The sequence below is a fragment of the Clostridium sp. C8-1-8 genome, assembly GCF_009928445.1.
Lineage (GTDB): Bacteria > Bacillota > Clostridia > Clostridiales > Clostridiaceae > Clostridium_AR.
The window spans coordinates 288358-346028 of record NZ_JAABNO010000002.1 but is presented as its reverse complement, the minus strand read 5'-3'; the positions used below and the strand labels follow the sequence as shown (position 1 = coordinate 346028).

The 57671-nt window shown below is 32.2% G+C and carries 54 protein-coding genes; 17 read left to right on the top strand and 37 right to left on the bottom strand.

Features of this window, described 5'->3' with window-relative positions:
• Positions 1-131 precede the first annotated feature (131 nt).
• From aspS to GXK57_RS03235, 19 genes are all read right to left on the bottom strand, one after another.
• Positions 132-1916, bottom strand: a complete 1785-nt coding sequence (aspS, locus tag GXK57_RS03325; RefSeq protein WP_160671385.1) for an aspartate--tRNA ligase — start codon at positions 1914-1916, stop codon at positions 132-134.
• 11 nt (positions 1917-1927) lie between these two features.
• Positions 1928-3184 (bottom strand): histidine--tRNA ligase, encoded by a 1257-nt coding sequence (gene hisS / locus GXK57_RS03320; RefSeq protein WP_160671382.1) that lies wholly within the window; start codon positions 3182-3184, stop codon positions 1928-1930.
• An 18-nt stretch (positions 3185-3202) separates the two neighbouring features.
• Positions 3203-4627, bottom strand: coding sequence for a coproporphyrinogen III oxidase (locus GXK57_RS03315; RefSeq protein WP_160671380.1), 1425 nt, complete (start codon positions 4625-4627; stop codon positions 3203-3205).
• Between the two features lie 33 nt (positions 4628-4660).
• Complete coding sequence (locus tag GXK57_RS03310) at positions 4661-5260, bottom strand: MBL fold metallo-hydrolase (protein WP_160671377.1); 600 nt, start codon at positions 5258-5260, stop codon at positions 4661-4663.
• Positions 5261-5272: 12 nt separating this feature from the next.
• Positions 5273-5722, bottom strand: a complete 450-nt coding sequence (gene dtd, locus GXK57_RS03305; RefSeq protein ID WP_160671374.1) for a D-aminoacyl-tRNA deacylase — start codon at positions 5720-5722, stop codon at positions 5273-5275.
• 119 nt (positions 5723-5841) lie between these two features.
• On the bottom strand, positions 5842-8025 hold the full coding sequence (locus GXK57_RS03300) for a bifunctional (p)ppGpp synthetase/guanosine-3',5'-bis(diphosphate) 3'-pyrophosphohydrolase (RefSeq protein WP_160671371.1): 2184 nt from the start codon (positions 8023-8025) through the stop codon (positions 5842-5844).
• 118 nt (positions 8026-8143) lie between these two features.
• Positions 8144-8662 (bottom strand): adenine phosphoribosyltransferase, encoded by a 519-nt coding sequence (locus GXK57_RS03295; protein WP_160671368.1) that lies wholly within the window; start codon positions 8660-8662, stop codon positions 8144-8146.
• A 39-nt stretch (positions 8663-8701) separates the two neighbouring features.
• Positions 8702-9553 (bottom strand): DHH family phosphoesterase, encoded by an 852-nt coding sequence (locus GXK57_RS03290; protein WP_160671365.1) that lies wholly within the window; start codon positions 9551-9553, stop codon positions 8702-8704.
• Positions 9554-9701: 148 nt separating this feature from the next.
• Positions 9702-10568 (bottom strand): protein translocase subunit SecF, encoded by an 867-nt coding sequence (gene secF, locus GXK57_RS03285; RefSeq protein ID WP_160671362.1) that lies wholly within the window; start codon positions 10566-10568, stop codon positions 9702-9704.
• 5 nt (positions 10569-10573) lie between these two features.
• Entirely contained in the window at positions 10574-11839 is a 1266-nt protein-coding gene (secD, locus tag GXK57_RS03280; protein ID WP_160671359.1) for a protein translocase subunit SecD, read from the bottom strand.
• A gap of 76 nt (positions 11840-11915) precedes the next feature.
• The gene (gene scfB, locus GXK57_RS03275; protein ID WP_160671356.1) at positions 11916-13277 is read right to left on the bottom strand and encodes a thioether cross-link-forming SCIFF peptide maturase; all 1362 of its coding nucleotides are present in this window, start codon (positions 13275-13277) and stop codon (positions 11916-11918) included.
• A gap of 96 nt (positions 13278-13373) precedes the next feature.
• The gene (gene scfA / locus GXK57_RS03270; RefSeq protein WP_128212712.1) at positions 13374-13511 is read right to left on the bottom strand and encodes a six-cysteine ranthipeptide SCIFF; all 138 of its coding nucleotides are present in this window, start codon (positions 13509-13511) and stop codon (positions 13374-13376) included.
• A gap of 68 nt (positions 13512-13579) precedes the next feature.
• On the bottom strand, positions 13580-13948 hold the full coding sequence (locus GXK57_RS03265) for a TIGR04086 family membrane protein (RefSeq protein ID WP_160671353.1): 369 nt from the start codon (positions 13946-13948) through the stop codon (positions 13580-13582).
• Between the two features lie 53 nt (positions 13949-14001).
• Positions 14002-14280 carry a preprotein translocase subunit YajC gene (gene yajC, locus GXK57_RS03260; protein WP_128212710.1) on the bottom strand — a complete coding sequence of 93 codons (279 nt, stop codon included), beginning with the start codon at positions 14278-14280 and terminating at the stop codon, positions 14002-14004.
• A gap of 36 nt (positions 14281-14316) precedes the next feature.
• The gene (gene tgt / locus GXK57_RS03255) at positions 14317-15456 is read right to left on the bottom strand and encodes a tRNA guanosine(34) transglycosylase Tgt (RefSeq protein WP_160671350.1); all 1140 of its coding nucleotides are present in this window, start codon (positions 15454-15456) and stop codon (positions 14317-14319) included.
• A 23-nt stretch (positions 15457-15479) separates the two neighbouring features.
• On the bottom strand, positions 15480-16505 hold the full coding sequence (queA, locus tag GXK57_RS03250; protein ID WP_160671347.1) for a tRNA preQ1(34) S-adenosylmethionine ribosyltransferase-isomerase QueA: 1026 nt from the start codon (positions 16503-16505) through the stop codon (positions 15480-15482).
• Positions 16506-16514: 9 nt separating this feature from the next.
• Entirely contained in the window at positions 16515-17552 is a 1038-nt protein-coding gene (ruvB, locus tag GXK57_RS03245; protein WP_160671344.1) for a Holliday junction branch migration DNA helicase RuvB, read from the bottom strand.
• Between the two features lie 13 nt (positions 17553-17565).
• Positions 17566-18168, bottom strand: coding sequence for a Holliday junction branch migration protein RuvA (gene ruvA, locus GXK57_RS03240; RefSeq protein WP_160671341.1), 603 nt, complete (start codon positions 18166-18168; stop codon positions 17566-17568).
• A 495-nt stretch (positions 18169-18663) separates the two neighbouring features.
• Entirely contained in the window at positions 18664-19254 is a 591-nt protein-coding gene (locus GXK57_RS03235) for a hypothetical protein (RefSeq protein ID WP_160671338.1), read from the bottom strand.
• A 208-nt stretch (positions 19255-19462) separates the two neighbouring features.
• Between GXK57_RS03235 and sufC the strand changes: the two genes are divergently transcribed.
• From sufC to sufU, 5 genes are read left to right on the top strand one after another with little or no spacing between them, the layout of a single operon-like run.
• A complete protein-coding gene (sufC, locus tag GXK57_RS03230) occupies positions 19463-20215 on the top strand; it encodes a Fe-S cluster assembly ATPase SufC (protein WP_160671335.1) in 753 nt (250 codons plus the stop codon).
• 8 nt (positions 20216-20223) lie between these two features.
• Positions 20224-21624 (top strand): Fe-S cluster assembly protein SufB, encoded by a 1401-nt coding sequence (sufB, locus tag GXK57_RS03225; RefSeq protein WP_160671332.1) that lies wholly within the window; start codon positions 20224-20226, stop codon positions 21622-21624.
• Positions 21625-21637: 13 nt separating this feature from the next.
• Positions 21638-22747: a Fe-S cluster assembly protein SufD gene (sufD, locus tag GXK57_RS03220; RefSeq protein ID WP_160671329.1), complete on the top strand. Its 1110-nt coding sequence runs from the start codon at positions 21638-21640 to the stop codon at positions 22745-22747.
• Entirely contained in the window at positions 22740-23966 is a 1227-nt protein-coding gene (locus GXK57_RS03215) for a cysteine desulfurase (protein ID WP_160671326.1), read from the top strand. The genes sufD and GXK57_RS03215 overlap by 8 nt, the downstream gene beginning before the upstream one ends.
• The gene (gene sufU / locus GXK57_RS03210) at positions 23953-24384 is read left to right on the top strand and encodes a Fe-S cluster assembly sulfur transfer protein SufU (RefSeq protein ID WP_160671323.1); all 432 of its coding nucleotides are present in this window, start codon (positions 23953-23955) and stop codon (positions 24382-24384) included. The genes GXK57_RS03215 and sufU overlap by 14 nt, the downstream gene beginning before the upstream one ends.
• A gap of 233 nt (positions 24385-24617) precedes the next feature.
• On the opposite strand, the gene mmsB is transcribed toward sufU, so the two are convergent.
• The 3 genes from mmsB to chvE all read right to left on the bottom strand — a co-directional run bounded on the left by mmsB (position 24618) and on the right by chvE (position 28664).
• Positions 24618-25784 carry a multiple monosaccharide ABC transporter permease gene (gene mmsB / locus GXK57_RS03205; protein ID WP_160671320.1) on the bottom strand — a complete coding sequence of 389 codons (1167 nt, stop codon included), beginning with the start codon at positions 25782-25784 and terminating at the stop codon, positions 24618-24620.
• Complete coding sequence (gene mmsA / locus GXK57_RS03200) at positions 25777-27339, bottom strand: multiple monosaccharide ABC transporter ATP-binding protein (protein ID WP_160671317.1); 1563 nt, start codon at positions 27337-27339, stop codon at positions 25777-25779. Before mmsA ends, mmsB begins: the two co-directional genes overlap by 8 nt.
• Positions 27340-27575: 236 nt before the next feature.
• Positions 27576-28664 (bottom strand): multiple monosaccharide ABC transporter substrate-binding protein, encoded by a 1089-nt coding sequence (chvE, locus tag GXK57_RS03195; protein ID WP_160671314.1) that lies wholly within the window; start codon positions 28662-28664, stop codon positions 27576-27578.
• Between the two features lie 421 nt (positions 28665-29085).
• Here chvE and GXK57_RS03190 point away from each other — a divergent pair, with 421 nt between their 5' ends.
• From GXK57_RS03190 to GXK57_RS03170, 5 genes are all read left to right on the top strand, one after another.
• Positions 29086-29880, top strand: a complete 795-nt coding sequence (locus GXK57_RS03190) for a DeoR/GlpR family DNA-binding transcription regulator (protein WP_160671311.1) — start codon at positions 29086-29088, stop codon at positions 29878-29880.
• Positions 29881-31386, top strand: coding sequence for a sugar ABC transporter ATP-binding protein (locus GXK57_RS03185; RefSeq protein WP_160671308.1), 1506 nt, complete (start codon positions 29881-29883; stop codon positions 31384-31386).
• A 31-nt stretch (positions 31387-31417) separates the two neighbouring features.
• Positions 31418-32434: an ABC transporter permease gene (locus GXK57_RS03180; protein WP_160671305.1), complete on the top strand. Its 1017-nt coding sequence runs from the start codon at positions 31418-31420 to the stop codon at positions 32432-32434.
• A gap of 16 nt (positions 32435-32450) precedes the next feature.
• A complete protein-coding gene (locus GXK57_RS03175) occupies positions 32451-33425 on the top strand; it encodes a substrate-binding domain-containing protein (RefSeq protein ID WP_160671303.1) in 975 nt (324 codons plus the stop codon).
• Between the two features lie 313 nt (positions 33426-33738).
• Complete coding sequence (locus tag GXK57_RS03170; protein WP_160671300.1) at positions 33739-35964, top strand: diguanylate cyclase; 2226 nt, start codon at positions 33739-33741, stop codon at positions 35962-35964.
• A 323-nt stretch (positions 35965-36287) separates the two neighbouring features.
• On the opposite strand, the gene GXK57_RS03165 is transcribed toward GXK57_RS03170, so the two are convergent.
• The 10 genes from GXK57_RS03165 to hflX all read right to left on the bottom strand — a co-directional run bounded on the left by GXK57_RS03165 (position 36288) and on the right by hflX (position 45753).
• On the bottom strand, positions 36288-36446 hold the full coding sequence (locus GXK57_RS03165; RefSeq protein WP_160671297.1) for a hypothetical protein: 159 nt from the start codon (positions 36444-36446) through the stop codon (positions 36288-36290).
• Positions 36447-36540: 94 nt separating this feature from the next.
• Positions 36541-36870, bottom strand: coding sequence for a hypothetical protein (locus GXK57_RS03160; protein ID WP_160671294.1), 330 nt, complete (start codon positions 36868-36870; stop codon positions 36541-36543).
• A 627-nt stretch (positions 36871-37497) separates the two neighbouring features.
• The gene (locus GXK57_RS03155) at positions 37498-38193 is read right to left on the bottom strand and encodes an NAD(P)H-dependent oxidoreductase (protein WP_160671291.1); all 696 of its coding nucleotides are present in this window, start codon (positions 38191-38193) and stop codon (positions 37498-37500) included.
• A gap of 538 nt (positions 38194-38731) precedes the next feature.
• A complete protein-coding gene (locus tag GXK57_RS03150; RefSeq protein ID WP_160671289.1) occupies positions 38732-39472 on the bottom strand; it encodes a YebC/PmpR family DNA-binding transcriptional regulator in 741 nt (246 codons plus the stop codon).
• 158 nt (positions 39473-39630) lie between these two features.
• Complete coding sequence (locus GXK57_RS03145; protein ID WP_160671286.1) at positions 39631-40278, bottom strand: YigZ family protein; 648 nt, start codon at positions 40276-40278, stop codon at positions 39631-39633.
• 265 nt (positions 40279-40543) lie between these two features.
• Positions 40544-41947 carry a PLP-dependent aminotransferase family protein gene (locus tag GXK57_RS03140; RefSeq protein ID WP_160671283.1) on the bottom strand — a complete coding sequence of 468 codons (1404 nt, stop codon included), beginning with the start codon at positions 41945-41947 and terminating at the stop codon, positions 40544-40546.
• Between the two features lie 42 nt (positions 41948-41989).
• Positions 41990-42883 carry a nucleotidyltransferase domain-containing protein gene (locus GXK57_RS03135; RefSeq protein WP_160671280.1) on the bottom strand — a complete coding sequence of 298 codons (894 nt, stop codon included), beginning with the start codon at positions 42881-42883 and terminating at the stop codon, positions 41990-41992.
• Positions 42884-42985: 102 nt separating this feature from the next.
• Positions 42986-43207 (bottom strand): hypothetical protein, encoded by a 222-nt coding sequence (locus GXK57_RS03130; protein WP_160671277.1) that lies wholly within the window; start codon positions 43205-43207, stop codon positions 42986-42988.
• A gap of 52 nt (positions 43208-43259) precedes the next feature.
• Positions 43260-43808: a hypothetical protein gene (locus GXK57_RS03125; RefSeq protein WP_160671274.1), complete on the bottom strand. Its 549-nt coding sequence runs from the start codon at positions 43806-43808 to the stop codon at positions 43260-43262.
• 154 nt (positions 43809-43962) lie between these two features.
• Positions 43963-45753: a GTPase HflX gene (hflX, locus tag GXK57_RS03120; RefSeq protein WP_160671271.1), complete on the bottom strand. Its 1791-nt coding sequence runs from the start codon at positions 45751-45753 to the stop codon at positions 43963-43965.
• A 260-nt stretch (positions 45754-46013) separates the two neighbouring features.
• Here hflX and hpt point away from each other — a divergent pair, with 260 nt between their 5' ends.
• The gene (hpt, locus tag GXK57_RS03115; protein WP_160671268.1) at positions 46014-46538 is read left to right on the top strand and encodes a hypoxanthine phosphoribosyltransferase; all 525 of its coding nucleotides are present in this window, start codon (positions 46014-46016) and stop codon (positions 46536-46538) included.
• An 87-nt stretch (positions 46539-46625) separates the two neighbouring features.
• On the opposite strand, the gene yunB is transcribed toward hpt, so the two are convergent.
• Positions 46626-47276 (bottom strand): sporulation protein YunB, encoded by a 651-nt coding sequence (yunB, locus tag GXK57_RS03110; RefSeq protein WP_160671265.1) that lies wholly within the window; start codon positions 47274-47276, stop codon positions 46626-46628.
• A gap of 102 nt (positions 47277-47378) precedes the next feature.
• Between yunB and GXK57_RS03105 the strand changes: the two genes are divergently transcribed.
• Positions 47379-49952 (top strand): PBP1A family penicillin-binding protein, encoded by a 2574-nt coding sequence (locus tag GXK57_RS03105; protein ID WP_160671262.1) that lies wholly within the window; start codon positions 47379-47381, stop codon positions 49950-49952.
• A 154-nt stretch (positions 49953-50106) separates the two neighbouring features.
• Here the strand turns inward: GXK57_RS03105 and GXK57_RS03100 are convergent, their stop codons facing one another.
• Genes GXK57_RS03100 through GXK57_RS03090 form a run of 3 tightly spaced genes read right to left on the bottom strand, consistent with a single transcriptional unit; the run spans position 50107 to position 52062 of the window.
• Positions 50107-50505: a hypothetical protein gene (locus GXK57_RS03100; RefSeq protein ID WP_160671259.1), complete on the bottom strand. Its 399-nt coding sequence runs from the start codon at positions 50503-50505 to the stop codon at positions 50107-50109.
• Positions 50506-50549: 44 nt separating this feature from the next.
• Positions 50550-50954, bottom strand: a complete 405-nt coding sequence (locus tag GXK57_RS03095) for a DUF2721 domain-containing protein (protein ID WP_243156357.1) — start codon at positions 50952-50954, stop codon at positions 50550-50552.
• A 16-nt stretch (positions 50955-50970) separates the two neighbouring features.
• Entirely contained in the window at positions 50971-52062 is a 1092-nt protein-coding gene (locus tag GXK57_RS03090; RefSeq protein ID WP_160671256.1) for a GNAT family N-acetyltransferase, read from the bottom strand.
• Positions 52063-52434: 372 nt separating this feature from the next.
• Here GXK57_RS03090 and GXK57_RS03085 point away from each other — a divergent pair, with 372 nt between their 5' ends.
• From GXK57_RS03085 to GXK57_RS03065, 5 genes are read left to right on the top strand one after another with little or no spacing between them, the layout of a single operon-like run.
• Positions 52435-52974 (top strand): XRE family transcriptional regulator, encoded by a 540-nt coding sequence (locus GXK57_RS03085; protein WP_160671253.1) that lies wholly within the window; start codon positions 52435-52437, stop codon positions 52972-52974.
• Positions 52975-52993: 19 nt separating this feature from the next.
• The gene (potA, locus tag GXK57_RS03080) at positions 52994-54040 is read left to right on the top strand and encodes a spermidine/putrescine ABC transporter ATP-binding protein (RefSeq protein ID WP_160671250.1); all 1047 of its coding nucleotides are present in this window, start codon (positions 52994-52996) and stop codon (positions 54038-54040) included.
• Positions 54040-54876 (top strand): ABC transporter permease, encoded by an 837-nt coding sequence (locus tag GXK57_RS03075; protein ID WP_160671247.1) that lies wholly within the window; start codon positions 54040-54042, stop codon positions 54874-54876. Before potA ends, GXK57_RS03075 begins: the two co-directional genes overlap by 1 nt.
• On the top strand, positions 54870-55655 hold the full coding sequence (locus GXK57_RS03070) for an ABC transporter permease (protein WP_160671244.1): 786 nt from the start codon (positions 54870-54872) through the stop codon (positions 55653-55655). Before GXK57_RS03075 ends, GXK57_RS03070 begins: the two co-directional genes overlap by 7 nt.
• Positions 55651-56706, top strand: coding sequence for a spermidine/putrescine ABC transporter substrate-binding protein (locus tag GXK57_RS03065; protein WP_202127669.1), 1056 nt, complete (start codon positions 55651-55653; stop codon positions 56704-56706). The genes GXK57_RS03070 and GXK57_RS03065 overlap by 5 nt, the downstream gene beginning before the upstream one ends.
• A gap of 198 nt (positions 56707-56904) precedes the next feature.
• Here GXK57_RS03065 and ndk read toward each other — a convergent pair whose 3' ends face one another.
• Positions 56905-57327 carry a nucleoside-diphosphate kinase gene (gene ndk / locus GXK57_RS03060; RefSeq protein WP_160671238.1) on the bottom strand — a complete coding sequence of 141 codons (423 nt, stop codon included), beginning with the start codon at positions 57325-57327 and terminating at the stop codon, positions 56905-56907.
• Positions 57328-57671: the final 344 nt, after the last annotated feature.

The window sequence follows — 57671 nt, the reverse complement described above, 5'->3', positions numbered from 1 at the left end:
AATATAATTACCTAATGAGTAAAAAAAGTCGCTGAATATCTTCAGCGACTTTTTGCTTATATGTCTTTCTGAATATATGAAAAAATTCAAAAGACAAATAAGTTTTATTTTTATAGCCATATTAATTTTTCTTATTTTTCACTCTTAACTGTAGCAATACCTAGTTCAGTTAATTGCTTTTCATCTACCACATTAGGAGCTTCTGTTAAGTAACAGAATGCATTTTGGTTTTTAGGGAATGTTATAACATCTTTTATGTTATCTGTTCCTGCTAAGAACATTATCATTCTGTCAAGACCAAAAGCTAATCCGCCGTGAGGTGGTGGTCCAAACTTAAAGGCTTCAAGTAAGAACCCGAACTTCTCCCAAGCTGATTCTGTAGTAAAGCCTAAAGCTTCAAACATCTTCTCTTGTAACTTAGTGTCGTGTATTCTTATTGATCCTCCACCAAGCTCTTCTCCGTTTAGAACTAAATCGTAAGCCTTAGCTCTTACTTTTCCTGGGTCTGAAGTTAAGAACTCTATATCCTCATCCATTGGCATTGTGAATGGATGGTGAGCTGCAAAGTATCTTCCTTCTTCTTCGTCGTACTCGAAAAGCGGGAACTCAGTGATCCAAGTGAAATTGAACTCAGTCTTATCTTTTATTAAATCAAACTTCTTAGCTAATTCTAATCTTAATTGACCTAAACTTTGGAATACTACGGAATTCTTATCTGCAACTATAAGTATTAAGTCACCATCTTCAGCATTCATAGTATTTATTATATTCTTAAGTTCATCTTCCTTTAAGAATTTAGCTATAGGTGATTTCACTTCATTTTCCTTAAGTTGAATCCAAGCTAATCCCTTTGCCTTAAAGGTCTTAACGAATTCGCCTAGTCTATCTATATCTTTTCTTCCCATAGAAGCTCCACCCTTTAAGTTAAGAGCCCTTACAGATCCGTTATTAGCTATAGCATCAGCAAACACTTTAAATTCTGCAAACTTTACAACTTCAGTAAGATCAGTTATTTCCATACCAAATCTTAGATCTGGCTTATCTGAACCGTACTTTTCCATTCCTTCTTTGAAGGTCATTCTCTTAATTGGAAGCTTTACTTCCACACCTAATACTTCCTTAAATACATGAGCTATTAATCCTTCATTTAAAGCCATTACATCATCAGCTTCAACAAAGCTCATTTCAAGGTCAATTTGAGTAAATTCAGGCTGTCTATTAGCTCTTAAATCTTCATCTCTGAAGCATTTAGCTATTTGGAAGTACTTATCAAAGCCTGACACCATTAGAAGCTGTTTAAATAGCTGTGGAGATTGAGGCAATGCATAAAACATTCCTGGATAGTTTCTTGAAGGCACTAAGTAATCTCTAGCTCCTTCTGGAGTTGATTTTGTAAGTATTGGAGTCTCAACTTCTAAGAACCCATTATTATCTAAATAATCTCTTACTGCCTTAGTAGCTCTATGTCTTATCTTGAATATATTTTGCATATCTGGTCTTCTTAAATCAAGATATCTATATTTTAATCTTATATTTTCTGCAGCATCTAAGTTTTCTTTAATATATATTGGTGGAGTTTCAGACTCTGATAATATCTTTATGTATTTAGCCTTAAGCTCAACCATTCCTGTAGGAATATTGTTATTTGGCGCTTCTCTTTTTACAACTTCACCTGTAACAGCTATACAGTATTCTGGTCTTACAGCACCTGCTTTATTAAAAGCTTCGCTGTTTATCTCATCTCCAAAAACAACTTGAAGGATTCCAGTTCTGTCTCTTAAGTCTACGAACTCTAATCCGCCTAAATTTCTTTTTCTTTGAACCCATCCCATTACTGTTATGCTTTCACCAATGTTGCTTTCTCTTACTTCACCACACATTATGGTTCTCTTTAATCCTTGTAATGCTTCACCCATGGTGTATCCTCCTATTGCTCTTTTATTAATTTTGCAAGGCAAGTCAAATCATCTAGATTTATAACCTGTTCCTCACCACTTTGCATATTTTTAATCTTTGCAGATCTATTAGCAATTTCGTCTTCACCTAATACTAAAGTGAATCTTGCTCCAATCTTATTGGCATACTTCATTTGAGCCTTAACGCTCTTTTTCATATGGTCACATTCACAGTATATTCCATATTTCCTCAAATCGCAAATCAATTTTAATGCTTCAAAATTGGATTTTTCACCTATTGAACCTACGAATAAATCTATATATACTGGCTTAGGAATATCTACTCCTTGATTTTCGATGATCATAAGCAGTCTTTCTAGTCCTAATCCAAATCCAAAGGCAGGCATAGAAGGTCCTCCAATCTCTTCGATTAGCTTATCGTATCTTCCGCCTCCACAAACAGTAAGTCCATCGTGTATTATCTCGAAAACAGTCTTTGTATAGTAATCCAAACCTCTTACAATCTTAGAATCTACAGTATATTTTATTCCTAAAGCATCTAGATAACCCTTAAGGTTCTCAAAATGAGTACTGCATTCTTCGCAAATAAAATCCAGTATTATTGGAGCTTTTTCTGTTATCTCCTTACACTTCTTTTCCTTACAATCAAGTATTCTCATAGGATTTCTGTCGAATCTAGTCTTACAAGTAGGACATAGGTTATCGTGGTTTTCCTTAAGATATTCTTTTAGGGCATTGTTGAACTTTTCTCTGCAGTGTGGACATCCTAAGCTGTTTATATTTAAACTAAGATCATTAAGTCCAAACTCTTCTAGTGCTCTCATTGCTAAAGACATTATTTCTGCATCTACAGAAGCCTCTTTAGAGCCGAAAACCTCTATGCCATATTGGTGAAATTGTCTAAGTCTTCCCTTTTGAACATTCTCATATCTAAAAGCTGGTGTAAAGTAATAAAGCTTTGTAGGCTGAGCATCAGCGTAGAGACTGCTCTCAATGAAAGCTCTAACTGCAGGTGCTGTACCTTCAGGCTTAAGAGTTACGCTTCTTCCACCTTTATCTTCAAAAGTATACATTTCTTTTTGAACTATATCAGTAGTTTCCCCTACTCCTCTTAAAAATAGTTCTGTGTGTTCAAATATAGGAGTTCTAATTTCTTTTATTCCATACTCTCTTGATAGTTTTCTAAACTTCTCCTCTACGTAATGCCACTTATATGCATCTCCTGGCAGCATATCCTTTGTACCCTTAGGTGCCTGTATTGATGACATGTAAATTACCTCCAAAACTTAATATAGTGTGTTAAGCAAAGCTATTTTGCCTTCTATCATCTCATCTATTCTATTAATGTACTCTTTAACATCCTTTACATTTCCAAAACGCTCTATTCTATTTTCTTCTAAAAACACTACCTTCGAAACCGCATCTGCTCCTAAAGCAATTATAGTTTGATTGTCCTCAATCATTTGAATGTTATATATACATTCTTTATCTTCTTTAGAATAACCTACATTCTCCATATTTCCTACCATATTCTTCTGTCTATACATATAATATGGATACATGCCTAATTCTTTTGCTAAAGTTTTAGTCTTATCGTACATTTTATTTAGCTCATCCTGCTTAGGTATATGTATACTTTGCTTTAAAACTAAATTTTCATGGAGCCTTGAGCTTCTTTTAATAGACATTCCATGAACTGTAAGGCTGTCTGGATTTAACTTTAGTATACTTTCATAGGTATTGTCGATCTCTTTTAATCCCTCATTTGGAAGACCTACGATTATATCCATATTTATATTATCAAAGCCTATGCTTCTAGCCAAGTTGAACTTTTCAACTACATCCTGTACACTATGATTTCTACCTATTTCTTTTAAGCTTGAATCATTCATACTTTGAGGATTGATACTTATTCTATCTACAGAATATCTCTTCATAGTTTCTAGCTTTTCAACAGTTATACTATCAGGTCTTCCACACTCTACTGTAAATTCCTTGATGTTTCTGTTATAGACAAAACTATCATAAACCTTCTTCATTAGATCTTCAAATTGTTCATTATCCACAGAAGTTGGTGTGCCACCACCAAAATATACAGTTTCAATAACTAAAGCTTTGCTGTCTACATAATCTTTAATAGCAACTATTTCTTTTGATAATGCTTCTAAATAAGGATCAACTTGCTTCTTGCAACCAGCTATTGGATTAGATGCAAAGGAACAGTAAAGGCATCTAGTAGGGCAAAACGGCATACCGACATAAATACTTATTGTGTTACTATCCTTATTTACAAACTTTTCTTCATACTTAGCTACTTCTATACAAAGCTCAGCTTTTTCTCTTTGTACTAAGAATTCATCATTATAGTGTTTTATTATCTCTTCTTCAGATAATCCTTCGTTTATAAACTTTAAGGCCCTTTTGCTTGGTCTAATACCTATCATAGTGCCCCAAGGATATTTCTCTCCTGTTAGATTAGACAAGGCTATAAAAATGTTTCTTTTTATTTCTTCTTTTTTACCTTCTTCAATATTTCCTTTATAAAGAACTTCTTGAGATTTTGTCATCTCCATATTGTCAGCATTTATTGACACGCAGAAATCTTCACCTTCCTTGACAAAAGAAATGTCTTGAAAGGTGAAGAAAATATTGAACATCTGATACACATCATATCTATATTTTTCATCATTTAGTTTTATCTTAATTTCCATAAGTGCTCCTTACATAAAGGGAATTGTTATAAACTATTCTAAAAACGGATTGTTATTTCTCTCAAAACCAATAGTTGTAGTATCTCCATGACCAGGTAATACTCTTACAGAGTCATCCAGAATCATTAATTTTTCAGTAATACTATTTATTAGAGTTGCAAAGTCTCCTCCAGTAAAATCAGTTCTTCCTATTGACTGTTGGAATAATGTGTCACCAGCTATTAGTATATCCCCCATTAAAAAGCACATTCCACCAGGAGTGTGTCCAGGAGTGTGTATACACTTAAGCTTTATACCTGCAAATTCTAATTCATCACCATCATTTAGGTGATGGTCAGCCTTTGGAATATTACCAAAAACATAAGTGTTTTTTAAGATAAGCTCTTCTTCAATTTGATTTATATAAAACTCTATTCCGTACTTATCCTTTATGTCTACTACTGCTCCTACATGGTCAAAGTGTCCATGGGTTATAAGAATAACTACTGGTTTTATATTTTTAGTTTCTAAGTAGTCTATTATCTTTTCGCTATCTGCACCTGGATCAATAACAATTCCTTCGTTGGTAGTGTCATTGATAACAATGTAGCAATTTTCAAAGTTTGATCCTACTGGAATTCTAGCTATATTCATATTAAGACCTCCTTAAAAATTCTTTTTACTATCCAATATCAAGGTTACAGGACCATCATTTAGAATGTCTACCTTCATATCAGCTCCAAAGATTCCTGTTTCTACCTTTATGTTTTCTTGTCTACACATATCTACAAATAAATCATAAAGCTTCTTAGCTTCATCTCCTCCAAGAGCCTCCATAAAGTTAGGTCTTCTTCCTTTTCTGCAGTCTCCATACAAAGTGAATTGAGAGATTAATAAAAGCTCTCCTTCCACTTCAATTAGGGACTTGTTCATTTTTGCATTTTCATCCTCAAATACTCTAAGGTTTATTATCTTGTCTTTTATATACTTTAAATCTTCTATAGTATCATCTTTACTTATTCCTATAAGTACATTAAAGCCTTTTTCTATTTTTCCTACAACTTCATTATCCACAGTCACAGAAGAGCTTTTTACTCTTTGAACCACTGCTCTCATGACATCACATCCTATTACAATTATATTAGATTTTTTACAAAACATATTTATAAAATGCTATGTTCAACACAGTACTTTAACAGAGCCTTATAAAGAAACAACTATAGTTATATATTAATCTAGCTATTCATTCTATATACATCCAGAACGCCTTTAAGCTTTCTTATCTTTCTCATAAGCTCCTTAAGCTGTTCTACATTATCTATCTTTACCTTTATATTTACTAAAGCTGTATTAGTCTTCGTTGAGTTTGCATTAAGTCCATTTAGAGGAAGCTTTGACTCTGTTATCACCGTCATTATATCTGCAAGAAGCCCATCTCTATCTTCAGATCTAACTTGTATCTCTGCAGTATACGCACCTTTTGCAACTCCCCAGTTTACTTCCACTATCTTTTCTGGTTCTTCAATCATTATGGTCTTAAAGTTACTACAGTCTTTTCTATGTACTGAAATACCTCTACCTCTAGTTATAAATCCAACAACCTCATCTCCAGGCACTGGATTACAACACTTTGCAAATCTAACCATAAGGTTACTTTCACCTTTAACGGTTATTCCATAATTGATATCTTTTTTATGTACCTTTTCACCTTTAGATATATGTTCTTCAATATTTTTTGTTATCTGTTCATTAGACTGAATAACTTTTTCAGTGGCACTGTATTCTTTAAGCCTAGAAATTATAGTGGAAGCTGATACCATACCTATTCCAACTGCTGCATATATATCATCTACAGTTCTTAGGTTGTTGTATCTCTTAAGAAGCTTTTCAAAGCCTTCACCTTTAACTAAATCAGAAAAATTAGCAAGTTGCTTCTTTGCTTCCTTTTCGATTATATCTTTACCTTTATCTATATTTTCTTCTCTCTTAGCTCTTTTAAACCATTGTTTTATCTTACTCTTAGCTTGATTGCTAGTAGCTATATTAAGCCAATCTATATTAGGCCCTTTTGCCACTGATGAGGTAAGTATTTCTACAATCTCACCGGTCTTCAGCTTATAGTCTAAAGGAACCATTTTTCCGTTCACCTTAGACCCTACGCATTTATTACCTACATCTGTATGTATCTTATATGCAAAGTCTATAGGTGTAGAATCGTTAGGCAGACTTATAACTATGCCCTTAGGAGTAAAGACAAAAATCTCGTCTGAGAATAAGTCCATCTTGAAGCCTTCCATAAACTCCTCTGCATCTGCAGTATCCTTCTGCCATTCCAGCATATCTCTTAACCAAGAAAGCTTAGTTTCAAAGGTATCTTCTTTGTTTTCAGAACCGCCTTCTTTATACTTCCAGTGTGCAGCTATACCGTATTCTGCAGTTTTATGCATCTCGAAGGTTCTAATCTGGATCTCAAAAGTCTTTCCTTGATGACCTATTACTGTAGTATGTAAGGATTGATACATGTTAGGCTTAGGCATGGCTATATAATCTTTAAATCTACCAGGCAGTGGTTTATATATGGTATGAACAATTCCTAAAGCTGCATAGCAATCTTTTACTGAATTAACTAAGATTCTTATAGCAGTAAGATCAAATATTTGTTCTATATTCTTATTCTTGTTTACCATCTTTCTGTATATGCTGTAAAAATGCTTTGGTCTTCCATCTATATCAGAATCTATTCCAGCAGACTCAAGATTTTCAGTAAGTTCATCAATTATATTAGCTATGTAATTTTCTCTTTCTATTCTCTTTTCAGCAATCTGCTTAACTAAGTCGTAGTATTCCTCTGAGTGTAAATACCTAAAAGCTAAATCTTCAAGCTCCCACTTTATCTTAGACATACCTAATCTATGTGCAAGTGGTGCAAATATATCAAGTGTTTCCTTAGCTTTTTCTTTTTGTTTCGCCTCAGGCATAAATTTTAAAGTTCTCATGTTATGAAGCCTGTCTGCAAGCTTTATTATTATGACTCTTATGTCTTTAGCCATTGCAAGAAGCATTTTTCTAACATTATCTGCCTGCTGTTCTTCTTTAGTCTTATATCTTATCATGTCTAGCTTAGTAACACCGTCAACTAAGTCAGCAACCTCTTGGTTAAACATATCTTTTATATCATTATAAGTGTAATTCGTATCCTCAATTACATCATGCAAAAGCCCAGCCGCTATAGTACTAGTATCCATACCGAGCTCTGCTAAAATGGAAGCAACACTCTCAGGATGTATTATGTACGGTTCACCAGACTCTCTCTTCTGAGATTTATGTGCATCTGCCGCTAAATTATATGCTTTTTCAATAAGTGCAAGGTCTACGTTATTACAGTTATGTTTAATTTTATCAATTAAGATCTCAAGCATACGAATTACACTCCTCATTCATAATTGTTAAATTGCTCATTTAAAGTCAAAGGCTGGTTTTATAACCAGCCAAATATATCTTTTATTATATTATATCTATAGAAATAAGTCTATAGTATTACAAATCATATTGAACTAAAGATGTTATATCATAACCCTCAAGTTTTTCTCTACCATGTAATTCTGTAAGTTCTATAGCAAAAGCAAGTGATACCACTTCGCCACCAACTTGTTCTATAAGCTTTGCGACTGCTCCTATAGTTCCTCCAGTTGCTAATAAATCATCAACTATTGCAACTCTAGCACCTGGCTTTATTGCATCCTTATGGATCTCTAAACAGTCCTTTCCATACTCTAATTCATATTCAACTGCAACTGTATCATATGGAAGTTTGCCTTTCTTTCTAACAGGTACAAATCCTACACCTAAAGCATATGCCACAGGTACTCCAAAGATAAATCCTCTTGCTTCTGGTCCTACTACTACATCTATTTGTTTTTCTTTAAGGTAGTTAGCTATTTCGTCGATAGAAGCTCTTAAGCCTTCTCCATCGCCTATTAGTGTAGTAATATCTTTAAAGCTTATACCTTCCTTAGGGAAGTTATCAATAACTCTTATTTTATCTTTATAATCCATCTTTTCTCCTCCAAATAATTATTAATTGATTATGTATCATTATCTTATCTTTTCATTGTATAAGTACTTTGTAATTTGTCTTGCTCTTGATATGTCATTTGTTGTTAGGAGTTCCACCACAATTCTAGCATTATCTTTCTTGTCCACAGCTCCAATCGCAGGAGTTATAACATTTATTATTTTTCTTATACTATCACAATTAAATTCATCAATATTATAAAATTCCATTATAGCTCTTAGACCATAACTATTCGTATTATTAAGAAAGTTTATGCCTTCCTTGATAAAAATAGAATTTTCTCCTTTGTTTTCAGCATCAGATGATATAGTACCTAATAAAATCAAATCTAGGTATCTATTAATACTCTTCATATTATAGTATATAGCAATAGCCTGCATCAACTTAAAAATTACTCCTGATGCGGATAGATTTTTATATCTATAAGAACATCCTTCTTGGCTCGGATTGATGTAAATCGATTTTAAATCAGATCTAACTTTTTTATTTTCTGTGATAATCAAGTCTATACCTAAACTACCACAGAGAATTTCTTGCTCTTTTGATTCTAGTCCACATCCGCTAGTTATCAAAAGTTCAGCACCAAGAAAGTGAATATGATTTCTTAGCGTTTCTGTTTCTAAACTGTGCGAATTATTCTTTTCATCACCTATATAATATTCAACATCTGCATTCAAGTATTTTAAAACAAGCAAAAGGGAGGCTAAGCCGCACAAACCATCAACATCGCACCCTGAATATATAACGATCTTTTCTCTTTGGTTTATTGCTTTAACCAATCTTTCTATGGCCTTATTCATATTTTTTATTATAAATGGATTGTATCCAGTTATATAACTAGGGCGATATATGCTCTCCCAAATCTTTTCCATGACTAACTCCTCCAAAAATAGAAAACAACTATATTATAATTTAAAATTACAGTTTTGACAAACACTTTTGGAGAAAATATGACAGACCTCCACAAAAAATGTGGAGGTCTGTCAAACTTTATCGTCAAATTATGCATTTCAAAGATTATTAAGCTGCTTCTTTTATCTTTTCTTTTCTATTCTTTAGCATTACCCAAATTGGACTTGCTATGAATATTGAAGAATAAGCTCCAGATACTATACCAACTATGAGTGGGAAAGCAAAATCTCTTACTGAAGGTACGAAGAAATATACAGCACTAGTAGTTATTAATGTGGTTAAAGCTGTATTTATAGATCTTGCAAAAGTTTGAGTTATACTTCTATTAGCAAGCTCTACATAATGCATTCTTCTATACTTCTTAGTGTTTTCTCTTATTCTATCAAATATTACTATGGTATCACTCATAGAGTAACCTATTATAGTAAGTATGGCAGCTATAAATGGTGTATTTACAGGTAGATTGAACACTGAATACACTGTTAAAGTTATAAGTACGTCATGAAGTAATGCAACAATAGCAGCTATACCAAAATTAAATTCAAATCTTACAGCTATATAAGCTAGTATTATTACTAAAGATATTGCTAATGCAATAAAAGAGTTTTTGGTAAGCTCAGAACCAACAGACTGACCAATTTGTTGCTCTGAAAAATCCTTATCTTCAATTTTGTACTTATCTTTAATATCTTTTTTTATGTCACCAACCTTAGTAGTATCCATATATTTTGTTTTAATTTCAAGTTGAGTATTATTAATAGTGTTTGTAGTAGCATCATCAAGATACTTTTTAACAATTGCATCAACATCTGATTTATTGAAATTCTTTTTAAAATCTATCGTAATTTGAGAACCACCTCTAAAGTCTATACCAAAATTAAGTCCACCTCTATATATCATAAAGCCAATACCAATTGCTATTATTAACAAAGAGGAAATAAACCATATTTTTGTTCTTTCTATAATCTTAAACATCTGTTTTACCCCCTTTTGACCCTAAATGCAACTGGTTTATTAAGCAATCCCATATTAACTGCTAGATTCATAAGTGCTCTAACTACTACTATAGCTGTGAACATACTTAGTACAACACCTATAAGTAATGTAAGAGCAAAGCCTTTTACAGGACCTGAACCAAAGAAATATAATACAAGCGATGATATTATAGTAGTTAAGTTGGAGTCAATTATTGAAGACATTGCATTGTGGAATCCAGCTTTAACAGCTGTTTTTACTGACTTACCAGTTCTCAATTCTTCCCTTATTCTTTCAAACATCAGGACATTAGCATCTACTGCCATACCTATAGTAAGTAACAATGCTGCAATACCAGGTAAGGTAAGTGTAACACCAACACCTATGAAAGTGAATAAAACTAATGATATAAATAATGTCAATCCTAAACAGGCAATTAAACCTGGGCCTCTATAATATAAAATCATAAATAAGAATATAATTGCTATACCTACAGCTCCAGCTTTTAAGGCATTAGGTAATGCATTAGCTCCAAGCTGAGCTCCTACTGTTTGAGTAGATACTGCTTTTACTGGCATAGGAAGTGCACCTGCATTTATTATGGAAGCTATTTTTGTAGCTTCTTCCACTGATCTATTACCAGTTATCTGAGCTTTTCCATCTATAATTGCATTTTGTACCGTTGGACTAGTAAGCTCATCTTGGTCCATATAAATAGAAATTTTTTGTCCTATTAATTTACTAGTGGCATCTGCGAATTTTTTCTTTCCAGATTCATTAAATTCTAATTCAATTATTACTTGACCAGTTGTTGGGTCATTACCAACATTTGCCTTATAAACATCCTTACCATTTAATAAAACATTACCACTAGGATCTTTAAAGCTTAGTTCTCCAGTTTTACTTAAACTATCAACTATACTTTTTGAATCGTACTGACCTGGAATATCAACTCTGATTCTTTTGTCACCTTCTGTTGTAACAACAGTTTCAGCAACTCCAGCTTTGTTAACTCTTAGAGAAATCATTTCCTTAGTCTTATCTAAATCAGCCTTAGCAACTGTCTTATTAGATTGGATTTCCATAGTAACTGTTACTCCACCTTGTAAGTCCAATCCCTTTGTAATTGATTTCTCGAAAGACTTAAATTCCCATTGATTTGCTCCTGAGCCTATAACTAACCCATGGAACCCCGCAAATGCTAGAAAAGCTATTCCAGCAACGCAGAGAATAAAAAGTATGATACTTTTGCCTTTGCCTTTTGTTTTCATTTTTATCCCCCTCTGTTAATTCTCATACTGTAGATTATAATACCTACCTCATATTATGTCAATAAATGGGAAGTTACTATTGCATTGTAACAGCTTTTAATGCGATAGCGCACTCAATTCTCTTTTTTTGCATCTCACAACCAATCTCATATGGTACATGAATGTCACCATTGAAATTGAAGTTATTAGCTTGACATCCACCGCTACAATAGAATCTAGCCCAGCATTCCTTGCATTTTGGCTTATTATATATATGTGCTGTTTTAAATTCTTGCTCTAAATCTTTATCAATGTCTAAGCTATCTAAGTTACCTATAAGGAAATCTTTATTTCCTACGAACTGATGGCATGGGTATATCTCCCCATCAGGAGTTATAGCAACATATTCATGTCCAGCACCACATCCTGAGATTCTCTTATATACACATGGTCCACCGTTTAGGTCAATGTTAAAATGATAGAAAGTAAATTGATCCTTACCTTCACTATGTCTTCTTACCATTTCTTCATATAACTTATCATACTGTTCAAATATAACTGGGAGGTCTTCTCTTCTTAAAGAAAGTTCATGCTCATCTGGAAGTACAACTGGTTCTATTGATATTTCTTTAAAGCCTTCATTTGCTAAAGCCATCACATCTTCAAAGAAATCAGTATTATTTCTTGTAAAAGTACCTCTAGCATAGTATTGCTTAGACTTATCTCTCTTATCTACCATCTTTTTAATATTAGGTAGAATTCTATCATAGCTACCGCTTCCATCAACTCTTACTCTTACTGCATCATTTACATTTTTTCTTCCATCTATAGACAATATTATATTTCCCATGTTTTTATCCATATATTCCATTATTTCATCATTTAATAATGTAGCATTGGTAGTCATGGTAAATCTAATATTCTTTTTGTGTATTTTCTCTTGTTCTCTAGCATAATCAACTATTTCTTTTATAGTATCAAATACCATAAGCGGTTCTCCACCAAAAAGATCCACTTCTATATTTCTTCTAGGACCAGATTTTTTTATAACCCAGTCAATTGCTTTTTTACCAATTTCAGCACTCATTGGCTTTCTGCATCCCTTATATTCACCTTCATCAGCAAAACAATATTTGCATCTTAGGTTACAATCATGGACTACATTCAAGCATAGAGCTTTTATGTAGCTATCATCTCTATCACTCATCGCTATATCTTCATATAAATCTTTAGAGTAAAGCATACCTTCCTCTATCAATTCATTTATATCATAAAGCGCTTCTTCTATTTCTTCTTTTGTGTAAATTCCTGAAAAATTATTTATTAATTGTTCTTTATCTCTTAACTTTTCATCATCTATAAGATCATAAATAAGCTTGTCAACTATATGAACGCTACCAGAATTTACATCAATCACATAAAAATCATTACCTTTAGTAAACTTGTGGATTAATGCCAATTTAAATTCCTCCTAACTAGATTGATGGCAGTAACTTAAAAGTTACTGCCATTACTAACTTCATTATGTTATAATTAATTTTTTTAAAGATTATAATTAATTTTCACACGCTAAGTTCGCTACTGTACATGAAGTCTTACAAGCTGATTGGCATGAATTAGCACATTCCTTACATCCTGGCTTACAAAGACTGTTCTTAAGGCTTGATCTGTTTATAGTTTTAATATGCTTCATTTCATACTCCTCCATTCTATTGATTACTAAGCCATTATATCACATACATTAGCCATAATAAAGACTTTTTATATATTTATTCCTAACATTCCAGATAATACTCCTACTGCCAAAGCCAGCAGTCCCCTCCATAAATCATTTACGGAAAAACTCATATTACCTCTAAAAACTGCGGAGACTATTAAAATAAGTATAAAATAGCAAAGACCAACTCCAAAGCCTACAATCCAGCCTTTTTCGCCATTCTTCCTAGAAGCATACACTGCTCCCAGCAAGATGCTTAAACATGTAACAACAACCCAAGTAACACTTAGGGTTTTTACACTTAAAAGACTAAAGCTCATCACTATGCTTATGGCAACAACAAAGATCATAGTCGCTATTAGCGATCTTAATACTCCCTTTGCCACATTCGAAAAACACTTGCTCCACTCCAAAACAAACACCCCCTATCCACTAAATCTTATGTGGACAAGGGGTGTAATATAACCTATTTATTATCTTCTTTTTGATTTACAAGACTACCTATGCCTTGTCTTGAGAGCTTTATTCTTGCTCTATCTGGACCGCTTTCTAATATTATGTAATCGTCTTGAAGATTTACTATCTTTCCGATGATTCCACCCTTAGTCATTATTTCATCATTGACTTTTAGATTTTTTAACATCTCACCGTATTGTTTTCTTCTCTTTCTGTCTGGAATTATAAGTATAGCGTAAAAAACCACTAACACTAACACCATAGGTAATAATTGAATAAGATATGGCATATGAATCCTCCTCTACAAGTTTATACAATATATATATTAAGCTCTTCCGCCCCATTCTTCAAGCTTTTGTTTTTTGAAGTCTGCGAAATAATCTCCATCGATAGCATCTCTTATATCCTGCATCAACTTATTATAGAAGTATAGATTATGAAGCACACATAATCTCATAGCAAGCATTTCCTTAGCCTTAAATAGATGTCTTATATAAGCTCTTGTATAGCTCTTGCAAGTTGGACATTGGCAACCTTCATCTATAGGTCTAGCATCAGTTTCAAACTGTGCATTCATTATGTTTATCTTTCCATTCTTTGTGAACACATGGCCATGTCTTCCATTTCTCGCAGGAAGAACACAATCAAAGAAATCCACTCCTCTTTCTACTGCTTCTAAAATATTGCTTGGAAGACCTACGCCCATAAGATATATAGGTTTGTCTTCTGGAAGATGAGGAACTACAGAGTCTATTATTCTATACATCTCCTCATGAGTTTCTCCTACAGCTAAACCTCCTATGGCATAGCCATCAAGATCCATTTTTGATATAGTTTTAGCATGCTCAATCCTTATATCATCATAAACGCCGCCCTGATTGATTCCAAAGAGCATTTGTTCTTTATTTATTGTATCCTCTAAAGAATTCAGTCTCTTCATCTCTTTAAGACATCTTTCAAGCCATCTAGTAGTTCTTGCTACTGAAGCTTCAACATATTCTCTAGGAGAAGGATTAGGTATACATTCATCAAAAGCCATTGCTATAGTAGATGCCAGATTACTCTGTATCTGCATGCTTTCTTCTGGTCCCATAAAGATTTTCTTACCATCTAAATGAGAATTAAAGTATACGCCCTCCTCCTTTATCTTTCTCATGCCTGATAAAGAAAACACCTGAAATCCACCGGAATCAGTAAGTATAGGTCTATCCCAATTCATAAATTTATGAAGTCCACCCATAGTCTTAACAACCTTATCACTTGGTCTTAGGTGCAAATGATATGTATTAGAAAGTTCCACTTGGCAGTTTATCTCTTTTAAATCCATAGAAGATACTGCACCTTTAATTGCAGCTAAAGTTCCTACATTCATGAATACCGGAGTTTGAATGGTACCATGAGGAGTAACAAACTGTCCTCTTCTCGCTTTTCCATCTTTTTTTAGTAAAGTATATCTCTTAGTCAAAGTTCCACTTCCTTATCTTACTTTTAGTGTATAAACATAGCATCTCCAAAGGAGAAAAATCTATAGCCTTCCTTTACTGCTGTATTGTAGGCATTTAATATATTTTCTTTTCCAGCAAGGGCACTTACTAGCATTATAAGCGTTGATTCTGGAAGATGAAAATTAGTTATAAGTGCATCTACTACTTTAAACTGGTAACCTGGATATATAAAAATATCAGTCCACCCGCTTGACTCACTTAAATTACCTTCACTATCTGCTATAGTCTCTAAGGTTCTAGTAGAGGTTGTTCCAACAGCAATAACCCTCTTGCCAGCCTTTTTAGTATTATTTATGATATCAGCAGTTTCTTTAGAAAGCTGGTAAAACTCCGAATGCATATTGTGATTTTCTACATCCTCAACCTTTACTGGTCTAAAAGTACCAAGTCCTACATGAAGTGTAAGATAAGCCACATTCACACCTTTTGCCTTTATCTTCTCTAATAAGTCATTGGTAAAATGCAAGCCAGCTGTAGGTGCAGCAGCAGAGCCTTTTTCTTTTGAATATACAGTCTGATATCTTTCTTTATCATCTAACTTTTCATGAATATATGGTGGAAGAGGCATTTGCCCTAACTCATCCAAAACTTGTTCAAAGATACCTTCATAAGTAAAGTCTATTATTCTGTTGCCTTCTTCACCTATTTCTTTAACTTCAGCCTTAAGCTTACCATCTCCGAAACTGAACTTTGTTCCTACTTTAGCTCTTTTCCCAGGCTTTGCAAGACATTCCCATCTATCATTATCTAATCTTTTTAGAAGTAGGAATTCTATTTTTCCTTTAGAACCTTCCTTCTCACCTATAAGTCTTGCAGGAAGTACTCTAGTATTGTTTAGTATCAAAGTATCCCCTTCGTTAAAATAATCTAAAACATCATGAAAGATCTTATGTTCTATTTCTCCACTATGCTTATCAAGAACCATCAATCTTGAAGAATCTCTTTCTTCTAAAGGAACTTGAGCTATAAGCTCCTCTGGTAAATCAAAATAAAAATCACTTGCTTTCATTTTATCCTCCTATTTGTCAAATAAGCTAGACTGTCCTTCATATCTATTATTAGTTTTTCTGCTTCTTCCCAGATGTTTATAAGCTTTATCTGTAGCAACTCTGCCTCTTGGAGTCCTAACTATGAAACCTCTTTGTAAAAGATATGGTTCATAAACGTCCTCTATAGTATCAAATTCTTCCCCTATAAAGTAAGCCAAAGTCTCAATACCAACTGGACCGCCTTTAAAGTTGTCTATAATAGCTTCTAGTATACTGTTATCAATTCTATCAAAGCCTTGACTATCCACTTCTAAAAGTTCAAGAGCTGCTCTTGCTGCATCTACATCAACAACATTATTCCCCTTTACTTCTGAGTAATCTCTAACTCTTTTCAATAACCTATTAGCTATTCTAGGAGTCCCCCTAGACCTTCTCGCTATTTCAAAAGCGCCTTCTTCTATTATGTCGCAGTCAAGTATGCTTGCAGATCTTACTATTATTTCCTTCAGCTGTTCATCCGTATAATATTCCATAGAGCAAAGCACACCAAATCTATCTCTCAGCGGCGCTGTAAGCATACCAATCCTAGTTGTGGCACCTATTAAAGTAAACCTTGGCAGATCTATTCTTATAGATTTTGCAGATGCCCCTTTTCCTATAACTATATCAAGAGCGTAATCTTCCATAGCAGGATACAGTATTTCCTCTACACTTCTGTTGAGTCTATGGATTTCATCTATAAAAAGCACATCGTTATCACTTAGTGTTGTTAAAATAGCCGCTAAGTCTCCTGCTCTTTCTATAGCTGGACCTGAGGTTATTTTCAGATTACCACCCATCTCCTTAGCTATTATATTCGCCAGCGTAGTCTTACCAAGACCTGGTGGCCCGTATAATAAAGCATGATCTAACGCTTCATTTCTATTTTTAGCTGCTTGAATAAATATACTCAATCTTTCTTTTACTTTATCTTGACCTATGTACTCGCTTAACTTTTGAGGTCTTAAGCTATATTCAGAGTTAATTTCTTCTTCCTTCTTGTCAGATGACGTTATTCTCTCTTCCAAACATTTTCACCTCTTAATTCATAAGTACTTTTAAACAATTCTTTACTATACTTTCCAAACTATCATTTTGATTAACACTTCCAAGAGCTTTTTGCGCTTCCTTTTCTGTATAACCTAATGCAAGCAAAGCAGATAAAGCTTCTGAAATGTTTGAAGAGTAACTATTATCATCTACGAAGCTATTTTCAAAATCCGTTGGTATCAAATCTTCATTAGGCTTTAATTTATCTCTAAGTTCTAGTATTATTCTTTGGGCAGTCTTCTTCCCTACACCAGGAGCTCTTGTTATATGCTTTTCGTCACCAGTCATTATAGCATACTTTAGATTAAGTGGTGAGCTTATGGAAAGAAGAGATAAGGCAGCCTTAGCCCCTACACCATTTATAGTTAAAAGCAATTTAAATAGTTCTAGCTCTTCCTTAGTCAAAAAACCATATAATCCAATAAAATCTTCTCTAACAATCTGCTCTAAAAATAACTTTACTTCCTCATCAACCTTAGGCATCTTTGCAAGGGTACTTCCAGATGTAAAAATCTTATATCCAATTCCTAGATTTTCAACGACAGCATAATCTTTATTTATGCCTTTATACTTTCCTATTATATACTCATACATTTTAACCCCTCCAAATGCACTTCAGTAGTTTCAAACCTACATATTACTTTAACATTTTAACTTACTTTTATCAACAGAGGAAATTTTAAGATAACTCACTTTTAATCTTGCACTAACTCGATAGCAGATTCCTCCTTAGCATCCACCTCAATCATTGATAAATCCTATAAATTCTTAACAATTTAACAAGTAAAAAAGCAGCTAAAGTGCCCTACTTCAGCATTTTTTTGCAAATCTTACTTTTCTAAATGTATTCGAAGAAATTCTGGCAGGAGACATAATTTCTCTTTTTTTATTTTTTATCTAATAAATTCATTTAAGTTATCTAAACAATAAGTATCCAAAGCTTTATCTAAAATGTAATTTTCTCGTATTAGAAAATAAAAGATATAAAAATTATAATTATAATTTTTATATCCACAAATAGCGAAAATCTCACTGAAGTAATCTATTCAGTGAGATTTTTAGTACATCTTTACAAAAAAGATGTCTTATTTAAAAGTATCCGCTTGCAGCTTCCTCTGCATCATCTCTTGTTTTAAATTGCATCTTAAAGTTTACTATATCCTTCTTATCTTGTTCAGGTAAAGAACTTACCTTTTTCTTATCTGCAAATATGTCTTTTGAAGCATTTTCTATATAAGGCACTCCTTTAGAGTCAGTCTTATATATAGCAAAAAAATCATTTTTCTCTCCTAAATAATATTTATTAGGTTGCAGCTTGTTTATAAAAGATCTGCTAAGTATAATCTGAGAGTCATCCATACTTTCTATTGAATAACTAAGCGCTTTAAAGTGATTTACTAAATCATCTTTTTTAAGACCTTGTTCTATTCCCAAATCTTTTTTTAGTTCTTTTACAGTATATTCTCCATCGATTATAAACTGTTCAGAATCCTTACTTTTAGATTTAAGTACCAATTTCATATCATCCTTCAAATATCCATTTTCAGAGTTATACAAAACATTATTGCCATTGGTCTTTTTATCTGCAAGATAATATGATTTTGTAAGATAATAGCTCAAAATAAATACTGCAGAAGAAAGCAATATAAATATTGATATTTTCAATAAATTTTTCTTCATATAATCACCTCTATTGGGTATTTTTGACTGCAAGTTAAATATTTATACATCTTTCTTCTTATTATTTGCATTACTATTTAAAAACTGGGAAATACTATATTGAAATTAAATGGAATCAAGCAATATTGACTAAATTCCCACATAGTGCTATGATTTAAATATAATTCAGAGTAAAACACTCTACATTAAGAAATTGAGGTGCGATGAAATGAAAGATTTACTTTTGGAAATTAATAACCTTAAAACAAAGGTTGATGATAAGGAAATATTAAAAGGGTTAAACCTAAAGATAAATAAAGGTGAGGTTCATGTTGTTATGGGACCTAACGGAGCTGGTAAGTCTACACTAGCAAACACAATAATGGGTCACCCTAAGTATTCTGTAACAGATGGTGATATTGTATTTGAAGGTGAAACAATCAACGAGCTTAAACCAGATGCAAGAGCTAAGAAAGGTATATTTTTATCCTTCCAAGCTCCTGAAGAAGTACCTGGTATAACAGTAGAAAACTTTATAAGAACCGCAAAATCTAATATTGAAGATAAGCAAATAAGCTATTTGAGTTTTAATATGAAGCTTCAAAAGAAAATGGATTTATTAAAAATCAATAAAGAATACGCAGAAAGATATTTAAATGTAGGTTTTTCTGGTGGTGAAAAGAAGAAAAATGAAATTCTTCAAATGATCCTCCTTGAACCTAAACTAGCAATCTTAGACGAAACTGATTCAGGTCTAGATGTAGATGCAGTAAAACTTGTATCTCAAGGTGTAAGCATGTATAAGAATGAGAATAATTCAATGCTTATAATAACTCATAATACAAAAATACTAGAGCATATTACTCCAGATTTTGTCCACGTACTAGTAGATGGCAAGATAATTCATACTGGCGATGCTTCATTGGTAGAAGAAATAAACACTAACGGTTTTGAAAAATTCCTAAGTGAGATAAATAAGTAGGTGATGAGATGAGTAAAACATATGTTGAGGATATAGATAGAGGTATTTACGATATCTATAATGAAGACAATTTTAGTTACAAGTCAGAAAAGGGATTAACTGAAGATATCATAATTAACATATCAAAGGAAAAGAATGAACCTGAATGGATGTTAAACTTTAGACTTAAATCCTTAAAAATATATAATTCTATATCTGTACCAACTTGGGGACCAGATATAAGCGAACTTGATATGGATAATATAGTAACCTATGTTAAGCCTGACACTCCTATGACTGGTTCTTGGGATAAGGTTCCTGAAGATATAAAAAGCACTTTCGAAAGACTTGGAATACCTCAGGCTGAGAGAGAATCACTAGCCGGTGTAGGTGCTCAGTACGATTCAGAGGTTGTTTACCACAATGTTAAGGAAGAGCTAGTTAAACAAGGCGTAGTATATACAGACATGGAAACTGCTGTTAGAGACTATGAAGATATAGTTAGAGAACACTTTATGAAACTTGTTCCTCCTAGTGATCATAAGTTTGCTGCACTTCATGGTGCTGTTTGGTCTGGTGGCTCCTTTGTGTATGTTCCTGAAGGAGTTCAAGTAGATATTCCACTTCAAAGCTACTTCAGATTAAACTCTCCTGGTTCTGGTCAGTTTGAACATACTCTTATAATTGTAGAAAAGGGAGCAAAACTTCACTTTATAGAAGGCTGCTCAGCTCCAAAATATAGTGTAACTAACCTACATGCTGGATGCGTAGAACTCTTCGTGAGAGAAGATGCAAAACTAAGATATTCAACTATTGAAAACTGGTCTAGAAACATGTTAAATCTTAACACAAAAAGATGTGTTGTAGAAAAGAATGGTACTATAGAATGGGTATCTGGATCCTTTGGTTCAAAGGTTTCTATGCTTTACCCAATGAGTATATTAAAAGGTGAAGGTGCTAAATCTGAGTTTACCGGCATAACTTTTGCTGCAAGCGGTCAAACCCTTGATACAGGAACTAAGGTGGTTCACGCTGCTCCAAACACTTCTTCAACCATCCATTCAAAATCTATTTCAAAAGATGGAGGAACTGCTGTTTACAGAGGTGTAGTAAAAATTAATAGCAATGCTGTGAATTCCAAATCTTATGTATCTTGTGAATCATTGATGCTAGACAGCAAATCAAAGTCAGACACAATACCTGTAATACAGATTGAAAATGATGAAGTAGATATCGGACACGAAGCTAAGATAGGAAGAATAAGCGACGAGGCTATATTCTACTTGATGAGCAGAGGTATAGATGAAGAAGAAGCAAAAGCAATGATAGTAAGAGGTTTCGTAGATCCTATCACAAAGGAACTTCCTCTAGAATATGCTGTAGAAATGAATAATCTAATTAATATTGAGCTTGAAGGCACAATAGGATAAGGAGGGGTGAAGATTGGAAAACAAGATTTTAAAAGAGTTAAATCAAATACCTGTAAGCACATTTAGATGGCTTAAGATAAACAGTGTTTCTTTAAAGGAAGAAATAAATATACCTGATGCAAATTATGGAAGAGAATATTGTGAATTCAAAGAAACTCCAGAATACTCCCTTCATCCCATAACAAAGGCACAAACTTTGGAAGCGCTATTTAGCAATAGTGATTATGAAGGAGTTTCAAAAATACAGCTTGAAGAAATTATAGAAGCAAGCAACGCCGGCTTTGCTCTAACTGTACCAGCTAACAAAACTGTTGATGAATTAATTTATATAAATTATGAACTAGATACTAAGAACCCTAAGCTTATAGATAAAAGTTTAATATTTGCGGAAGAAAACAGTACAGTAAGTATATTAGTTAAATATACTTCTAAGGATGAGGAAGCTTACTACCACAATGGATTAACTAAAATACTGGCTAAAAAGGGAGCTACTATTAATCTTTATGTAGTTCAAAACTTAAATTATAATACTAATCATTTTAATTCAATGTTCTCTATGGTTGAAGAAGGCGCTAAGGTTAATTTAGTCCCTATAGAACTAGGTGCTAAAAAGGCGATTACCAATTACTCTTCTGTACTTTCAGGAGATAACAGCGAAAGCACTATAGAGTCAGTGTATTACGGTGATTGTGATAGATTAATAGATATTAATTACAAAATGACTCACCTAGGAAAGAAGACTTCTAGTAATATAGATGTAAAAGGTGTTTTATCAGATAAGGCTAAGAAGACTTTTAGAGGAACACTTGATTTTAAAACCGGTGCTTCAAAGTCTAAGGGTTCGGAGGAAGAGTATGTAATGCTTCTTTCTAAAAATGCTAGAAATAATTCCATTCCACTTCTACTTTGTGAAGAGCATGATGTTGAAGGACAGCATGCTGCATCCGCAGGTAAGATAGATGAAGATGCTCTATTTTATCTTATGAGCAGAGGTATAAGTGAAATAAATGCTAAGAAGCTTATGATTGAAGGTTATCTAACACCAATAATAGATAAGATTCCAGTAGAAGATCTAAGGCAGCAATTAATGGATTCTGTAAAGAACAGGCTTCAAAGTGAATAACTTAAAAGAACTATTTCCTATTTTAGATCAAAGTTTTAACGGCTTGCCAGTGGTATATCTTGATAGTGCTGCCACCACTCAAAAGCCAGTTTCTGTAATAGAAGCTTTGAATAAATACTACAGGGAAATAAATGCAAATCCCCATAGAGGTGCTTATGCTTTAAGCGTTATGGCTACCGATAGTTTTGAGCAAGGAAGAGAAAAGGTTAAGGAATTTATAAACGCAAAGTCTTCTAAGGAAGTTATCTTTACCAAAGGTACCACTGAAGCTCTTAACCTTATAGCCTACTCTTACGGTAACTTTAAGCTAAACAAAGATGATGAAATAGTTATAGGAATAACTGAACACCACTCAAACCTTATTCCTTGGCAACAAATAGCTAAAGCTAAAGGTTGCAAATTAAACTACTTCTATTTAAGCCCCGACTATGAGTATACTCAAGAAGAAATAGATAAAAAGATAACATCAAAAACAAAGCTTGTTGCTATAGGCCATGCATCAAATGTCTTAGGCACTTTAAATCCTGTTGAGTATATTATTCATAAAGCCCATGCTGTAGGTGCAAAGGTTGTTGTAGATGCTGCTCAGAGCATAGCTCACAGAAAAGTAGATTTACAAAAATTAGATGCAGATTTCTTAGTTTTTTCCGGTCATAAAATGTTTGCTCCTATGGGTATCGGTGTTTTATATGGAAAACAGGAACTTCTTGAAGAAATGCCTCCATTCCTTTACGGTGGCGACATGGTTGAATATGTATACGAACAAGAAACAACCTTTGATGAATTACCTCATAAGTTTGAAGGTGGAACTCAAAATGTTGAAGGTGTAATAGGTTTGTCTGAAGCTATTGACTTTATAAATTCCATTGGTATAGAAAATATAATGAAGCATGAGCATGAGATTATATCCTATGCTTATGACAAACTAAATGAATTAGGCTTTGTAAAGATTTATACCACAAGTAATAAGGATCTTTTAGGATCAGTAATATCATTTACCATTGATGGTATACATCCTCATGACTTAGCAACTATTCTTGATTCAAAAGGTGTGTGTGTAAGAGCTGGAAATCACTGTGCCCAACCGCTAATGAGATATCTTAATATAAATTCCACTTGCAGACTTAGCGTTTCAGTCTACAATAATAAGGAAGATATAGATGCTTTAGTTTCTGCACTAGAGTATGCTAGGAGGTTATTTGGTTATGGATCTGAGTAATATTTATACGCAATTAATAATGGAACACAACAATTCAACTAGAAATAAGCGTCATCTTGAAGAACTAGATAGAGTAGAAAAAGGCCATAATCCTAGTTGTGGTGATGAAATACAACTTGAAATTAAATTTGAAGGTGATTATATAAAAGATGCAGCTTTCACAGGAACAGGCTGCGCCATCTCTCAAGCTTCAACTTCAATAATGATAGACCTTATTAAAGGAAAAAGAAAAACTGAAGCTTTAGAGCTAGTAAACACATTTATTTCTATGATTAAGAAAGATATCACTGATGATGAAGAGCTAGAAAAATTAGAAGATGCTCTTATATTCAAAAATATATCTAATATGCCTGCTAGAGTTAAATGTGCAGTTTTAGCCTGGCACACTTTAAATGAAGCTATAAAAAGTGAACAATAAATAATTTTACTCAAAAACTTTTGATTCTTTCAAATTACTCTGTTGAAATCAAGTGGTCGGTGAACCTATGTTTTAATTAACCACCTCATATAACAACTAACCACTTAATTTCATCAATATTATTGGAATCAGTTAAACTTTTAAGACGTACTACTTTATATTAGAACAGTGTTCCAATATAAAATAGTACGTCTTTTAACTAATCATTAAAGTAATGTTAAAAAGCTTTTTAATTATTTACCACTTTTTGATTTAGTGTATATGTCAAAAGCAACTGCAAGAAGTAATACCATACCTTTTATAGCTTGTTGCCAGTCAATACCTAAGCCTACAAGAGACATACCGTTATTCATTACTCCCATAACTAAACCACCAATAATTGCTCCTATTATAGTACCTACTCCACCACTAGCGGAAGCTCCACCTATATAACAAGCTGCAATGGCATCAAGCTCAAATCCATTACCCGCCTTAGGTGTACCAGCATTAAGTCTTGCTGCAAAAACTAGACCAGATAAAGCTGCTAGAACTCCCATGTTAATAAATACCCAGAAAGTAACTTTCTTAGTCTTAATACCAGATAAGGCAGCTGCTTTTTCATTTCCTCCAACTGCGTATATTCTTCTTCCTATTATAGTTTTACTTGTAATGAAAGTATATCCGGCAATAAGTATAAATAATAACACAAGAACATTTGGAAGCCCTCTATACTCAGCAAGTACTATTGTGAAGGCATTCACAGCCAATAACACAACTACTATTTTTGCTACAAAAACCCCTATAGATTCTTGTGCAAAACCGTATTTTTGTTGAGTTTGTTTCTTCTTTATTTGACTTATAATATATATTATCGAACCTATTATTCCTATTAAAACAGTGGTTATATGAATTCCCTTACCATGAAAGAAATCTGGAATAAAACCTGATGCTATCTTTTGAAAACCTGTAGGGAAAGGCCCTATAGATTGTCCCTTTAGCGTTATCATTGTTAATCCTCTAAAGATAAGCATACTAGCCAAAGTTACTATAAATGATGGTATCTTAACATATGATACCCAAAAACCTTGAAATGCTCCAATAACTGCACCAACAACCAAACTTATTACTATTGCTAAAATAAAAGGCATCTTATTAGTTACCATAAAAATTGCAGCTAAAGCTCCTATAAAGGCAGCTACTGATCCAACAGATAAATCTACATTAAAGTCAACTATTACTAAAAGCATTCCAATTGCTAGTACTAATATATAACTATTCTGTAATATCAAATTAGTAACATTTAAAGGTTTTAGTAATGAACCTCCGGTCAAAATCTGAAAAAGAATTATTATAGATATTAATGCTATTATCATTCCGTATTGTCTGATATTATTTTTAAATATTTTCTTTATATTATCCATTTTCCTTCCCCCTATGATTATTAACTATATATTTCATAATCTTTTCTTGAGTGGCATCCTTACCATCTAACTCCCCTACTAACCTTCCTTCATTCATTACGTATATTCTGTCACACATACCTAATACTTCAGGAAGCTCTGAAGAAATCAAAAGTACTCCTTTTCCCTCTTCAACTAACTTATTTATTATTGTATAAATTTCATATTTAGCTCCTACATCTATACCTCTAGTAGGCTCATCCAATATAAGGAGATCTGGATCTGTAAAAATCCATTTACTAAGTACTACCTTTTGCTGGTTTCCTCCACTTAGATTTCCTGTAGCTTGAAATACATTTGGTGATTTTATGTTCATCTTATTTCTGAAATCTTCTGCAACTAAGATTTCTTCATTTTCATTTACAACTAGATTTTTAGTAATCTTTTTTAAGTTAGCCATTGAAATGTTTTTCTTAATATCATCCATTAATATAAGTCCTGCACTCTTTCTATCCTCAGTAACGTAAGCTATACCACTTTCGATAGCCTTGCTTACATTATTTAGATGCAGCTCTTTACCATCTTTTATGACTTTTCCACTTATTTTTTTACCATAGGATTTTCCAAAGACACTCATAGCAAACTCAGTTCTTCCTGCTCCCATAAGTCCTGCTATTCCAACAACTTCACCTTTTCTTATATTAAGATTTACATTGTCAATTATCTTTCTATCTTCCTGTAAAGGGTGATATACCTCCCAATTCTTAACTTCAAAAAATACTTCTCCTATTTTTACATTATCTCGTTTTGGGAAACGATCCGTAAGATCTCTTCCAACCATACCCTTTATAATTCTGTCTTCACTTATTTTTTCATCACCAACATCTATTGTTTCTATGGTTGCTCCATCTCTTAAAATTGTTATAGAATCAGCCACCTTGGAAACTTCATTTAATTTGTGAGATATCAATATGCATGAGATTCCTTTATTCTTTAACTCCACCATAAGGTTAAGTAAGTTTTCACTATCATCTTCATTTAAAGCAGCTGTAGGTTCATCTAAAATAAGAAGTCGTACATTTTTAGACAATGCCTTTGCTATTTCTACTAACTGCTGTTTGCCTACCCCAAGATTTATAATAGGGGTCTCTGGGTCCTCATCCAACCCTACAGATTTTAAAAGTACAGAGGTTGATAATCTAGTCTGTGTCCAGTCAATAACTCCACGATTTAAAGGTTTATTTTTACTCAATTCATTTCCTAAATATATGTTCTCGGCTATAGATAGATATGGAATCAAGGCAAGCTCTTGATGTATAATAACAATTCCAAGCTTTTCACTTTCTTTTATATTGGCAAAACTACATACCTTTCCATCAAAAAGAATATCTCCTTCATATGTTCCATGAGGATAAACTCCGCTTAAAACCTTCATCAAAGTAGACTTACCAGCCCCATTTTCCCCTACTAAAGAATGAATCTCTCCTTTTTTAACTTTTAAATTAACATTATTTAGAGCTTTTACACCTGGAAAGGTCTTAATAATATTTTTCATCTCTAAAAGAACTTCCGACATCTTTAATCATCTCCTTATTTTAGTAAAGTTTGAGATGTAATTTTATAAAGATGTACCAATTGTTACTGAAGTCTGCACTTCTCACAAGAGCAAAATAGATTGCATAATCGTTTTCAAACTCAACTGGCACATCTTTAAATAAAACACTTCAATTTATATTCTTCGTTTCAAACTAAATGTGGAAGATTTTTTATCTTTAACTACACATCTTAATCAACAAATTTTTAATAATTTTATTATTTAAGTTTATCCTCACTATAGTAACCACTGTCTACTAGTTCCTTCTTGTAGTTATCCTTATCTACATTCACTGGAACGCATAGGAATGATGGAACTACTTTATTACCATTGTTATATGTCTTTTCATCATTAACCTCTACTTTTTCTCCCTTTATCATTTGATCTGCCATCTTTGCTGCTTGCTTAGCCAGTATTCTAGTATCCTTAAATATTGTTTCAGTTTGCTCACCAGCAATTATAGATTTTACTGAAGCTAATTCTGCATCTTGTCCTGTAACTAAAGGCATCTTCTTATCACCTTTACCATATCCAACACCCTTTAAAGATGAAATTATACCCATTGAAATTCCGTCAAATGGTGATAAAACTACATCAACCTTATCAGTTGCATAATACTTACTTAAAAGATTATCCATTCTTGATTGAGCTGTTGCCCCATCCCATCTCAAAATAGCCATCTGATCAAACTTAGTCTGTCCACTCTTTACTACTAACTTACCTTTATCTATATATGGTTTTAATACAGACATAGCTCCATCAAAGAAATAATAAGCATTGTTATCATCTGGAGAACCAGCAAATAGCTCTATGTTAAAAGGACCTTTTCCATCTTTTAAGCCTAATTTTTCTTCTATATATTGACCTTGTAGAACTCCTACCTTAAAATTATCAAAACTTACATAGTAATCAACATTAGAAGTCTTCTTTATTAATCTGTCATAAGATATAACTGGAATATTAGCGTCTTTAGCCTTTTGAAGTACATCTGAAAGAGCTTCTCCATCTATTGAAGCTACAACTAAAAGGTTGGCTCCTTTTGTAATCATATTTTCAATCTGAGAAACTTGATTTTCTACAACATCTTCTGCATATTGAAGATCAGTATCATATCCCAACTTTTTAAGCTCTGAAACCATGTTGTTTCCATCATCAATCCATCTTTGAGATGATTTTGTAGGCATTGCTATACCTATTTTCTTTTTTGTAGAAGAAGCAGCAACGCTATCTCCTGTCTTACTTGTACCGCAAGCTGTCATAGTGAACATCATTGCAGCCGTTAATAAACCCACCAATAACTTTTTCATAAAAATACCCCTTTCAATAAAAAAATATTTTAATCTCCGATTATACAAACAAAATATATACGAAGATTTTAAAACATAAATGAACACAAACGAATACCTTTAATTGTTAATCGAATACTCAAAATCATATGTTTACGTTTACTATCGATTACAACTTTATATTATCACCATTTTTTTACTTATGCAATACTATTTTTTATTTTTATTTTCGTTTTTGTTCAATTCGTTTCGTTGTGTTTAGTTTTTGTTTTGATATAAGTTCCTACTTTTACTCATTTTCATCATTAAATTTATTTAAAGATTATATCTAGCGAATAATTTTATTTTTATTTTCGTTTGTGTTTTTTCCTTTTCTTTATTGTACATAATTACACTATAATATATAATTTTCTATATACTTACCGAATTTTTGGAGGATAATATGTTCGCAGCAGAAAGACTAAGAATCATAAAAAGTATTTTATTAGATAAGAAGCATATAAATGTAACAAGCCTTAGTAGTATGCTAAATGTTACTGAAGTGACCATAAGAAGAGATCTTGAAAAGCTCGAGTCAGAAGGCTTCCTTTCAAGAACTCATGGTGGTGCAATACTAAATGAAACTGCTTCTGAAGAAAATATAGAAATTTCCCCATCAAGCTATGATCCACTGATGAACGAAAGAGAAGAAATAAGCAATATAGCTTCTCATATGATAGAGGATAACGATGTTATAATGTTAAGTCCTGGTCTTACCAACTTACATATAGCAAAAAAAATATTAACAAAGAAAAATGTCACCGTGCTTACCAACGATCTAAACATTGCATATGAGTTAAACTCCAATCCTTCTATCAAAGTTATAATTCCTGGTGGGGACTTGGACTCCTCATCAATGACCTTAAATGGTAAATTAACAGAAGAAAACTTAAGAAGGTTTTACGTTTCTAAGACTTTTATTGAAGTGGATGGAGTATCTACCGACAGAGGCTATACTATTCAAGGCATGGATAAAGCTTCAGTGATAAAAGAAATGCTCCAGATAACAAAAGAAATCATAATAGTATCTACTTATAATTGTTTTGACGATATAGCTTTCTACCAGATTGGATCGTCTTTGGATATTGCACATAAGATAATTACAAACCCTAACATACCAGATAACTATAAAAATTATTTTTTTGATAATAATATAAAGCTATTTACAGCATTTAATTCTTATGAAGGTGGAATGTAGATGGATGACTTGGTATTAGAATTATTTAATGTTTCCAAAAAATTTTCAGATTATTTTTCATTAAAAGATATATCTTTAAAACTTTATTCTGGAGAGGTTCTAGTTCTTTTAGGTCAAAATGGCTCAGGTAAATCCTCCTTGATGAATACAATTATAGGCATTAGCCCCTTGGATTCAGGTTCAATTTTTATTGACTCAAAAAAAGTATCCATAAATAATCCCAGAGAAGCTAAGGAACATGGAATTGAAATGATTCACCAAGATACCTATTTATTTGAGCATTTTTCAGTAGCAGAAAATATATTTATAGGTAACCTTCCTTACAAAAGTAAGCACTTAAAATTAATAGATAAAGGAAAACTTTATAAGCAATGTGTTAGCCTATTTAAAAAATTCAATATCAATATAGATTGTAAAAAAGTCGTATCCGAACTGGACCTTGCGGAAAAACAAATAGTAGCTATCTGCAAAGCTTATATATCAAAAGCTAAATTAATTATAATGGATGAACCCACTTCTTCACTAACAGAAATGGAATGTAAATTTTTATTCGATATGATAAACGAATTGAAGAAATCCGGAGTAGCAATTATATATATAACTCATAATCTTGAAAACATAAAGAACATTGGAGATCAAATAATTGTAATTAGAGATGGTGAGTTAGTTGGAAATCAAAATATTGCTAACTATAACATAGATGAACTATTGCATATGATGTCTGGTCTAGAACTGAGAAAACGATATCCAAAGCTAGATATGAAGTTAGGAAAAGAGGTTTTTAGAGTTACCAATTTAAATTATAAAAACTTCGCAAAAGATATATCCTTTTCACTAAGAGAGAAAGAAATCTTAGGAATAGTAGGGTTAGCAGGCTCTGGTAAGAGTAACATGATAAAGTGTTTATTTGGAGCAAATAAGATGGACTCCGGTCATATATTTATTAATGATAAGGAAATTTCCCTAAGCTCTACTTCTAATGCTGTTAAGGCCGGTATAGGATATATCCCTCAGGACAGAGTAAGCGAAGGACTATTTAATAATATATCCATCTGCAACAATATATCTTCTGCAAGCTTAGATAAGGTTACAAATAGACATATTATAGATGAGAAGATTGAAAAAGAGCTTACTAATAATTATTCTAAACGAGTAAACATAAAATCATTATCAATCGATGATAAGGTGGACTATTTAAGTGGCGGTAACCAACAAAAAACCTTATTCTCTAAATGGATTATGTGCAAATCAAAAGTTTTAATAATGGACGAGCCAACTAGAAGCATAGATATCCCCTCTAAGGTTGATATTTATAATATTATGAATGAACTAGTATCAAAAAATGTTTCTATAATACTTATTTCTTCCGATATCAACGAACTTATAGGAATGTGCGACAGAATCTTAGTTATATATGAAGGCAGACTTGTGGCTAATATTGAAAAAAATGCAGCCACCCAAGAAAGAATAATGTACTATTGTACTGGTAGTTTTGATGAAAAATAGTCAAACACTTTAATTAAGAGAGGAGCAAATCATGAATTCTACAAAATCATCTAAATCTAGATTAGAAACCTTTGAAAACCTTTTCTTGCGACTTGTTTCAAAATTGAAAACTGTTAGAGAAGGTACTGTTATGATATCAATTATCGTAAGTTCTACTTTTTTGGCTATTGTCTCCCCCCATTTTTTAACTGAAAAAAATATTTTTTCAACAGCTATAGGACTTTCTTCTGACGGTATAATTACAATAGGCATTACTTTAGTGCTTATATCTGGAGGTATAGACTTTTCTCTAGGCTCTATTATGTCTCTATCTTCAATTACCACAGCAGTACTATTTAAGTCTGGCCTTAATATATGGCTTGCCTGCATCATAGGACTTTCTGTTGGATTACTCTGTGGTCTACTTAATGGTTTCTTTATAGGTAAAGTGGGGCTAAGTCCTTTTATAACAACAATAGCTGTAATGGGAATAGTTCGCGGTTTAGCATATGTCATAACAGAAGGCTCTCCAATATCAATATTTAATGCCCCTGCTTCTTTCTTTAAAATCGGACAAGGTAGACTTTTTAATATTCCAATAGTTGTTCTGTTATTCGTAGCACTTACTATAATATTCGATTTTGTAGCAAAAAAATCCGATCTTCTTAGAAAGATTTTCTATACAGGAAGCAACGAAAATGCAGCTATACTTACAGGTATAAACACAGCTAAAGTAAAAGTAAGCGTTTATCTATTAGCGGCATTTTTAGCAAGTTTTGCTGGAATAATCAATATGGCTAGATTTTCAGTAGCAACACCATCTATTGGTTTAGGAGCTGATGTAAGCATGCGTGGCATTTCAGCTGCAGTAATCGGTGGTGCAAGCTTAAGCGGTGGAGAAGGAACCATTCTCGGAGGAGTATTAGGCGTTATCTTGCTTAACATAATAAATAATGGTCTCATTCTATTAAACGTCCCTGTATACTGGCAGGACTTTATAAATGGTATTATATTATTGACAGCAGTTACTTTTGACTTCTTCTCTCATAAGAGAAAATTGAGTAGGTAAAGGGATGGTTTAGTGTATGAAAAGATCTTTATTATCTTTAGTTCTATGTATAACCCTTATTTCAACTTTCACTTTTATTGTTCATAAAAATCAAACTAAAAAAGAAAAGCAAACCAAGGATTTTTACATGATCACCTTTCTCTCAGGAATAGAGTATTGGAAAGGTGCCTACCAAGGCTTTTCTGAGAAAGGTAAGTCTTTAGGTGTCAACACTCACTACACAGGAAGCATCCAGTATGATATAAATCAAGAAGTTACAATTTTAGAACAAGTTCTTTCAAAAAAGCCTGCAGGAATTGCAATTTCTTGTGCCAATCCAAACGCCTTCTCAAATTCCATAAATAAAGCAATTTCAATGGGAATACCTATAGTAACCTTTGATGCGGACTCACCATCTAGTAATAGATTCTCATATTTGGCTACAGGCAACGAAAAAGCTGGAGCCATTGCTGCAGAAACCTTAGCAAATCTTATGGAACCAACTGGTGGAGAGATTGCAATAATGACCTTGCCTGAGCAAGAAAATCACGAACAAAGGTTACAAGGATTTATTAATAAGATAAAAAGAAACTACAATAATATTAAAATTGTTCAAATAGGTAATTGCAAAGGCGATAGCATAGAATCTGCAAAGCTAGTTGCTAGCTTTCTTCAAATTCACCCAAATATAAGAGGAATTTTTTGCTCTGATGCTAACAGTGGAGTTGGCGCTGCAACTGCTGTTACTGAAGCCAAACTTCAAGGTAAGGTAAAGATAGTTGGTTTTGATACAGACCAAGGTACTCTTGGAGCTATTAAAACTGGAGTAATAAATGCAACTATATCACAAAACACCTATAAGATGGGCTCTACTGCAATGGATTTCTTATACAATTTAAGCGATCCAAACTTTATCAAAGCCAAGGACAAAGTATATGATATTCCGTACTTTGTAGATACTGGTGTAACTGTTATAACAGATAAAAATGTAGATAAGTATCTAAATAATTAAAAACCGAGGTGTTCTAAATAATGTGTAAACTGATAGTTCTATGAATTATTAATAGAGCTATCAGTTTATTTTTTTAATTTTTCTCCTGCGTATTTCCCCTTGGATTTTACATATTCTTTCACTATATTCACAATACTAATATAATATGCAGACTACTCTGTTACATTTTTTGTTATAATAATTAATTATATTAAATTTTGAAGATTTCATGATTAAAATTTAATATATTAGTATAAATTTATTGGATTCAATGTAGATTTATGGTATATTTATAAATAAAATTATAAGTTTTTCAATTTAATGGGGAGTTCTTATGGATAAAGAGACTAATATAAATGAAATAGACATGCTTCTTTCAAAAATAAATGAAATCAGATACGTTAGCCCTGAGAAGACTATTGAACTTTCGCTTAATACTCTAGAAAGTTCTAAGGCACTAAACTATGAATTAGGTATAGCGGCCTCTAAACATATGCTGGCTAGTGCTTATTATAATATTGGCAATTATGAAGAAGCTATAGACCTAATCTTCGACTCTCTAAACTATTTTATTAAAGAGAATATATACGATCTTCAATGGAGTTCATACAATCTACTAGGCAATTCTTTTAGCGAACTTGGTGATTACGAAAGAGGTATGGACTTTTATAATAGTGCAGAAGAAGCGGCAAATCTAATAGATTGCGGAAAGAAGTTTGATAAAAACTCAACAAAAGAAAAATGTATAGTTCGTACGCTAAACAATACAGCAGAAAACTATAAATTACTTAAGGCTTATGATGAGTCCCTAGAGTACTGTACCAGAGCTTATACTATAGATGAAAATTATGACTTCCAATTATCTAAAGGTGTTGCAGTTCTTAGCTTAGGTGAATTATATTATCTTTTAGAGGAATACGATAAATCTAAACTTCTATCCTTTATTGCTCTAGAATGTTTTAAAAAATATAATTATCCTCTAGGTGAGCCAGAATGTTATAAACTTCTTGCACTTAGCTATTGGAAAAAAAACAACTTCGAACTGGCTGATAAATATTTTAATATTACAATTAACAGTGCTTTAAAAGAACGGTCGCCATATAACGAGATTGATATTTACATAAGTTATTATAATTATCTTAAGGATAGAACTAAACTAGATGAAGCTCTAGCTTCATTACATAAGGCCTACGATTTATCAGTTAAAAATAATTTTGTAGAGAAAATTTCTGAGATAGCCTCTATTCTATCAACCTTCTATGCAGAAAAGAAAGATTACGAAACTGCTTTTAAGTATTTTAATATGCACCTAGAGAACGAGAGAATAAATGCATCTTTTTTAAACAAGCACAGAATCAACAACTTAAATATCAGTAAAAAAATCAAAAAGATAGAAATCGAAAAGAAGGAAATAATCGATAAAAACGAAAACTTAAGAATGCAATCAGAATCCTTAAAGCTATTAGTAGATAAGCTATCAATTATAAGTGAATTGGGTCAAAAGATAACTTCAAATTTAGATTTAGATTCTATTGTTGGCATACTTTATTCTAGTATAATGAACTTTATGGATTTGACTTACTTAAGTATAGGACTTTATGACGAAGAAAATTCTGTAGTTAACTACCTTGATATTATAGATAATGGACTCAAGAAAAAACTACCTAGCACTAACGTTGGCGATTACTCTAACTTTACTAGCCTATGTATAAGGAAGGAAGATTTTTTAATTATAAATGATATGAGTAATGAGTACTCCAAATATATAGATAAAGAAACTTATATGTCTGTAACCGATAAAAATAACTATGAACTTCAATCCTTAATATTTTGTCCACTTAAGGTAAACACAAAAATCATAGGAGTAATGTCTGTGCAAAGCAAGGAGAAAAATGCATTTACAGCTTATCATATAGAAATGATTAAATCACTTTCTTCATATGCAGCTATAGCTATAAACAACGCTATAAAATCAAAGCAATTAGAGATGGAAATAGAGAAAACTCATAAGGTTCAATTCGAATTAAAAAAACTAAATGAGAAATTATTATTTCTTTCAGAAAATGACAGCATGACTAAAATTCCAAACAGAAGAAAACTAGATAAGTTTTTAGATAAAATTTGGCAAAAACATCTTAAGGAAAAAAAGGTTATGTCCTTTATTATTTTTGATATAGATAACTTTAAAGAATATAACGACAACTACGGTCATACTGCTGGAGATGATTGCATCATAAAAATAGCAGATATACTTTCTAGTGTAAATGATGAAACTTATTTTCCTGCAAGATACGGAGGAGATGAATTTGTAGTGGTTCTGCCAGAATACCCGCTAAACAGAGCTGTAGTATTCTGTGAAAACTTAAGAAACAAAGTGGCTCTAGCCCATATACCTCACAATTACTCTAAAGTATCTGACAGAGTAACTTTATCCATAGGAATAACCTCAGTTATTCCTAATGATGACACAACAATTAATGACTTTATAAAAAAGGCAGATGATGCTCTTTATCTGGCTAAAAAGAGAGGTAAAAATCAGATAGCTACTTTTATAAACTAAGTTTTTCACAATAATATCTATGTTTGAATTACTTAGTACTAAGTAATTTATCAGTCCCTTAAGCAAAGAATGCTCTTAAAAGTTTAACCGCTAAACTTTTAAGAGCATTTTAATTTTTTAATCTATTATTTCTATCCTTCCCATCATTCAGGGAACTCAGCATTGTGAAACGTTTTGAACCTCTTCTTCTTCAACTAAATCTAGTATTTTCAATGGTTAACAGTAGAACCTCCCTTTATTCAGCTTATATAAACACCATCACAGAAATCAAATTCTCCGATACCACAATTAACTGACAATACTTGCCCATAAGCAGAATATGATCATGTACTGTTTGACTTAATAATTAAATACTTAATTTTATCTTTATTCTCACTAAACATTACCTCCAATTGAACTCCTACTCCTTCGATAAAACCAAACTCCACTTTATAAGAGTTACCTACTTCAAAATCCAAAGAACATCCAAGTGCTTGGTACATCTTATTGTTAACCTCAAATGATACAATTGCTGCGAAATAACAGAATTATGGACATTAAGTTCCGCCATAACATCAATATCAAATTTAATTTTAATTACAAATATTCTTGTAAATATTTACTTTCAATATAAATTAATGCCTCTTCAACATTTGGAAATAAAATAAAATGAGGATAACTATTATCTATATTTTTAGAATAAGTTAAATGGATTATAACATATCTTTCCCCGCTAATTACATACATAACATCGTCATTAGAATCACATTTAATTGTTGAGTACTTTATTTCTCCATACAAAGGATGTCCTTCTTTTAGTTCACACTTTGCTTCTTCTATAAAATATTTATTTGTAAAAGGTATGAAAAAACAATTAAAGTCTTCACCATATTTTCTAGCTAATTCATCAAACAAATCTTCAAACATTATAAAACAACCTCTTAAAAAGATTTTGGTTAATTTAGAATCAATGATTTGCCCAAACATTTATTTATTAATTGAAAAAAATAATTTTAAGCAAACATATTTGTATTACTTTAATATATTTGTTATAAGTACACTTCTGATAAACGGTTTAACACTATCCAACATTATTGGTTCAAAGGTATCATAGATAAGCAATGGGTGGGCTGTGTTTAAGTATAACTGTAAATCAGAGTGGGTGTTAATCAATAACACATTCTCTGATTCTATTTAGGTCTTCAATTTTTTATCTTTCCGTACCTTTATTAGTGGTTCTTTACTTTATAAGTACCTTTGCATAGAATTGATTCTAGGAAGAGTAATGGTTTACGCGGGTAAATAAAAGCAAAATGCCTTACTATCCGTTAATTTAGAAGCAAGGCTATTTTTACAATATATATTAAAGCTGTTTATAAACCTATCCGAAACTAATGACGTATTGCCTTTCCTGAAATCTAGTTCTATAGAAGAGTAGAAACTAAAAAACAAATTAACATCATACTCTGAGGAACTTTATCATTATGTGGCAATGTAATAAGGATGTGAATCAGCCATAATGTAAGATTATACTTATTAAGTCCATCAAATTTCTTAAAATGGTCGCTTATCAAAAAAACCATTTTCTTTCCAATACTCATACGGATATTTGCCTATACCAACATATTTCCTTAATATAAACTTTGACATGTGATACATGAAAATTGTAGAAATATATGGGTATTCTTGCCTGGCATGATAAAATATATTTGCAGTTTTGCGTAACTTTTTTTCAAATCTCATTTGTTTTGGTTGCGGCATTTTATCCCATCTATCAATGAACATTCTAAACCCAAGCGAGTAAACACGATTGATACCCCAATTCTTAAGATATTTCTTAATTGGTTTTATCGCTCCAATAGAACCGGCACCTGTGGTAATTATAATTGCTTTCTTTTTAAACAACTCGGCCCGGGGTGCAACATTCATAGTCAAAAAATCCAGATGGTCCAATAAGTTTTTCATACTAGATGACATACTGCAAGCACCAAAATGCGGAGTTGTAAATATCAGTGCATCAGAATTAATTATATTATTCAAAATTGGAGTTACATATTGAGAATGAGGACATCTTTCATTAGGATTGCCAAGGCAAAGTTGACACCCTGTGCAAAACTCTGGCATGGCTTCAGGTAGAAAAAACTCTGTGTATTGAACATCTCTGTATTTAGTCAACTCATCTAAAAATATTTTTGTAGCCTTATAGGTATTACCCTTTCTTGGACTCCCGTGAAACACTGCAATCTTCATTATATACCTCCTATTAAACAACAAATTGCCGACGAACAGTGCAAAAATAACTTCCTCAATTTCTAACAATTGTACATTGACTTAATTATACATCACAGAATTGCGTAATTACAATCACTTCCAAATTAGTTTTATTCTGTAAGCTCTCATAACAATTCTTTTACAAAGCATATCGCATTAGCTATTAATCTTGTTATTTTACTTAGAGAGGTTTTTAAACACCTCACTAATTAAAGTATGGACTTGAGTAAAATGGATTTAACAAAAGAAAATCAATGCCATAGGTATTTACTATTAGTTAGATTAAAAAGTTGAAGTAATCAAATAAAAATTACTTCAATACATCTTTTAATAACATAAAAAATACACCTCCATAAAACTTTTATATAAGTTTCATAAAGGTGTACTACTTGTATATCCTTAATAGAATTAACAGAATTTCAACATATACCATAACGGGTTAGCTTTTTGCATGTATACCATAATGGATAACAGCAACCTAACATAAACCATCTAGGCTAAACCATTTATATCACGACTATCCTTCCCATCCTTCAGGGAACTCAGCATTGTGATAAACATTTTGTACGTCGTCATCTTCCTCTAGCTGATCAAGCATCTTTTGGAACTTAACTGCTGTTTCTTGATCTATTGCAGTATATGTATCTGGAATTCCTTTTATATCAGCTTCTAAGAATTCAAGGCCATTAGATTCTAAAGCTTCTCTTACTGTTCCAAACTCTTCTGGTGAAGTTGTAACAACATAAACTTCATCTTCTGCGGAAAAGTCTTCAGCACCAGCATCAAGTGCTAGCATCATTAACTCATCTTCATCTAAAGAATCGGATTTTTCGATTACTATTTCACCTTTCTTTTGGAACATAAAGCTTACACAACCTGTTGATCCCATGTTACCGCCTTGTTTAGTGAATGCGTGTCTTACATTTCCTGCTGTTCTATTCTTGTTATCAGTTAATGTTTCAACTATAACAGCTATTCCTGCAGGACCATATCCTTCATAAACTATTTCTTCGTAAGTAACTGTGTCAGCTTCTCCAGCTGCCTTTTTTATTGCTCTTTGTATATTATCATTAGGCATATTTGCTGCCTTTGCTTTAGCTACAACGTCTCTAAGTTTTGAGTTTGACTCAGGATTGGCTCCACCATTTTTTATTGCCATAGCAAGCTCTTTACCTATTTTTGTAAAAACCTTACCTCTTTTAGCATCAACCTTACCTTTTTTTGCTTGTATATTATGCCATTTTGAATGTCCTGACATTATTGTTCCTCCTAACCATTATCTGAATACAATAAATTCCTAAATATTATATCATAGCCATTTTCTATATTCAACTTTAGTAAAATGGCTGTATTGTCTAAATATCACTATCCTTGCCAATGAATCCTTATTAATTTAACTTTTTATATTACCGAGAACTATATTTTCTTAAATAATCTCTTGTCTTGTCTAAAATACATGCCTTCTTCATCTTCAGCAATCAATATATTTCCATTAGTTTCTTCCATAAATCTTTCCTCTATTGTTTTAGCATCTTCCTTCTCTGCTAAAATAAATAAATCAATTACATCTGTATACTCTACACTCTCAATATGCCATTGATTTTGACCACATAGGTATTGAATTTTTCCGAAAAGATCATATTCCAAGGTAACACTAAGTTTGACCCCTAAAACCTTGTCAACTATCCCAGCTGCACTTATGGCTATAGAGGCTCCTTTTGTATATGCTCTCGTTAATCCTCCGGCCCCTAAAAGTATCCCACCAAAGTACCTGGTTACTACTACGGTGCAATCAGTAATACCGCTTTTCTTTATAACTTCTAATATTGGAATGCCAGCGGTTCCTTGGGGTTCCCCATCATCACTATATCTTTGAATGTTCATATTTTGTCCAACTACATAGGCATAGCAATTATGGGTGGCAGCCTTATGCTTAGCCTTAATCTCAGATACAAATTGCTTTGCTTCCTCTTCTGTTTCTGTTCTCTTTATATACCCTATAAACTCAGATTTCTTCTCTTCGAAACTATCTTCCCCATAACCTTTTACAGTTAAGTACTTCATATATATTTTTCCTCCTACATATAAAAAAATTTACTGAAGCGATTTTCTTCAGTGAATCTTTTTGTGCATCTGCCTTTTCTGAACGTATGTGAAGAAATTCTGGCAGGCAACATTTTTTCTTTTTTATTCTTTTATTAATATTTACCTTCCAACGCTTCATAGCATAATCATTCATAAATACATATAAACCATATAACCTTTCTAAAGAATAAAATTTACTTAAGCGTATTTCTTCAGTAAACTTTTTTGCCCATCTACCTTACATTTAAATTAATATATCTGCAATTATGTCTATTCCCTTTTCTATTTTATCGCAATCAGTTTGTGAAAATCCTACCTTGAAATATCTCTCTCCTTGGTTCGAATGCTTGTAGAACATAACTCCAGGTGTTATTAAAACACCTCTCTCCCTAAGCTTATAGAAGAGTTCAATTGTATTCAAAGATATCTCATCTCTTAGTTTAAGATAAAAATGCAACCCTCCTCCAGGAGGACTGAACTCAATCTTTTCTTTAAGCTTAACTTCAATTTCCCTCTTCATAAACTCATATCGTTCTTTATACTTTATATTTAGAAGCTTTATATGCTCAATCCAGTAATCTCTTTCCATATACATTTCCAGTGCTCTTTGCATCAAAGAGGATGTAGATATATCTGTATTTACTTTAGAGTTCTGCACTGAGTCCTTATATTCCTTAGGGCATACCAAGTACCCTATTCTTATACCAGGTAAGAATATCTTTGAAAAACTTTTTATATATACTACTCTATCATATCTATCAAAAGACTTCATTGATGAATATTTAATCTCAGAATCATAAATTAGTTCCGAAAGATAATCATCTTCTATTATAAAGAAGTCGTGTTCTTCTGCAAGCTTTAGGAGCTCTTGTTTTTTATAATCTGAATAACTTATTGTAGATGGGTTCTGAAAGTAGCTCATAAAATAGAAGCATTTAATCTTATTCTTTTTTAAAATAGCTTTTAAAGCATCTAGATTAACACCATCATTTTCTATGGGAACTTCAAAAATATTAGCTTTTCTTGATTTGAACACAGATAAAGCTCCACTATATGTAGGTTTTTCTACAATAACATTGTCATTTACATTAATGAGAGCTTTAGAGACAATATCTATACCTTGCTGAGCTCCTGAGACGATTAGTATGTCATCATAGTCCAGAGAATTTTCCCAAAACTTCTCATTTATACGTTGTCTTAACTTTTCATAACCTAAAGCGTCCTGATATATCAAAGCTTCAGCGCCATCTCTATCTAGCACGTCATTTAATACAGCTTTAAGATCTGCTACAGGAAAGAAATCTGCAGATGTGGTTTCTCCAGTAAAATCAATCATATCATTCAGCTTACCACTATTTAGTCTTTTAAAGGTAGATGAATAGCTCTTTTTAAAACCTCTAATTGCATCCTTTTTTTTCGCGTATGTCCCGCTTCCTATCTTTTGGTTTGCATACCCCTCCATTTGAAGTTTTTTATATGCATTAATAACTGTGACCTTATTTAAATGTAAAAAGTCTGCTAACTCTCTAATTGAAGGTAATTTCTCCTCATCCTCAATTTGGTTTACCTCAATCAAGTGCTTTATATGAGCATATAACTGGATATATTTATTTACCTCTTCATTAAAACTTAATCTATACTTATCCATAACATTCCCCTAAACCAAGAGGCATCCACAAAGTGGATACCTCTAACAATATACATTCTCCTCACCTATAAGGCTTCCAGATAAACTTTTTATGCTTCTGTATCCTTTTTTTAAGATTTTTCTACTAGCTAACTCTATCAAAATATCTTCCATATGTATTTCAAAGTCATTAAAATAATTATGTTTTTTTATTTCTTCAGAACTCATGTAATTCTTATTTTCCCTAAAGAATTTAATTAGTGCAACGCAGCAGTTCTTAATGTTCTTATCTAAAAAAGCTTCTATAAAATCAATAGTTTTAGTCATTTCACTCTCTAGATTATCTCCTTGACTAATAAGGTTGTCTACCATTTGCTGTAAAGTATCATCTAAGTTTGAAGCTACACTTATAACATCCTTACTTACCATATATCCATTATAATTTAAAAACAAACTACAAAACTGCTCAACAGCTTTCATACAAGCTAAGTAACCTGCCTGTATACTGTTATTAGCTATAAGTTTCTTACACTGGCTTATCTCCTTTAGGATATTGCCTAAGTAAACTAAATTCCACTTTTCTCTTTCGCTATCACTTATATATCTAAAACTGTTAAATATATTTGTAATATTTTCATCATTGGAAAAAATAAGTTTTGAAGATATCAATATCCTATGCATATAACTACCAGCAATGTTATTCTTATTAAAATTCAAGAAATTATCTTTGCTTAGAAGTTTCATATGCACTGAAATATTATTCTCTTCAGTATATATATTTCTTATATCTTTATCATCATCCCCTATAATGACAAAGATATCTATATCAGAACCCTGCCATAAGTCTCCAGTCACCATACTTCCAAAGACCATAACAGCTAGAACATCTTTATTCTTCTTTAATCTTTCAACAACAGAATTGAATGCCTTCTGATATCTTAAAATCTCCTTTGACATATTTTTGCCCCCTTACATATCACATATATCTATGGATACACTTTTCTATAACTATTATACTATGAAGTACAATAGTTAACCATAATAATGTAATATATACATTTATATAAAGACACTTTTTATACCAATATTTTTAAGCTCATGGCAATTTATACACTGAAACACATGCCTGCAATCATCATTTTCATACTCTAATTCATCTTCTGGTGCATAAGAGTCTCTAAATTCTTGAACTCTTCCACTATCCTTCATAATTTGGCCACAGTTAGGACAAGTTATCTCTATATTTGTTAAGCTATTACATAACGGACAAACTTTTTCCATAATAAATCCCTCCAATAGTTTATAATATAATATAAACCTTAATCTTGGAGGGTTATTCATATGGATCAATATTATTTTTAAAGAAATCAACTCTTGTTTTTGCCAAATCCCACAACTCTTCAGCTTCATCAAGAATATCTAGCGAAAAGTCCAAAGCTTTTTTTACATATCTCTTCTGACCATAATTATTAGCTTGATATAGATTAGACATACCTGCAAAGTTTTGTGCTGCTGTACTAAGCTCCCATACCAAATCAACTATAGGCTTAACCTTTCTATCATAATATATCCTTTCCAGTTCATTGACTTGTAAAGACTGCGTAGCAGTTTTTAGTTCATCTGTCTTGGCTATCACATCACCGGCCAAGATATACTTATCTGCATTGCTTAATCCACTTCCACTAGCATTACTACCGCCACTACCAATTTGTTTTTGTTTATCCACCGCTTGTTGTAGCTGCCAAAGTGGATGTCCTGGGTTTATGGCTAAAGTGGGATTATTTCCAACCAATCCTTGATTAAATATTCTGCTATTATCTTCTGCAGTTCTTCCATCTTTGTCTGAATTACTATCTAAATTATCCTTATCTTTTTCATCCATACGATAATCTTCTCTCAATAATAATTATATATATATTTATATTAGGTGGAAAAACTTTTTATTCTGAATACGAAAACAATATATAGACATGCTATAACTGTTCACCGAAAGTATTTCTAAGAAATTTAGCTATCTTTTAAAAATATTGTTAAAATTAAACCTGAAGCTCATATTCTTTACTTTTATTATAAATTTCCTCATCAACTACAGCCTTAATATAGGTACCATCTTCTTTATACTCCTCTTCAACAACTTTTGCATTTCTATGAAGAAATGCAACCATATGTTGATCAGAATATGGTACTAGTACCTCTATATCTCTCATCTTGTTTGGAAGCGTACTTCCTATTTCCTTTAACAATCCTTCTAGATTAACATTGTTTCTTGCGGAAATCTCTACTATGTTATATTGATTATTCTTATCCTTAATAGCTTCTATTACCTCAGTTGTTGTCTTATCTATTTTATTAAGTACTAAAATAATTGGTTTATCCCTAACACCAAGCTCCGCCAAAACTTCTTCTACAGCATATATCTGTTCCTGTGCATAAGGAGAAGAGGTATCTACTACATGGCATAATATATCTGAAAATATTACTTCTTCTAAAGTAGATTTAAACGCTTCTACCAGATCATGAGGTAACTTTCTAACAAATCCAACAGTGTCTGTTAGAGTGGCTATTCTATTATCTAAAAGAGTGATTGCTCTTGTGGTAGTATCCAAGGTTGCAAATAACATATCTGCTTCAAAAACTTTTTCTTTATTAACTGTATCTCTTGAAGCTGCCATATCGCACAAAGTATTTCTAAGTGTAGATTTACCTGCATTTGTATATCCTACTAGAGATATCTGAGGTATATTTTGCTTATTCCTTTTTTCCCTTTGAGTCTGTCTATTCTTTTTTATCTTTTTTAACTCGCTGGATAAATCATAAATTTCTTCTCTTATATGTCTTCTATCAGTCTCTAATTTCTTTTCTCCTGGACCTCTTGTTCCTATTCCACCACCAGTTCTTGAAAGCACAGTTCCAAGTCCGGAAAGTCTGGTAAGCCTATATTTTAACTGTGCAAGCTCTACTTGAATCTTTGCTTCTCTAGTCTTAGCTCTTCTTGCAAATATTTCAAGTATCAATGTAGTTCTATCTATAACCTTAGTTCCGATAGCTTCCTCAAGATTTCTTACTTGTGACCCTGAAAGTTCATCATCAAATATTACTAAATTAGCTCTATAGGTCTGTCTTAAAGTAGCTATTTCATTAACTTTTCCACTTCCTATATAATACGCAGCATCTATTTTACTTCTATTTTGGAAAACCCTTGTTATAACTGGTATATCACATGCTCTAGTAAGCTCATCTAACTCATCTAAACTCTCTTCACTATCACAACCTACAATAATAGCTTTTTCTGAGTAGTCTTCGAAAACATTATTTGATCTTATTATATCTTCAATGTGATTGATTCTATCTAATATATTTAGTCCTAAGACTGCTTCAAGTGACAGATTTTTCTCTTCTTCCGCAATCAGATTTTCATCTTCTACAAAGCAGTATCCTAAGGATAAATCTGTAACCTTGCCTTCTGATACTCCTACTGCTACAATACAATCTAGCTTCAGCTTAAGAAGCGCTGAGATATCTAAGGCAGAAAGGTTTGAAGCTCCATTAGGATGAGTGTGTATTATTCTAACACCAGAAAGCTTCTTTTCACTTATGTCAATAAGAGGCATCTCTACAGAAGTACTATCTCCAATTGCTACACTTTTCACAGATCCCTTTCTATCTATAGCTACACTTATTTCTCTATCTAAAACCGTTGTAATCTCAGAAATCTTATTTACAACCTCTTCTATGCAAACTGAGTATTTAGGTATCTTAAAATCATAGATTTTTTCTAGTTCATTTAAGATGCTATTTCTAACTCCTTCTACGTTACCATATATCATTATATTACTACCTCCTTTAAGGCATTAGCTTACTTGACAACTTTCATATTATTTTATATTATAAAAACAACTTTGTAAATGTTGTAGAAATATATATCCTACATATATATTTATGGTTAAATTAATTTTAATTATGTAAGGTTATGAAATTAAATATGTACTCTTTATTACATAATTGAATCGCTATAAAATGCAATATTGATGACGTAATAGAGAAACATATCAATTAATACTATAATTTAATTTGATGGAGGATCATCATGGAGGATAAAAAACGTAATATACTTTTTAGTGAAGAGCAGATAGCAGCTAGAATAAAAGAAGTTGGTAAAGTTATAGCAGAAGATTATAAAGATAAAAACCTTTATGTTTTATCTTTACTTAGAGGAAGTTTTATATTTGCAGCCGATTTAGTTAGAAATATAGATACTAAGGCTAAGATAGGATTCATGACTACATCAAGCTATGGACATTCTGAAGAAAGTTCTGGAGTTGTAAAGATTGTAAATGATGTTCCAGACAATATACAAGGATATGATGTGCTTATTGTTGATGACATTGTTGACTCAGGAATTACTATGGATTTTGTAGTAAATCACGTTAAGTCTCTAGGTGCAGCTTCTGTAAAGACTGCAGTTCTATTAGATAAACCATCAAGAAGAAAGGTATCAATAGAACCTAATTACTGTTGTTTCCAAATTGAAGATGTCTTTGTAGTTGGATACGGATTAAACTATGGAGATTATTACAGAAATGTTCCTTATGTTTTCAACTGGGAACAATAAATAAAAGAATATTTTATTTAGTAAAAAATGTACTTGCTTTAAAAATTCCTATAATTTAGGGAGCTTAGAGCCTGTACATTTTTTTTGCTATTTCTTTATTCCATCTAAATTTAAATCTAGTGCAGTTCTAGGTACCTTTCCTACAATAACGGTTTCTGCTATAGGCATTTGATTTTTCACTTCAACTTCATCATTTTCCAAAGGAATTATCACTTTCATCTTGGTATAGACTTCCACATAAATCTTATGTCTAGTTTGGTTTATTCCTGCGGTTTCAAAATCAGATGAGTATTTAGTCTCTATCCTTCCTATAGGCTCCATTTTAACCGTTATTTTAGGTCCCCAGTACGACATTATATTACTCTTGGTCACATAACCCAAAGGAAGCTTTATCCCTACTGATCCTATTGCATTTATTTCCTTTTGGGACTTTAATGCAACCTCTGAGGCTATGGCATTCATCTTTACAGTATCAGCCTTAAGCATTACTATATTTCCTTCTTTATCCTTATCCACTCTTATTATATCATCATAGTTAAATTTATTTGAGTAGACATCTAAGATATTTTGGTTTATTATTTCTGTAGCCCTAGATCTCATTTCTGCATTGGCTACTACCATAACTGTAGGAGTAATTATTTTATCGAAATAGTATATAAAACCAAAAAAAGTGGATATGATTATAAGTAAAGATGAAATAATAATTAATTTATAATTTTTATTTTTGCTTGTCCTCAATTTTTTCACCAACTTATCATAGTGTATTCACTTTATTAATATGCTATAATGTTGTAGAATATTTTTTATTTCCTGCTTGAAATTAAATTTTAGGAGGATGCGATGGCAGATAAGAAGAAAAAAAATATAAATAAAAAACGCAAAAAGAAAAAAAAGTCTAGGAAAGTACTTAGAGCGTTTCTGTTTTCATTTTTATTTTTAATACTCACAGTGTTTGTAGTTGGTGCAGGGTATGTTTACGCAATAATCAAAAATGCTCCTGAATTGAATGTAAATAATGTACTCTCACTTAGCCAGCAATCAAGAATATATGATAATAAAGGTGAATTAATGGACAATGTTCAAACGGACGTTCAACGTATAGTTGTTCCTTACAATGATATTCCTGATGGACTTAAAGATGCCTTCGTCTCAATCGAAGATGAAAGGTTCACTTCTCACAAGGGGATTGACGTTAAAAGAATATTTGGCGCTGTATATATCGATGCAAAAAACATAGTAACTGGTAAAAAAGGACTTCATGGTGCTTCAACCTTGACTCAGCAATTACTAAAGAACACAATATTAACTAACGATATATCACCTCAAAGAAAAATAACTGAAATGTATTTAGCTTTAAAATTGGAAGGCCTTCTAAACAAACAACAGATATTAGAAGCCTATCTAAACACAATACCTTTAGGTGGACAGGTCTATGGCGTAGAAGCTGCATCACTTAAATATTTTGGTCAAAGTGTTAAAGATAAGAAGCTTACATTGGTTCAATGTGCATATCTTGCTGGTATGAATCAAGCACCTTCTTACTATGATGCTTTCTCTCCACAGAATCAAAAGAATCCAAAGCCATATAAAGACAGAACAAAAACAGTCTTAGGAAAGATGCTGGAAGTAGGAAAGATACATCAAGACGATTACGATAAGGCTATCAAAGATGTAGATGCCGGTAATTTTGGGTTTAAGCCTAAGACTAGCACAACTGAAAAGATGAACTTCGAATGGTTCTCAAGACCTGTAATACAACAAGTAAAAAATGATTTAATGCAGAAATATAAATATAGCGAGGCAGAAGCCTCAAAGATGCTAACAAATGGCGGACTAAAAATATATACAACTATGGATAGGAATCTTCAGCAATCAACTCAACAGATTCTTGACGATAATAATAGTTTTGGAAAGCTTATGAACAATAAGGATGATTACTCTCAAGCCGGAAGCTATAAGTGGCCTAAGCTTCAAGCTTCAGCTACTATAATAGACTACAAAACAGGCCAAGTTAAAGCTATGATCGGTGGTAGAGGTGACCAACCTCCTATGAGTATCAACAGAGCTTACAGTACAGCTGGGCTACGTTCAATTGGATCTGCTACAAAACCACTTACAGTTTACGGCCCTGCAATAGATATGAAGCTTATGACCCCAGCAACTCCAGAAGAGGATACTCCTCTACCTGAAGAAATAAGTAAAAAATATCCTAGGGATGATAAGGGACAGCTTTGGAATCCTAAAAACGAAGATCACTCTTATAAAGGAACTATAACCTTAAGAGATGCTCTTAAGTACTCCAGAAACCCAGTAGCCGTTAAAATAGAAGATGCTATTGGACTTAACGTTGGTCTTTCTTATGGCGAAAAATTTGGACTAAGATATAATAAAGCTTCTAAATCAAGTATAGCAACCTTATCTCTTGGTCAGTTTAACAATGATCCAAAGGACAGAGATGGAGGAAACAGTTACATCATGGCTGCCGCTTACGGAACCTTTGGTAATTCTGGTGTATATACTCAACCTGTACTTTATACAAAAGTAGTGGATGCTACTAATAAGGTAATACTTGATAATAGCACTCCAACAACTAAAAAGATTTTATCACCTGAATCATCTTATGTAATGTATGATTTGTTAAAAGGACCTGTTAGCTGGTCTTCGCATTATGCTAAGTTTGGTGATATCCCTGTAGCAGGTAAGACAGGTACCACAAACGAGAATAAAGATCTTTGGTTCTCAGGACTAACACCATACCTTTCTGCTGCAGTTTGGGTAGGCTATGATCAACCAACTGTACTTAATGGATTTAGTGGTGAGACCGTATCCCCTATTTGGGGAAAGATCATGGCAAAAGCCCATGAAGGACTTCCTTATAAAGAGATTGAAATGCCTTCTGGAGTAGTTAAAGCTGCAGTATGCATGGATTCCGGAAAGGTTGCTACAGATTTGTGCAGCAAAGACCCTAGAGGCAACAGGGTCATTGAAGATATCTTCGTTGAAGGTACAGTTCCAACTGCCCTTTGCGACGTTCATGTGGCTGCTAAAATAAATAAAGCAAATGGTAAGTTAGCTACTGACAATACTCCGTCTAGTTTAGTTGAAAACAGGATATTCGTTAAAACACCAAATCAAGGTGGGGCTTCACTACCAACAGAACAAGATGATTCAAAACCTACAACTCCAGCTACTGATAATAATAGTAATCCTAACGGAGCAGCTACTACTGATCCTAGCACTATAGGAGGTTCTACTACTGGTGGAAGTGGAACAGGTGGTAGCAACAATAATGGAAGTGGAACTACACCTGGTGCAACCACTCCTCCAACTACGACAGGAGGACCAAGTGGTACAGGTACAACTGCAGGTACAGGTGGAACCCCTACTATCCCTGCTACTGACCCAAAACATTAGGATTTTCTTAAGAATTTAGAAATTAAGAAGTTATACAGTCTATACTATATAGTCAATCTACGCTCATTAAAGCATCTGATGACTACACCTTAATTTCAACACGGTGCTATTGAAGCACCAAACATTAAAAGGTAGCTCTTATGAGCTACCTTTTTTACATCATTCTTTGAAATGCTATACTCTTATCTACTTCTTTTTTCTCAATATCTAACGTAACCCTATATATCTTAGGACAACCTACTTCTCTCCACCTTTTCATATACTTAACATTAGCTTCAGTTTCATAGTAATAGCATTCATCATACTCATCAGAAAACTCTAAGAAACTAAGTATACTATTTTTATGTATCTTCACCATATCCTTATCCAAGTTATTTACAATTGTATTAAGATACTTTAACGGAATAACATAAGGATAGATAGTCTTTCCCTTTAGCCTTTTGCTATCAAATAAACACCTTTTTATTATAGAATTATCTTTAAATTCTTCTTTTATATGAGCTCTCAAAATCAATGCTCCTGTCTTATTCTTTTCAATTCTAATTCCTATCATCTTATCCATCCTTCTCATTAGTAAAAAATCAATTTAGTAAAACTTTACCTGTTCTCATCATATTCTGTTAGATCTTCCAACTGGTAAATTATAGCATTAACTGATATTTGTAGTTCCATAAGTGAAAGCAATAGCGATATAAGTAACGCTACTAAACTAATACCAAAGGTTATCTGCCCCAAAACTTGTTTGTTTAAAAACAAAGATAGCATTGATAGAACACACAAAAAGAAACTAAAAACTCCCATTATCTGCATATACTTTATAAGCCTAACTCTCTTATTCAAATTCTTAATCTGAGCTAAAATTCTCTTCTCAGGATTTTTTCTATGCTGCAAATCTAATTGTCTAAGCAATTGAGCAAGAGTTGCAAACCTACTTGTATATGCTGATATCAATAATGAAATTGCAGTAAAAAGCAAAGCTGGTGTAGTAAGTTCCAGTTTCAAAATATCCCTCCTAAAACTATTTGTTTTCCATATAGTTCATTATCTCTAGTACTTTTTCTTCTCCTAAAAGTTTTTTTATAGCATTTAGTGATATATCTAGACTGCTCATTATACTAGATCCTATCATTACCCTTCCATTGTCAACTATGGACTTATTAACTATTTTTAAATTTGGACACATATTTAATATTTCACTTCTTAATTTTGAATGTACAGCTACTGGCATGTCTTTAATTAAGTCACTTTTAGCAAGCATCATTATACCTGAATCTATTACTAATACCATTTCACATTTGTAGTAACATCTCTTTAAAAATTCTAACAAATCTTGATTTGATAAAATATCTTGCTCATATTTCCCACTTGGGATAATCAATATATTAGGGCAATCACTATCTTTAAAGCTTATATTTGAGGATATAGTAAAGCTGCTAGAAGTTTCAACTTCACCTTCTTCTATTCCTACTGTATTTATGGTAAAAACGTTTCTCTTATATATTTTATTAGCTAAAGAAAATATTTCAATAGGTCCGCTTACGCTAAGTAAATCAACGCCTCCTAATGCTATAATAGAAACATTCTTATTTTCACATCTCTCTCCTATTAAAAACTTTTCCTTGGTAAGCTTAAAAGTTATATCATTGCCATGTCTTGCAACGGCTTCAAATCCCAATTTTGCGAAAGATTCCTGGGCTTTTTTAGTTGAAACTGTATCCATCATAACTAGACCACCAAACTCATAGAAAAAGTATTCCAAAATAAGCCTTGTAGCCTCAGAACCGTAACCATTACCTCTGTGATTATTTTCTATTTTCAAATTAAATCTCGCTATTTTAGTAGCCGAATCATAGCCATGAAAACTAACTTCTCCCACTGGTATATCTTTTTTATTAAAAACCAAGCAGTAAAAATTTTTTCCATCGGTAGGCATTACCATCTTCTTATAAAAGCTTTCCCACTTATCCTCTTGAAAAGAAAATACACCACCTATTTCCTTCATAGTCTCATAATCACACCAAAGCTTTTTAACATAATTAAGTTCTTCGAATCTTGGTTGTTTTATATAAACTAAGTTTCCATCTCTTCTATATAAATCATTAATCTTCACTAAAAATCACCTAATTTCCATATTTGAAACTTAAACATTACTAATATTTTCATTAAACTTATTATATCTCAATAACCATACTTTTTATAGAAGAATCTTGCAAATGGAATATAATTTTATTCTAAATAAAATTATATTAATTGACTGAATTAGGAGTTTTATTAATTCTTGCTTTTAAAAAAATAATATATTAGAATCCACTAATTATACATATTTAAAAAAATAAATCATTTTCCAGTTTTTTTGCGAAAACTATTGATTTATATGAAAAAAATTACTATAATTACCTTGTTTGTTTAGTAATTATAAACTACATGTTTAGTAATACATAGGTATAATTTTATCTAATTTATAAGTTGGAAGGTGTAAAAAATGCAAATTGGAGAAAAGATTAGAAGATTAAGAATTGAAAAGCAGTTAACTCAAGAAGAACTAGCCAATAGATGTGAATTGTCTAAAGGCTTTATATCTCAACTTGAAAACGACCTAACTTCACCTTCAATTGCTACTCTTATGGATATTCTAGAAATCCTTGGTACAAATCTTACTGAGTTTTTCAGTGATGATTCCAATGAGAGAATAACATTTACATATGATGATATGTTTGAAACTGAAAGTGAAGATTTGAAGTATAAACTTATGTGGCTTGTTCCAAATGCTCAAAAAAACGCAATGGAGCCCATAATGATAACCTTAGAACCAGGTGGAAGATATGTTGAAGAAGAACCTCATGAAGGTGAAGAGTTTGGCTTTGTACTATGTGGCACTATAAATCTCCATTTAGGTGATAGAAAAGTTAAGGTAAAAAAAGGGGAAAGCTTTTATTTTAAACCCAAAGCTAATCATTTTATTTCGAATTGTGGTAAAACTGAAGCTAAGGTCATTTGGGTAAGCACTCCCCCTTCATTTTAATATAAACGAGGTGTTTGTTGTGAATGATAATATTATTGAGATTAAAAATGTATCTAAAAGTTTTAAAAATCAAATAGTAATAAATAATCTAAACTTAGATATAAAGAAAAATGAATTTTTAACACTTCTCGGCCCAAGTGGATGTGGAAAAACAACTACTCTAAAGATGTTAGCTGGTTTTGAGAGTGTTGATTCTGGAAGTATAAGCTTTGAAGGCAAAGAAATTAACAGTATTCCATCCTATGAAAGACAGATAAATACAGTATTTCAGAACTATGCACTTTTTCCTCACATGAATGTATATGAAAATATCGCCTTTGGTTTAAAAATAAAAAAACTTTCTAAAGCTTTAATTGATGAAAAAGTAACTAATATCCTAAAACTTATAGATTTAGAGGGCTTTCAGAAGAGAAGTATAGAATCTCTAAGTGGTGGTCAGCAGCAGAGGGTTGCTATAGCTAGAGCCTTAGTTAATGAACCTAAAGTCCTTCTTTTAGATGAACCACTAGGAGCTTTGGACTTAAAGCTTAGAAAAGAAATGCAGTTAGAATTAAAGAAGATACAGAAACAGCTAGGGATAACCTTTATTTTTGTAACTCATGACCAAGAAGAAGCTCTTACTATGTCAGATACTATTGTTGTTATGAACGAAGGTAAAATCCAACAGATGGGTACTCCTGAGGATATATATAACGAACCAATTAATCCTTTTGTAGCTAAATTTATTGGAGAAAGCAATATTATCGATGGAGTTATGTTAGATGATTATAAGATAAGATTCTGTGATAGGGAGTTTGAATGTGTTGATAAAGGTTTTAATAAAAATGAAGATGTTGATGTTGTTGTAAGACCAGAAGATATTAAGATAGTTGACCATACTTCAGGCATGCTTAAAGGTAAGGTTACTTCCACGGTTTTTAAAGGAGTTCATTATGAAATTGAAGTTTTAGGACAAGATAGGAATTGGTTGCTCCATAATACTAAAAACGCTCCAGTAGGCTCAGAAATAGGATTAAATATTTATCCAGAAGACATACATATAATGAAAAAAGGAGCTACTGCATAATGAAGAAAAGATCCTATGCAGCTTATCCTTATTTTGTTTGGAGTATTTTATTTATCATAATTCCTCTTTTTATAATCCTATTCTTCAGCTTTACTCAAAAAATTGACGGTAGCACCATATTTTCGTTGGACAACTATCACAAACTATTAAGCCCAATTTATCTGAAGGTATTTTGGCGATCCATTTACCTTGCTTTTATATCTACGTTGTTATGCCTAGTTATAGGATATCCTGCAGCATTCTTTCTATCAAAGGTAGATGTTAGGAGAAGGAATTTACTTATTTTATTATTTATACTTCCAATGTGGATGAATTTTCTTTTAAGGACTTATGCTTGGATGTCTATACTAGGTAAGAATGGTTTTATAAATACTGTTTTAACTAAAATAGGACTGCCATCCATGACATTACTATATACTGATGCAGCAGTACTTCTTGGTATGGTATATAATTTTTTACCTTACATGGTATTACCTATTTATACTGTACTCATAAAAATAGACAAGAATCTTATTAACGCAGCTCATGATTTAGGTGCAAATAAAACTCAAGTATTTAGAAAAGTAATTTTCCCTCTTACTCTTCCAGGTGTTATTTCTGGAATAAGCATGGTATTTATGCCTGCAGTTACAACCTTTGTAATATCTAGATTACTTGGCGGAGGCCAATATATGCTTTTAGGAAATCTTATTGAAGGTCAATTTACAAACATAGGCGATTGGAATTTTGGATCTGCAATTTCCATATTTATGATGATAATTATTCTAATATCTATGGCTGTTATGTCTAGATTTGATAGCGAAGATAATAAAGAAGGGGGTGGTCAACTATGGTAAAGAAGTTAGGCTCAAAATTTTATTTGGCCTTGGTTTTCTTATTTCTTTATGCCCCTATAATTGTTTTAATAGTGTTCTCCTTTAACAACTCTAAGTCAATGGCTCTTTGGGAGGGCTTTACTTTCAAATGGTATGGAGAACTGTTAAATGACGATAGAATACTGACAGCGCTTTATTATACCTTAGCTGTTGCAATAACTTCTGCTACCGTTTCAACTATAGTAGGAACCCTTAGTTCAATAGGTATTTATAAAATGAAAGGACTAAGTAAAAAACTTATTTTAAATATTAACTATCTCCCAGTATTGAATCCGGATATAGTTACAGGAATTGCTTTAATGAGTCTATTTGCATTCTTCAGTCTACAGTTTGGACTTACAACCATGCTTTTAGCTCATATAACCTTCAATATTCCTTATGTAATACTATCTGTGCTACCAAAATTAAGACAACTTCCAAGCAACATAGAAGAAGCAGCTATGGACCTTGGTGCTACCCCAGGCTATACACTAAGAAAGGTTATTATCCCTCAGATAAAACCTGGCATAATATCTGGCTTTTTAATAGCATTTACTATGTCCATTGACGACTTTGTAATAAGCTTCTTTACTACAGGCTCTGGAGTTACAAATCTTTCTATAGAGGTTTACTCAATGGCCAAAAGAGGGATAAAGCCTGAAATAAATGCTTTATCTACAATAATGTTCCTAGTGGTATTAACATTATTATTAATAATAAATAAAAAAGAATCATTGATAAGAGGTGAACAAATTGATTAAATCGAGAAAACTTATTGCTTTACTTGCCACTACCCTAGTTGCTTCTTCTTTATTTGTAGGTTGCAACAGCAAAACAAAAGATTCCAGTAAGAAAGTGTTAAACGTCTATAATGTTGGTGATTACATAGACGAATCTCTACTTAAAAAATTTGAAGATAAAACAGGGATAAAAGTTAATTATGAAACCTATGATACAAATGAGATAATGTATCAAAAACTCAAAGGCGGCAATTCAAGTTATGATATAGTTGTTCCTTCAGACTATATGGTAGAAAAAATGATAAAGGAAAATATGTTAGAAAAAATAGATTTTAGTAGCATTGAAAATTATAAAAATATAGATAACAGATTTAAAAATCTTTCTTATGATCCTAAAAACGAATACTCTGTTCCTTATATGTGGGGTACCTATGGTATTCTATATAATAAAAAATTAGTTAAAGATCCTGTAGACAGCTGGGACATACTTTGGAATGAAAAGTATAAAGGTCAGATATTTATGCTTGAATCAATAAGAGACTCAATGGGAGTTGCTTTAAAGAAATTAGGTTATTCACTTAATACTACTAAGGATGATGAGATTAATAAGGCCAAAGAAGCTCTAACAAAACAAAAACCTTTAGTACTAGCTTATGTTAATGATGAAGTAAAAGACAGAATGGTACAAGAGGAAGCTGCACTAGCCGTGGTATACTCAGGTGATGCAGTAACTATGAAGCAAAAGAATGCTAACCTTGAATATGTAATACCAAAGGAAGGAAGTAACAAATGGTTTGATACTTTATGTATACCAAAAGGAGCCAAGCATAAAGAAGAAGCAGAAAAGTTTATAGACTTCCTTCTTGATCCTGAAGTATCAAAACAAAACACAGAATACATTGGGTATTCTACACCTAACAAAGCTGCTTTAGATTTGTTAGATGATAAGGTTAAGAATGATAAGACCGCTTATCCTTCTGATGATGTACTTAATAAATGTGAGGTTTTTGTTGATTTAGGAGATATATTAAAGAAATATGATGATGCTTGGTTACAAGTAAAATCAAAATAGATATAAAGTTTATCTTTATAGTTTCTCACGAAAAAGAAAAGCCTCTTTATTAAAACTTTGTTAGGCTTTAACCTTCACTGAGGCCTATTAATGAAAAAATCACTAATGATAATTATTTCATTAGTGATTTTTTCATGCATCTGCATTTCTTTCAATAACTTAAGGTTCTTTTTTGTACCCACCTTAAATAATCTTAACTCAAATTTGTTCAATTTCAGGAAACCATAGACTTATTTCTTTTTCAGCACTTTTTGCACAGTCAGAGGAGTGTACTGAGTTCTCAGTTTTGTTTACTCCAAACTTTTTTCTTATGGTTCCATACTCAGCCATCTCCGGATTAGTGTTACCATTTAACTTTCTTATCTTCTCAATAGCATTCTGTCCTTCAAAGATAGCTACAATTAGTGGGCTCCTAGTTATATACCTTATAAGCTCATCAAAAAAAATCTTGCCGCTATGTTCAGCATAGTGAGTCTTTGCCAGTTCTTCATCAACTTTAATCATCTTAAGCGCAATCAGTCTAAGTCCATTACTCTCATATATGTCTATTATTTTTCCTGTAACATGTCTTTCTACCGCATCTGGCTTTATAAGAATTAGACTTTTTTCTATATGTCCCATACTACCCTCCTGTTATAGATGACCAATTCATAATAAAATTTATATTTTCAAAATCTTCTCTCAGAAATCACAGGAGTTTTGAAAATATATTTCAGCTTGAAGTGGCACATCTTTAATGTTACTCCTCTAATATTATTGTATTTAACACGTTTTAAAATGTATCCATTAGAATGCCTTATATCTGTAATTTTTGCTCTTTTTCACAAAAAATAAACACTTATATGTATATTTTATAAATAAACTTTCATTCGGTTAATATTATGCTTTTTTCTACGATAATATATTTATATTTGTTAAGTGAAATAAAAATCTGTTATAATTCTATTAAATAAATCTTGAGGAGG

Bases quoted from the DNA above. Each gene is read 5' to 3' on its own strand.
- aspS (WP_160671385.1), bottom strand. From the start codon at position 1,916: ATGGGTGAAGCATTACAAGGATTAAAGAGAACCATAATGTGTGGTGAA.
- hisS (WP_160671382.1), bottom strand. From the start codon at position 3,184: ATGTCATCAATACAGGCACCTAAGGGTACAAAGGATATGCTGCCAGGA.
- GXK57_RS03315 (WP_160671380.1), bottom strand. From the start codon at position 4,627: ATGGAAATTAAGATAAAACTAAATGATGAAAAATATAGATATGATGTG.
- GXK57_RS03310 (WP_160671377.1), bottom strand. From the start codon at position 5,260: ATGAATATAGCTAGAATTCCAGTAGGATCAAACTTTGAAAATTGCTAC.
- dtd (WP_160671374.1), bottom strand. From the start codon at position 5,722: ATGAGAGCAGTGGTTCAAAGAGTAAAAAGCTCTTCTGTGACTGTGGAT.
- GXK57_RS03300 (WP_160671371.1), bottom strand. From the start codon at position 8,025: ATGCTTGAGATCTTAATTGATAAAATTAAACATAACTGTAATAACGTA.
- GXK57_RS03295 (WP_160671368.1), bottom strand. From the start codon at position 8,662: ATGGATTATAAAGATAAAATAAGAGTTATTGATAACTTCCCTAAGGAA.
- GXK57_RS03290 (WP_160671365.1), bottom strand. From the start codon at position 9,553: ATGGAAAAGATTTGGGAGAGCATATATCGCCCTAGTTATATAACTGGA.
- secF (WP_160671362.1), bottom strand. From the start codon at position 10,568: ATGTTTAAGATTATAGAAAGAACAAAAATATGGTTTATTTCCTCTTTG.
- secD (WP_160671359.1), bottom strand. From the start codon at position 11,839: ATGAAAACAAAAGGCAAAGGCAAAAGTATCATACTTTTTATTCTCTGC.
- scfA (WP_128212712.1), bottom strand. From the start codon at position 13,511: ATGAAGCATATTAAAACTATAAACAGATCAAGCCTTAAGAACAGTCTT.
- yajC (WP_128212710.1), bottom strand. From the start codon at position 14,280: ATGCCATATCTTATTCAATTATTACCTATGGTGTTAGTGTTAGTGGTT.
- queA (WP_160671347.1), bottom strand. From the start codon at position 16,505: ATGAAAGCAAGTGATTTTTATTTTGATTTACCAGAGGAGCTTATAGCT.
- ruvA (WP_160671341.1), bottom strand. From the start codon at position 18,168: ATGTATGAGTATATAATAGGAAAGTATAAAGGCATAAATAAAGATTAT.
- GXK57_RS03235 (WP_160671338.1), bottom strand. From the start codon at position 19,254: ATGAAGAAAAATTTATTGAAAATATCAATATTTATATTGCTTTCTTCT.
- sufC (WP_160671335.1), top strand. From the start codon at position 19,463: ATGAAAGATTTACTTTTGGAAATTAATAACCTTAAAACAAAGGTTGAT.
- sufB (WP_160671332.1), top strand. From the start codon at position 20,224: ATGAGTAAAACATATGTTGAGGATATAGATAGAGGTATTTACGATATC.
- sufU (WP_160671323.1), top strand. From the start codon at position 23,953: ATGGATCTGAGTAATATTTATACGCAATTAATAATGGAACACAACAAT.
- mmsB (WP_160671320.1), bottom strand. From the start codon at position 25,784: ATGGATAATATAAAGAAAATATTTAAAAATAATATCAGACAATACGGA.
- mmsA (WP_160671317.1), bottom strand. From the start codon at position 27,339: ATGTCGGAAGTTCTTTTAGAGATGAAAAATATTATTAAGACCTTTCCA.
- chvE (WP_160671314.1), bottom strand. From the start codon at position 28,664: ATGAAAAAGTTATTGGTGGGTTTATTAACGGCTGCAATGATGTTCACT.
- GXK57_RS03190 (WP_160671311.1), top strand. From the start codon at position 29,086: ATGTTCGCAGCAGAAAGACTAAGAATCATAAAAAGTATTTTATTAGAT.
- GXK57_RS03185 (WP_160671308.1), top strand. From the start codon at position 29,881: ATGGATGACTTGGTATTAGAATTATTTAATGTTTCCAAAAAATTTTCA.
- GXK57_RS03180 (WP_160671305.1), top strand. From the start codon at position 31,418: ATGAATTCTACAAAATCATCTAAATCTAGATTAGAAACCTTTGAAAAC.
- GXK57_RS03175 (WP_160671303.1), top strand. From the start codon at position 32,451: ATGAAAAGATCTTTATTATCTTTAGTTCTATGTATAACCCTTATTTCA.
- GXK57_RS03170 (WP_160671300.1), top strand. From the start codon at position 33,739: ATGGATAAAGAGACTAATATAAATGAAATAGACATGCTTCTTTCAAAA.
- GXK57_RS03165 (WP_160671297.1), bottom strand. From the start codon at position 36,446: ATGTACCAAGCACTTGGATGTTCTTTGGATTTTGAAGTAGGTAACTCT.
- GXK57_RS03160 (WP_160671294.1), bottom strand. From the start codon at position 36,870: ATGTTTGAAGATTTGTTTGATGAATTAGCTAGAAAATATGGTGAAGAC.
- GXK57_RS03155 (WP_160671291.1), bottom strand. From the start codon at position 38,193: ATGAAGATTGCAGTGTTTCACGGGAGTCCAAGAAAGGGTAATACCTAT.
- GXK57_RS03150 (WP_160671289.1), bottom strand. From the start codon at position 39,472: ATGTCAGGACATTCAAAATGGCATAATATACAAGCAAAAAAAGGTAAG.
- GXK57_RS03145 (WP_160671286.1), bottom strand. From the start codon at position 40,278: ATGAAGTACTTAACTGTAAAAGGTTATGGGGAAGATAGTTTCGAAGAG.
- GXK57_RS03140 (WP_160671283.1), bottom strand. From the start codon at position 41,947: ATGGATAAGTATAGATTAAGTTTTAATGAAGAGGTAAATAAATATATC.
- GXK57_RS03135 (WP_160671280.1), bottom strand. From the start codon at position 42,883: ATGTCAAAGGAGATTTTAAGATATCAGAAGGCATTCAATTCTGTTGTT.
- GXK57_RS03130 (WP_160671277.1), bottom strand. From the start codon at position 43,207: ATGGAAAAAGTTTGTCCGTTATGTAATAGCTTAACAAATATAGAGATA.
- GXK57_RS03125 (WP_160671274.1), bottom strand. From the start codon at position 43,808: ATGGATGAAAAAGATAAGGATAATTTAGATAGTAATTCAGACAAAGAT.
- hflX (WP_160671271.1), bottom strand. From the start codon at position 45,753: ATGATATATGGTAACGTAGAAGGAGTTAGAAATAGCATCTTAAATGAA.
- hpt (WP_160671268.1), top strand. From the start codon at position 46,014: ATGGAGGATAAAAAACGTAATATACTTTTTAGTGAAGAGCAGATAGCA.
- GXK57_RS03105 (WP_160671262.1), top strand. From the start codon at position 47,379: ATGGCAGATAAGAAGAAAAAAAATATAAATAAAAAACGCAAAAAGAAA.
- GXK57_RS03100 (WP_160671259.1), bottom strand. From the start codon at position 50,505: ATGATAGGAATTAGAATTGAAAAGAATAAGACAGGAGCATTGATTTTG.
- GXK57_RS03085 (WP_160671253.1), top strand. From the start codon at position 52,435: ATGCAAATTGGAGAAAAGATTAGAAGATTAAGAATTGAAAAGCAGTTA.
- GXK57_RS03075 (WP_160671247.1), top strand. From the start codon at position 54,040: ATGAAGAAAAGATCCTATGCAGCTTATCCTTATTTTGTTTGGAGTATT.
- GXK57_RS03070 (WP_160671244.1), top strand. From the start codon at position 54,870: ATGGTAAAGAAGTTAGGCTCAAAATTTTATTTGGCCTTGGTTTTCTTA.
- ndk (WP_160671238.1), bottom strand. From the start codon at position 57,327: ATGGGACATATAGAAAAAAGTCTAATTCTTATAAAGCCAGATGCGGTA.